This window comes from Actinoallomurus liliacearum (assembly GCF_039542035.1).
Classification (GTDB): Bacteria; Actinomycetota; Actinomycetes; order Streptosporangiales; family Streptosporangiaceae; genus Actinoallomurus; species Actinoallomurus liliacearum.
This window is the reverse complement of record NZ_BAABHJ010000023.1, coordinates 53,594-111,264: the sequence shown is the minus strand read 5'-3', so window position 1 is coordinate 111,264 and position 57,671 is coordinate 53,594. Positions and strand designations below refer to the sequence as shown.

The following is a 57,671-nucleotide window of genomic DNA, read 5'->3' as shown; positions in this document are numbered from 1 at the left end:
GTGGCGCACGGGGTGCGCCGCCAGGCGTTCGCGTCGATGAGCGCGGTGGTCGCCGACCGGTACGACGTGCTGGTCGACGCCGAGTTCGCCGCCGAGGCCAGACGGCTGCTGGCCGCCATGCCCGTCACCGAGCAACCGCACTGACGCCGATGCGATGCCCGACGTGACGCGGCCCGGGAGGCGCGGTCGGCGGTTACTCGACGGTCTTGGCCGCGAGTTGCCCGCAGGCGCCGTCGATCTCCTGGCCGCGCGTGTCGCGGACCGTGACGGGGACTCCGTGCGCCTCCAGGCGGCGGACGAACTCGGTCTGGTCCGACGGCCGGGACGCGGTCCACTTCGACCCCGGCGTGGGGTTGAGCGGGATCAGGTTGACGTGCACCGGGTGGGTCTTGATGAGCCGGCCGAGCAGGTCGGCCCGCCACGCCTGGTCGTTGATGTCCCGGATGAGGGCGTACTCGATCGAGATCCGCCGCCGGGTCCGGTCGGCGTACTCCCACGCGGCGTCCAGGACCTCGGCGACCTTCCAGCGCGTGTTGATCGGCACGAGCTCGTCGCGCAACTCGTCGTCCGGCGCGTGCAGGGACACAGCGAGACGCACCTTGAGGTCCAGGTCGGCGAGCTGGTGGATCTTCGGGACCAGCCCGACCGTGGAGACGGTGATGTTCCGCTGGGAGATGCCCAGCCCGCGCGGGCTCGGGTCGCTGAACCGGTGGATCGCCCGCACGATCGTGGCGAAGTTGGCGAGCGGCTCGCCCATGCCCATGAAGACGATGTTGCTGACCCGGCCCTTGCCACCGGCGATCTCACCGCGGTCCAGCGCCCGTGCGCCCGCGACGACCTGCTCGACGATCTCGGCGGTCGACAGGTTCCGGGTGAGACCGGCCTGGCCGGTGGCGCAGAACGGGCAGTTCATCCCGCAGCCGGCCTGTGAGGAGACGCACATGGTCACCCGGTCCGGGTAGCGCATGAGCACCGACTCGACGAACGTGCCGTCGAACGCCTTCCACAGTGTCTTGCGGGTCGCGCCGCCGTCACAGGTCAGATCGCGCACCGGCGTCAGCAGGTCCGGCATCAGCTCGGTGATGAGCCGGTCCCGGACGGCGGCCGGCAGGTCGGTCATGTCGGCCGGATCGTCGGCGAGCCTGCCGAAGTAGTGGCGCGACAGTTGGTCGGCGCGGAACGGCTTTTCGCCGAGCGCCCCGACGGCCTCCCGCCGCTCGTCCCAGGACAGGTCGGCGAGATGGCGCGGTGGCTTCGCCCGGCGGGGAGCGGCGAAGGTGAGCTGAGCGGGCATGTCCGTTCCAGTGTGGCAGACGCCGGGCAGAGCTTCGTACGCCGACACCGAAGCCTCACGCCGGACCGACCGCGAAGGTCAATGCGGCTGTCAATGCCGCTAGGAGGGCCGCACACTCACTACAGTCCCGTCTATGCCGGTATTGCGCAGAACGCCGCAGGAGACGCGTGTCCTGATCAGTGACACCAGTCCCTACGGAAGCCGTGTCCTCGAAGTGGAGTCCGATCACATCGCGACGGCGGCGTACCTCCGCCGCAGCGACGGGCATACCGTGGCCGCGGCCTGGATCGCCAACCATCAGGACGCTTCGCCCCACCCCGACCTCGCGCGGCTGAACGCGGGACTGGTGCCCGCCATGCCGACGGGTCACACCAAGCACCCGAAGGGGCGGCCGGCACCAGATCCGCGGTCGCTGAAGGTCGTCTGGTTCGAGGAGGGCGACGGTGCCGCGGTGCTGGAGGACGGACAGCCGATCTGCGTGATCCCCGGCTGGTCGGACATGGACCGCGGGCTGCCGGGGTACAGCCGTGAGGCGCTCGGCCAGAGCCCGTTCGCGTTCGCGCTGGACGATGAGATCGAGGACTTGGGCCCGCGCATCCTGCAGGCGCAGGCGTTCTGGGACTGGCGGAGTGGAGCGGGCGCCTGGGAGGGGTTCCAGCAGTCGGTCCTGGGGCACCTGCTCGCCCGGCTCGGCCCTGGTGGGTACTACTGGCACGACGTCGGCCGGCAGTGGCGGTCCCGGGCCGGTGGTGAGTCGGGCGCCGGAGGCGAGCAGCCCGTCGTCGGCGTGTCCGAGCGACCGGCGTTGGACGACCGGTCCTACCGGGTGCTCAGCACCGTGGGCATGAGCTGCCAGCGGATGCCCACCGTCGAGCTGTACGAGGACAACGTCGCCGAGCACGCCCGCATCGAGCTCGCCGTGGCCACGACCCTGCCCAGTCAGCGGGCGGGCAGCATCTTCCCCTGGCTGGCCCAGTATCCGTGGCGGGCGATCACGTCGTTCGCCCCGGGCGACAACGTGAAGTGGTACCACGAGGCGAAGACCTTCCCGCTCGGCTCGGGCTGGGAGGGCGTGCTGCTGCTCGACGATCCGGGCCGCCTGCAGGGGCCGGCGGCCCCGGACATGAGCGGCTTCTCGTTCGGCGGCGACCCGGTGCAGTGGCTCTGGCTGGTGCCGATCACGGAGGCGGAGCGGCAGTTCGGCAAGGACGAGGGCCCGGACGCGTTGATCGAACGGCTGGCCAGGAAGGGCCGTAGCTGGATCGTCGGCGAGAGCTGACCGCCGCGAAACGCGCCGTCGGCGGCCGGGACGGGCGGCACCCGTCCCGGCCGCCGACCGCGGCTGCGCGCTAGGACTCCGCGCGAGGACGCCCGGGACGGCTAAGGCCGTAGGGCGACTCAGGCCGGAACGAACGCCTGGAAGAGCAGCCAGACGACGGGCACGGTCGCGAGCAGGGAGTCGAGGCGGTCCATGACGCCGCCGTGCTCGGGCAGCAGGGTTCCCATGTCCTTGATGCCGAGATCCCGCTTGATCATCGACTCGATGAGGTCGCCGAGCGTGGCGGAGCAGACGGCGGCGGCACCGACGAGGATCCCCTGCCACCAGGCGCCGTCCAGCAGCCAGGGCAGCAGCAGGGCGCCGACCACCATGCACGTCAGCGACGAGCCGGCGAACCCCTCCCAGGTCTTCTTCGGGCTGATCGCCGGGGCCATCTTGTGCGCGCCCAGGAACGAGCCCGCGAAGAAGCCGCCGATGTCGCTGGCGATCGTCACCGCGATGAAGACGATGATGCGGTCGGGGCCGTCGTCCGCGGCGAGCATGAGGACCACGAACCCGGCGAGGAACGGGACGTACGCGGCGGCGAACACGCTCGCCGTCGCGTCCCGGACGTACCCCTCCTGGCCTCCCGGCAGCCGCCACAGCAGGATCGCCAGCACCGTCAGGGCGAACGTCGCCACCAGGGCGGTCGTCCCCCAGAAGTAGGTGCAGACCAGCATCGCCAGGCCGCCCGCCATGAGCGGGACCTGCGCGATCCGGATGTCCCGCGTCGCGAACGCCCGGATGAGCTCCCACACGGCGACGCCGAGGAAGACCACGACGACGCCGAGGAAGATCTCCTTGACGGTGTAGAGGGACACCAGCACCACGGCGCCCAGCGCCAGGCCGACCCCGACCGCGATGGGGAGGTTCCGGCCTGGTCTACGCTTCTTGCCCGTTTCCGCCTGTACCTCCGGGATCTCCGGTGCGGGCGGGTGGGCCTGCTCGAGTCCCACTAGACCTCGAGCAGCTCGGCTTTCTTGTGCTCGAGCAGCTCGTCGATCTTGGCGACGTGCCTGTGCGTGAAGTCGTCCAGCTCCTTCTCCGCCCGGCGCACGTCGTCCTCGCCCGCGTCGCCACCCTTGGCGAGCTTGTCGAGGGCGTCCTTGGCGTGGCGGCGGATGTTACGGATCGAGACCCGCGCGTCCTCCGCCTTGTGCCCGGCCACCTTGATGAACTCCTTGCGGCGCTCCTCGGACAGCTCCGGGAACACCACCCGGATGATCTTCCCGTCGTTGCCCGGGTTGACACCGAGGTCGCTCTCGCGGATGGCCTTCTCGATCGCGGCCAGCGACGACGCGTCGTACGGCTGGACGATCACCATGCGCGCCTCGGGCAGCGTGAACGACGCCAGCTGGTTGATCGGCGTCGGCGTCCCGTAGTAGTCCGCCGTGATCTTGTTGAACATCGCAGGCGTCACGCGGCCGGTACGGATGCCGTTGAAGTCATCCTTGGCGACCGTGACGGCCTTCTCCATCTTGTCCTCGGCCTCGAGGAGGATCTCGTCGATCACCTTCGGCTCCTGTTTCAGCTCTCCGCCGGACTTACCAATGTGCCGATCTTCTCACCGCGGACGGCCCGCACGATATTGCCCTGACCCATCAGGTCGAAGACCACGATGGGCAGGCCATTGTCCATGCAGAGACTGATCGCGGTGGCGTCCATGACCTTCAGACCACGCTTCAGAACCTCGCCGTACTCGAGCCGGTCGAACCGGAAGGCGTCCGGGTTCTTCTTCGGGTCGGCGTCGTACACGCCGTCGACCTGGGTGCCCTTCAGCACGGCGTCAGCGTTGATCTCGAGCGCCCGCTGCGCCGCCGCCGTGTCGGTGGAGAAGAACGGCTGGCCGAGGCCGGCGCCGAAGATCACCACACGGCCCTTCTCGAGGTGGCGGATGGCCCGGCGCGGGATGTACGGCTCCGCGACCTGCCCCATCGTGATCGCCGTCTGCACCCGCGTGTCCAGGCCGAGCTTGTTCTCGAGGAAGTCCTGGAGCGCGAGACAGTTGATCACGGTGCCGAGCATGCCCATGTAGTCGCTGCGGGCGCGGTCCATGCCCTGCGCCGACATCTGCGCGCCGCGGAACATGTTGCCGCCGCCGCAGACCACCGCGACCTGCACGCCCTCCCGTACGACCTCGGCGATCGCCTCGGCGATGTACCGTACGACCGCCGGATCGATGCCGAGCGCCTCGCCACCGGCGAACGCCTCGCCGGAGAGCTTCAGCAGCACCCGCTTCCAGCCATGATGAGACGACGGAGCCGCCGTCGTGTCGGTCGTCTTACTGTCCTGCACGGCGGCGGCTCCTTCGTTGTCTCTCAGCGGCTGGGCGTCCTCGGGGCGGATCTTAGAGCTGACCGACCCGGAACCGGGCGAAGCGCTGAACGTTCACCCCGGCGTCCTGCAGGACCTTACCGACCGACTTCTTCGGGTCCTTCACGAACGGCTGCTCGACCAGGACGAAGTCCTTGAAGTAGGCCTTCACCCGGCCCTCGACGATCTTCGGGATCGCCTGCTCGGGCTTGCCCTCGTCGCGGGTGATCTGCTCGGCGAGCGCCCGCTCCTTGGCCACGACGTCGGCCGGGACGTCGTCGTTGGTGAGGTACTTCGGGGACATCGCCGCGATCTGCTGCGCGATCTCCTTGGCCACCTCGGGGGCCTCGGTGTCGAGCTCGACCAGCACGCCGGTCGCCGGCGGCAGCGACGGGTCGGACTTGTGCAGGTAGCTGGCGACGTACGCGCCCTTGAAGTGGGCGAAACGGCCCAGCTCGAGCTTCTCACCGATCTTGGCGCTGTTCTCGTCGATCAGCTGCTGAACGGTCTTGCCCGGCTCGATCTCGGCGGCCAGCAGGGCGTCGCGGTCGGCCACGTCGCTGTTCGTGGCGAACTCGACGATCTTGTCGGCCAGGGCGATGAACCCCTCGTTCTTGGCGACGAAGTCGGTCTCGCAGTTAAGCTCGAGGATCGCGCCGTCACCGGAACCGTTGAAGTGCTCGGCGACCAGGCCGTTCGCGGCGGTGCGCTCGGCGCGCTTGCCGACGTCCTTGGCGCCCTTGAGACGCAGCAGCTCGACCGCCTTGTCGAAGTCGCCCTCGGCCTCTTCGAGCGCCTTCTTACAGGCCATCATCCCGGAACCGGTCGTGTCCCGGAGCTTCTTGACGTCGGCGGCGGTGAAGTTCGCCATTGTGGTCTTGTCTCTCTCGTCGTCAGTCGTGGGCCGTCAGGAGTCCGAGCCGGCCTGCGGCTGCTCGGCCGGCGCGGCCTCCGGAGCCTCGGCCGGCGCGGCCTCCGCAGCCTCGGCCTGCGGAGCCTCGGCCTGCGGAGCCTCGGCCTGCGCCTGCGGAGCGGCCTCGGCCGCCTCGCCGGACTCGCCCTTGCTCTCCAGCAGCTCGCGCTCCCACTCGGGCAGCGGCTCCTCCGCGCCCACGGCGGCGGGCTTCTCGTCGCCCGACGGCGCGGCACCGGCGCGGGCCATCAGGCCGTCGGCGACGGCGTCCGCGACCACGCGGGTCAGCAGGCTGACGCTGCGGATGGCGTCGTCGTTGCCCGGGATCGGGTAGTCGACCTCGTCCGGGTCGCAGTTGGTGTCGAGGATCGCCACCACCGGGATGCCCAGCTTGCGGGCCTCGTTGACGGCGATGTGCTCCTTCTTGGTGTCGCAGACCCACACCGCGCTCGGCACCCGGGCCATGTCGCGGATACCACCGAGGGTGCGCTCGAGCTTGTCCTTCTCACGCTTGCGCATGAGAAGCTCCTTCTTCGTCATGCCCGAGCCGGCGACGTCGTCGTAGTCGAGCTCCTCGAGCTCCTTCAGACGCGTCAGGCGCTTGTGCACGGTGGAGAAGTTGGTGAGCATGCCGCCCAGCCAGCGCTGGTTGACGAACGGCATGCCGACGCGCTGCGCCTGCTCCGCGATCGACTCCTGCGCCTGCTTCTTCGTGCCGACGAACAGGATCGTGCCGCCGTGGGCGACCGTCTCCTTGATGAAGTCGAAGGCGCGGTCGATGTAGGACAGCGACTGCTGCAGGTCGATGATGTAGATGCCGTTGCGCTCGGTGAAGATGAAACGCTTCATCTTCGGGTTCCACCGGCGGGTCTGGTGCCCGAAGTGGACGCCGCTCTCGAGCAGCTGCTTCATGGTGACGACGGGTGTCATGCCCGTGGTCCTCCTGTCCGGCCCAGTCGTTCTCTGGGCCACGTTCCGGTTGTTCTGCGTCCGTGCGCACCCCTGCCATGACGCCTGTCATGGACCGTGAGGGCCGCCCCACCAAATGATCGGTGGCCGGCGGACGCGTGGATTCGGTCATGCGACCGTTGAGGCAAGTGTACCGGCGGCTCACCCCGCCGTGGACTCCGCGCCTCCAACCCGAGGTTTTCCACAGCTTGCGTCCGGGCCCTGCCCTGGGCGGGATGGAGGCGAGCATGCTGTGCCCCATGGTCTTGCCCGCAACGCTCCTGGTCATCGCGGTGTCTCCCGCCCGGATCACCGCGCCCGGCGCCGGACCGCCGGGGTGGCAGTGGCCGTTACGCCCGCCCCCGCGGGTGGTGCGCGGCTTCGATCCGCCCGCTCATCCCTGGGAGTCCGGGCACCGGGGAGTCGACCTCGCCACGCCTCCGGGCCGGCCCGTCTTCGCCGCCGGCCCGGGCCGGGTCGCCTTCGCCCGCGACCTGGCGGGCCGCGGCGTGATCACCATCGTCCACGGCGCCCTTCGCACCACCTATCTCCCCGTACGCCCGACCGTCCGCGCGGGGCAGCTCGTGCCGGCGGGCGCCCGGATCGGCGTGGTCGAGGCGATCCTCGGACACTGCGGACAGGACGGCTGCCTGCACTGGGGTCTCCTGCGCGGCGACTCCTATCTCGACCCGCTGTCCGTCCTCGGCCTGGGCCCCGTACGCCTTCTCCCGTGGTGGCGCTCTGGGGCGAGTGCCACGATGACCGGCGACGGAGGTCGAGGACCGTACTCGCCGACCGTCCGCGCCCAGCCGACCGAAGATTCTCCGGCTCGCCGACGGGCCGGTCGCCCGCCCGCCGCACGGCCGGACGCCCCGCCCCCGGCGACGGCTCCGGGCGACCCATTCATGGGGGCGGCTCCGGACGACCCCTTGACGGGGACGGCACTGGACCACCCCTTGGCGGGGGCGGCTCCGGACGGCACGGCACCGGCGACGCGACCGGTCGGCGCGACGACCGGCATCGGTGCGGCCGTCGACCCCGTCGTCATCACCGCGGCCGCGGGTCTCGCCCTCTTCGGCCTCCGCGCCCGCCGTCGGAGGAATCGGATCCCCACTCGCGCTCGCCGCCACGACCGTCGGGTCCCCACCCACATCACAGCTCGCTCAAGGGGCTCGACGTGACGCGAACGGAGGGATCACAGCACGGCCGCACCGCGACGTCCCGCCGCACCACCTGACCACCGGGCCGACCCGGGTCTGAACGCGATCGTGAGCGTCTCATCGCCGCGGACCTGCGGAACGCCGACCTGCGCATGGCCGACCTCATCGGCGCCGACCTGCGCGACGCGTACGTCCAAGCCGCCGTCGGCCTCGATCGTCTTGGCCGCCGCGGCGACAGACGCGTCGTACCCGACCAGGCGACGCGGTTCGAGCTCCCCGGACCGCCCGCTGCCCGCTGCCGGGCTCAGGTGTCCTCGGGTGGCTCCGACACTCCTCGGGGGCCTCCGAGACCGCGCCGCCGGCTCCGGCGCGCGCCGAAGGCTCGGTGATCACGGCCACGAATCGGTCGAAGAGTCACAGGTCGCCGCCTGATCGAGACGTTCACCGAGCGATCCGTATGGCCACCGCTCGCGGGAGGGCGGTGCCGATCACGTGCGCCTGCTCACCGACACAGTCGCGTCACGCTCGCGGCAAGACGGTGTCGACCACTCCCGACCACTCACCGGCACAGCCGCGTCACGCTCGTGGGGTAGGCCGTGGCGCGATGACGTGCGGCTGCTCGCCGGCGGGAGGCGCGCGTCACGCTCTCGGATGGGCCTGCCGGTAGGCGGCCCTCAGCCGCTCCGCCGAGACGTGGGTGTACACCTGCGTGGTCGCCAAGGAGGAGTGTCCGAGGATCTCCTGGACGCTGCGCAGATCCGCGCCGCCTTCCAGGAGATGGGTGGCCGCGCTGTGTCGAAGGCCGTGCGGGCCCATGTCCGGCAGGCCCAGTTCCGCGAGCCGGTCATGCAGGGCACGACGGACGACGGTGGGGTGCACCCGGCCCCCGCGGGTACCGAGGAACAGCGCCGGGCCGCTGTTTCCGCGTACGAGGCCGGGACGGCCCTGCGCCAACCATGCCTCCACCGCTCGGGCGGCGGGCGCGCTCATCGGCACCGTCCGCTCCTTGTCGCCTTTACCGATCACCCGGATCGTACGGCGGGCGCTGTCGACGTCATCGACGTCCAGGCCGCACAACTCCCCGATCCGGATGCCCGAGCCGTACAGCAGTTCGAACACGGCCTGATCGCGGAGGACGAGGGCGTCTGCGGGACCGTCCGCGCCCGCTCCAGGAGCGTCATCGATGGCACCGTCCCGGTCCGCTCCGGGATCGTTCCCCTCGTCATCGCCCGTTCTGCGGGCCGGTCTCCGGTCGAGCAGGGCGGTGGCCTCATCCTGGCGCAGCACTCGTGGCAGGCTCCTCCCCTGCTTCGGCGTGCCGAGCAACGGGCCGGGATCGGTCGGCAGCAGGCCCCGGCGGTGGGCGTAGGCCGTGAACACCCGTGCCGAGGCCGTCCGGCGGGCGAGCGTCGCCCGTGACCTGCCGAGCGCATGCTGCGCGGCCAGCCAGGCCCGCAACATCCGGACGTCGAGGCCGGCCAGGTCCCCGAGCCCCATCCGCCGGGCGTGCGCGAGAAGATCGGCGATGTCGCCCAGGTAGGCGCGCACGGTGTGGCCGGACAGACCGCGTTCCGCCCGCAGGTGCCGCTCGAACTCGGCGAGCAATGCGCCGAACGCTTCGCCGCCCTCCGTATCGAGCGTCTGCCGGTCCTCCACGCCGATCTCTTCAGCGACCTCCACAGCCGCTTCCCCGGCCGGCTCCACGGCGGTCTGTTGAGCGACCTCCACAGCGGCGTCGCCGGCAGGGCCCGCGCCGATGTCTTCAGTGACCTCCGCGGTGGCATCCCCGGCAGGATCCGCGCCGCTCCGCTCACCGGACGTCCTGGCGCGCTTCGCTCCGGCCTCATCGCCGCGCGTCGTAGGGATCTTCGCGGCGGACCTCTCGCTCGCCCCCGTTCCGGGCCCCTCGGGTGCGTGCTCGCCGTCGAGCCGCACGCTGGTCTCCCGGTCCGTTTCCATGGCGCTCCCTCGGCGACTCGTCGCTGCCGGAACCGCGATCCCGCCGGGCGCGGACGCCGGCGGCACGGCCCACCGTACGGAGGACACCCTGCGCGACTCGGAACGGTGAGGCAAGCGCCCGCACCGCGCGGCGACTTATCCACAGAACGGAGTTCGGTCGACACGGACGGTGGGCGTTCCGGCACCGTCGACTCCGGAGGTGAGCACATGCTCGCGAAGGACACGCTCGGGCGGCAGGGTGAGCAGGCCGCAGCCGATCACCTGACCCGGCTCGGCTGGCAGATCCTCGATCGCAACTGGCGTTGCGGCGAAGGCGAGTTGGACATCGTGGCCCGCGACGGCACCGAGTTGGTGGTGTGCGAGGTCAAAACCCGCTCCAGCGCCGCGTTCGGCACGCCTGCCGAGGCGGTGACTCCGGCCAAGGCCGCGCGATTACGGCGCCTCGCGGGCCGCTGGCTGGCCGCGCACGGCGTCGGCCACGCCACCGCCCGCATCGACGTCATCGGCCTGCTCGCCGACGGGCCCGGCCGCTTCACCGTCGACCATCTGAAGGGAGTGTGCTGACGATGGCACTGGCCCGAACTCGCGCAGTCGCGCTGCTGGGCGTCGACGGGGCACTCGTCGACGTCGAGGCGGCCATCACCAGCGGCGTTCCGGGCCTGCACCTCGTGGGCCTGCCCGACGCCGCGCTGAACGAGGCGCGCAGCCGCGCCCGGGCGGCGATCCTCAACAGCGGTGAGCAGTGGCCCAACCGGCACGTCACGGTCAGCCTGTTCCCCGCGAGCATGCCGAAGCGGGGCAGCGGTTTCGACGTCGCCATCGCCGTGGCGCTGCTGGGCGCGGAGGACGCGTTCCCCACCAGGGCGTGCGCGGACATGGTGATGATCGGCGAGCTGGGGCTCGACGGCCGGGTCCGTCCCGTGGCGGGGGTGCTGCCCGCCGTCCTCGCCGCCGCGGAGGCGGGCGCCGACACGGTCGTGGTGCCGAGGGCGAACCTCGCCGAGGCCTCACTCGTTCCGGGCGTCCGGGTCATCGGGGTGCATTCGCTCCGGGCGCTGGTGTGCCGCCTCCGTGACCAGCCGCCGCCGGAGGAGGAGGCCGACGATCCGGCCGAGGAGGAGGCGGCGCCGTCGCGGCTGAACGGCCTGGCGGCGCGTTCGCGGGCGCGGCGCGGTGATCTGGACCTGGCGGACGTGCGCGGCCAGGCCGACGCGCGCAAGGTGCTGGAGGTCAGCGCCGCCGGTGGCCATCATCTCCTGCTCACCGGTCCGCCGGGATGCGGGAAGACCATGCTGGCCGAGCGTCTGCCCACCCTGCTGCCGGAGCTCGACCACGACGCCGCCCTGGAGGTAACCGCCATCCACTCGGTCGCGGGCGGTCTCCCGGCCGGGCAGCCGCTGATCACCCATCCGCCCTTCTGCGCTCCGCACCACACCGCGTCCCGGGCCGCCCTGGTCGGCGGAGGCAGTAACCGGCTGATCCAGCCGGGGGCGGTGTCGTTGGCGCACCGAGGCGTTCTCTTCCTCGATGAGAGCCCCGAATTCGCCGGTGGGGTGCTGGACGCCTTACGCCAGCCGCTGGAGGAGGGAGAGGTGGTCATCGCCCGGTCCGGGGCGACGGCCCGATTTCCGGCGCGGTTCACGCTGTTGCTGGCGGCGAATCGCTGCCCGTGCGCGGCGGCCAAGTCTCGCGACTGCAAGTGCCCGCCGACGATACGGGAGCGGTATCTCGCCCGCCTATCGGGGCCGTTGCTCGACCGGATCGATCTCAAGGCCGATTTGAAAGAGGTGAGCCGTGCGGAGCTGCGATACGACCTGCAGCTGGCCGAGTCCAGCGCGACGGTCGCCGAGCGGGTCCTGGTCGCTCGCGATCGGGCCCGCCGGCGGCTGGCCGACCTCCCCTGGCGCACCAACGCCGACGTTCCCGGCCGGGAGCTTCGGCGCCGGTTCGCGCCACCGGATCGGGTGCTCGCGGCACTCGACGGGCCGTTGGCCGACGGGCGGCTCAGCGCACGCGGCCTCGACCGCGTCGTGCGTGTCGCGTGGACCCTCGCCGACCTGGCCGGAAAGGACGCTCCGACCGCGAGCCAGGTCGACGAGGCGTTCGGGCTCTGGCAAGGGCGCTCCTGACAGCGCCGCACTCACATCGGTCCCCGAGGAGGCACGATGATCGCAGCGGAGGAACGGCTCGCCCGCGCCCTCCTGACCCGCATCGCGGAGCCCGGCGACGAGCTGTTAGGGCGTCTCATCGCAAAGGAGGGTGCGATCGGCGCGCTGGACGTCATCCGCTCGGATTCACTGCCGGCCACTGATCCCAGCGATCCCGGCGATCCGACGGGTCCGGCTAGTCCGGCTAGTCCGGCCGGTCCGGCTAGTCCGGCCGGTCCGGCTAGTCCGGCCGGTCCGGCTAGTCCGGCCGGTCTGTCCGGTCCGGCCGGTCTCGGTAAGGACGGTGTGGCCCGGCGGTTCGCCGCCTGGCGTGCCCGGTTGCCCGATGCCGAGCCGCAGCGTCTCCTGGCCGCGTGCGACGCGCTGCAGGGTCGGCTGGTGTGCCCGGGAGACGCGGAGTGGCCGACCCAGCTCGACGATCTCGGTGACCGCCGGCCGTACGCACTGTGGGTGCGCGGCGATCAGGATCTCCGGTTCGGCTGTCTGCGCTCCGTGGCGATCGTGGGCGCCCGCGCCGCCACCTCCTACGGGATCAACGTCGCCGCCGAGATGGCCGCCGAGCTGGCCGATCGGGGATGGACGGTGGTGAGCGGAGGCGCGTACGGCATCGACGCGGCGGCGCATCGCGGGGTGCTCGCGGCGGACGGCCTGACCGTGGCCGTGTTCGCCTGCGGGTTCGACGTGACGTATCCGAGTTCCCACGCCGGGCTGTTCACGGAGATCGCCCGCCATGGCCTGCTGGTCAGCGAGCTGCCGCCCGGTGCGCCACCGACCCGCGGCCGCTTCCTGGTGCGCAACCGGACGATCGCAGCGCTGACCCGCGGCACGGTGGTCGTCGAGGCGGCGCGCCGGAGCGGAGCGATCAGCACGGCACGACACGCCCGCGACCTCCGCCGCGCCGTCATGGTCGTGCCCGGACCGGTGACGTCGGCGGCGTCCGCCGGCTGTCATGTCCTGCTGCGGGAGTGGGGCGAGGCCGTCTGCGTCACCGACACGGCGGAGGTTCTGGACCTGGTCGGTCTCATCGGCGACGACCTCGCGCCCGAGCGACGAGGCCCCGTCCTCGACCGCGACCGGCTCGACCCGGTGACCAGAGACGTCCTGGAGGCGATTCCCGCGCGCGGCGGAGCGGGTACGGCGCGGATCGCGGTGTCCGCGGGCGTCGATCTCGACACCGCGCTCGCCGGCCTGGGCGCCCTGTCGGCCGCCGGGTTCGTCGAGCGATGCGCGAAGGGATGGAAACTACGCCGCCGTCCCCCAGACCGCTGAACCCCCGCGCCCCGTCACGAAAGGCCAGTGGTGCCCCGATCCGAAAGACCGATGCCCGGCCCGAAAGACCCGCGCCCGGTCCCGAGGCGGGTGCCCCATCCCGAAGGTCTATACCTGTTCCCGGAGGTCGACGCGCTGTTCCCAAGGCGGGCACCCCGCCCCGAAGGTCGACGCCTGTTCCGGAAGGCCCGAAGGCCGACGCCTGTTCCCGAGGGCCGACGCGCCGCTCCGGAACGTCGACGCGCCGTTCCCGGAGGTCGACGCGCCGTTCGCGGAGGCCGTTCGCGGCGGCTCGAGATGGGTGATCACACGTGGGCGGGCGGACCCTCGGGTGCCGCCCGCCCACGGAGCCGCGTCAGCTGTTGGGCAGCTCCAGATCGCTCTTGGCCAGTTCCTCGATGTTCACGTCTTTGAAGGTCACAACCCGAACATTCTTCACGAAGCGCGCCGGGCGGTACATGTCCCAAACCCACGCGTCCTGCATCGTCACTTCGAAGAAGGTCTCGCCGTTGTCGGTGCTGCGCACCTGCAGATCGACGGTGTTGGTGAGATAGAACCGCCGCTCGGTCTCGACGACATACGTGAAGAGGCCGACCACATCGCGGTATTCGCGGTAGAGCTGGAGCTCCATCTCGGTCTCGTACTTCTCGAGGTCTTCTGCGCTCATACTCGCGTTCCCTCCCCGAACCGCGGCTCAGGCGACGTCCGCCTGGTCGGCGGTGTCCTCATAGTGTGACGCCTCCCAATCGATCTCCCCAGCGTCTGAGGCATCGATTTCCGGTCCCGCCTCCGCCGCGACCGCCCGGGCCACATTGACGAAGGAGAGCCGATGTTCAGGACAAGGTCCATGCTCCTCCAACGCAGCGGCGTGCGCACGAGTGACGTACCCCTTGTGAACGCCGAAACCGTACATCGGATAACGCTCGTGCAACTCCATCATGATCCGGTCTCGGGTCACCTTCGCCACGATCGACGCCGCGGCGACGCAGGCCGCCACTCGATCGCCCTTCGGCACCGGAAGCCCGGGGGCGCAGATGCCCGGCACCCGGAATCCGTCCGTCAGGACGTAACCGGGCTCCACGCTCAGCGCCGCGAGCGCCCGCCGCATTCCCGCGATGTTGCAGCGGTGCACACCCACCCGGTCGATCTCCTCGCGCGGCACGATGAGGGCGTGCCACGCCATGGCCGTGGTCGTGATCTCCTCGTACAGGCGCTCCCGGCGCGCGGCGGTGAGCAGTTTCGAATCCGCGAGCCCCTCGATGCGGCGGCGGCGCTCCGGCGCGAGGATCACGGCCGCGACGACCAGCGGCCCGGCGCACGCGCCGCGACCGGCCTCGTCGACGCCGGCCACCGGCCCGAGGCCGCAGCGTTCCACCACTCGCTCGTAGGCGTACAGGCCGACATCCCGTCGGGGGGTGAGACCACGAGGACGGTGGGCTCGGACATCGATGTACACATCAGGCAGGGTACGTCGCACGGGGGCCCGGCCGAAGCGGAACACCGCGCGCTGCGGGAGCATCAGCGTGGCCGGTCACTCCGTGGCGCGCCGGAGGCGTCGGCGACCGAGGAACGAACCGGCACGGCGGCGACGCCTGCGCAGCAGCGTCACCGGCAGCGCGCCGGCGAACCCCATCGCCAGCGGGATCGCCGGCAGTGCGCCGTTGGCGAGCGCGAGGCCCGGCTGGCCGAACGTCTTCGGGATCGACAGGAGCTTGACGCGGGTGACGGGCCAGACGACGACGAACGCTCGGCCGACGACACGGTTCTCGGGGATCGTGCCGCCGCCGGGGTCACCCAGGTGCCCGCGGGAGTCGTAGGACACCTCGCGGTGGTCGCCCATCACCCAGAGCCGGCCCGCAGGGACGGTGATCTTGAACTTGCTGTCGGACGGCTTGTTCTGCTCGTGGGTCACCGGGTCGGTGTAGAGATAGCCCGTTTCTTCGAGCGGATGGCCGTTGACGGTCACGCGTCCCTGAGCGTCGCAGCAGGCCACGTGGTCGCCGGGAACGCCGATGACCCGCTTGATGTAGTCCTTCTCGCCGGGGACGACGCCGAAGGCGCTGCCGACCGCGTGCAGGACCTTCGACACCGGGTTGCTCGGCTTCGAATACTGGACCTCCGGGTCCCAGGAGTCCAGGCCGTTGAAGACGACCACGTCCCCGCGCTTGATGTCGCGCGTGTGGTAGACGATCTTGTTGACCAGGACCCGGTCGCCGACCTTGAGGGTGTTCTCCATCGACTGCGACGGGATGTAGAACGCCTGGACCGCGAAGGCCTTGATGACCATGGCGAGCGCGAGGGCGACGCCGATCAGGATCGGCAGTTCCTTCCAGAAGGAGCCCTGCTTCTTCTTCCGCGAGCCCTTGCCGGCGTCGGCGCCGTCCGCATCATCCGGTCCGGCCGGCGCGGATTCCTCCGGCTCGTCGGCCTTCTCGTCCGCCGATCGCGGGTCTCCCGACTCCCGATCGGCGGAGTGCGCGCCCTCCCGGCCGTTCTGTGATGCGTCGTGGCGCGTGTCACCGGCGGTGGCCGCGGGCTCGCGCAGGCCCTGCTCGTCGTCAGTCATCAGGGGAAGCCTAATGCCCGCGAGGCCTGACGGAGGCCAACGTCAGCGTGTCGTCTGCCGTGTACGCCGAAATCCTCGGTCGCCGCAATGACAGGCCCCGGCGCGTCGGTCGACGGGCCGGGGCCGAAGGCGGGGATGGAGCCCGCTCAGTTGTCGCGCTTCTCCTTGATGCGGGCGGCCTTGCCGCGCAGCTCGCGGAGGTAGTAGAGCTTGGCACGCCGGACGTCACCGCGGGTGACGACCTCGATCTTGTCGATGGACGGGCTGTTGAGCGGGAAGGTCCGCTCGACGCCGACGCCGTAGCTCACCTTACGAACGGTGAACGTCTCACGAGCGCCGCCGCCCTGACGCCGGATCACCACGCCCTGGAAGACCTGGATGCGGCTCCGGTTGCCCTCGGTCACGCGCACGTGAACCTTGAGCGTGTCACCCGGGCGGAAGTCCGGTACGTCAGACCGCATCGCGGCCTTCTCGATCTCCTGGATCAGGGTGTGCATGACTGCGGTTCCTCGTGGTGAAACGCGCGCGGCCAGGGGCCGCCGACGCGCGATGGGATCTTCTGGAAGTCTGAACACGCCCAGCGTCGAACACTGGGGTGACGTCTCAGTGTGCCATACGTTCGGCGTCAACCGGAAAACCGGCCTCCGCGAGTGCCCGGCGGTCGGCCTCGTCGAGCGGGTTCCGGCCGATCAGTTCGGGTCGTCTCGCGGCGGTGCGCCGCAGCGCCTGATCACGTCGCCAGCGGGCGATCGCGCCGTGGTTTCCGGACATGAGCACGTCGGGGACGTCGCGCCCGCGCCAGGTCGCCGGCTTGGTGTAGACGGGCCCTTCGAGCAGGGCCTCCATCCGGCCCGGCGCGAAGGAGTCGTCGGTCACCGAGTCGGCGTTCCCGAGTACGCCGGGCAGCAGCCGGGAGACGGCCTCGACGATCACGAGGACCGCCACCTCGCCGCCGGCCAGGACGTAGTCGCCGATGCTGACCTCGTCGACCGGCATCCGCTCCCGGGCGTCCTCGATGACCCTGGCGTCGATGCCCTCGTATCGCCCGCACGCGAAGACGAGCCAGGGCTCGGCGGCGTACTCGACGGCGAGTTCCTGGGTGAAGGGGCGACCGCTCGGCGTCGGGACGACGAGACGCGCGCTCGATGGCGGCGGCACCACGGCGTCCAGCGCCTCGCCCCACGGCTCCGGCTTCATCACCATGCCGGGACCGCCGCCGTACGGCGTGTCGTCGACGGTGCGGTGCCGGTCGTGCGCCCAGCCTCGAAGATCGTGCACGTGGACGTCGACGTCGCCGCGCCGCCGCGCCTTGCCCAGGAGGGAGACGTCGAGCGGCGCGAAGTACTCGGGAAAGATGGTGACGATGTCGAGTCTCATGGGCGCTCCATGGGTCCTGTGTCTCAAGTCTGCGCGCCACGGCGGCCGTCGGACGCCGCCGGGCGGCGGGCGTCCGCGGCGGGTGTCATTCGAACAGGCCGGGCGGGGGGTCGATGACGATCCGTCCGCCGGGCACGTCGACCTCGGGGACGAGGGCGCGTACGAACGGCACGAGCGCGTCGCCACCGGGACGCCGGACGACCAGGAGGTCCTGGCCGAGGTGCTCGACGTCCACGACCTCGCCCACCTCGGTGCCGTCGAGGGTCACCGCGACGAGACCGATGAGCTCCTGGTCGTGGAACTCGTCCGGGTCCGCGCTGGGCGAGATGTCGGAGGAGTCGACCAGCAGGAGGGTGCCGCGCAGCGTCTCGGCGGCCGTGCGGTCGTCCACTCCGGCGAACCGCACGAGGAGGCGGCCGGCGTGCGGCCGTACGGACTCGATGGTCAACGGGCCCAGGCGCGCCGGGTCGGTGACGAGTGACGACCCCGGCGCGAACCGCGCGCCGGGGTCATCGGTGCTCGTCTCGACGCTCACCTCGCCGCGGACCCCATGGGCCCGGCCGACACGGCCGACGGCGAGCAGCATCAAGCCGCTCCGCGGGCGGTCCGACCGCTCCGGCGGAGAATGCCGACCGCGAGCACTATCGGGCCTCGTTGAGGTCGAGAAGGTCGACGCGGATGTACCGACCGCCCGCGAGGGCGCCGATCACCGTACGCAAAGCCTTGGCCGTACGGCCGTTGCGGCCGATGACCTTGCCGAGGTCGTCGGGGTGCACGCGCACCTCGAGAACCCGGCCGTTGCGAAGCCGGCGGGCGCGCACCCGGACGTCGTCCGGGTGCTCCACGATTCCGCGGACCAGGTGCTCGAGCGCCTCCTCGAGCACCTTAGGCCTCGCTCTTGGCTTCGGAGGTCTCCTCGGCCGACGCCGACTCCTCCACCTCGCTCTTGGCCTTCTTCGGCTCGGTCTTCTTCTTGGACTTGGGCGTGGTCGCCTTGCCCTCGGCGTCGTCCAGGGTCTCCTTGACGGCGGCCTGGAAGGCCTCCTGCTTGTCGGGCCTGGGCTCGGCGACCTTCAGCGTGCCCTCCGCGCCCGGCTCGCCCTTGAACTTCTGCCAGTCGCCGGTGATCTTCAGGATCGACAGGACCGGCTCGGTCGGCTGGGCGCCAACGCCCAGCCAGTACTGCACCCGCTCGGAGTCGACCTCGATGAGCGAGGGCTCCTCCTTCGGGTGGTACTTGCCGATCTCCTCGATCGCGCGCCCGTCACGCTTGGTGCGGGAGTCGGCGACGACGATCCGGTAGTACGGAGCCCGGATCTTCCCCAGACGCTTGAGCTTGATCTTGACTGCCACGGGTGTGGTGTTCTCCAGATTCGAAATGGACGAGCGGATCAGTCCCAGGTGGGGACCGGAACCGCCGCTCGGAAGGACACCGTCGCGCACAGGTGAGAGAGGGCCCTGTCCGGTTCGGTTTTCCAGCCTGCCATTCTGCCAGACGATGGCGGCGAAGTGGCAATCGATCAGCGCGCCGCGCGTCACGACCGGCGATCGACCGGTGACGGGCGTGCGATCCGCCCGTGGAAGCCCGCGAGGTGAGGGTAGGCGACGATGGAATCGCTGACCGTTGTGCGAAGAAAGTGGGCTGAGCCGATGACCGTACATGACACGACGTCCACTCTGACCGGAGATCAGCTGATCGGCGCGCAGGACGTGCCCGGCACCGGAGAGGAGTTCCACGCCGTCGATCCGCGGACCGGCGAGCGCCTCGAGCCGGCGTACCGTTTCGGCGGAGCGGCCGACGTCGCCCGCGCCGCCGCCCTGGCCTGGGACGCGTTCGGCACGTACCGGAACACCGATCAGGAGACCCGGGCCGCGTTCCTGGAGGGGGTCGCCGACCGGATCGACGCGCTCGGCGCGGAGCTGATCGACCGGGTCACCGCCGAGACCGGCATCCCGGAGGCCCGTGTCACGGGCGAGCTGGCGCGGACCACCAACCAGTTGCGGCTGTTCGCGCGGGTCGTCCGGGACGGTGGCTGGCTCGGCGCCCGTGTCGACCCGGCCATTCCCGACCGTACCCCGCTGCCCCGGCCGGACCTGCGGCAACGGCGGATCCCGCTGGGCCCCGTGGCGGTGTTCGCGGCGAGCAACTTCCCGCTGGCCTTCTCCGTCGCCGGTGGCGACACGGCGTCGGCGCTGGCCGCGGGCGCCCCGGTGGTGGTCAAGGCGCACCCGGCGCATCCGGGCACCTCCGAGCTGGTCGGCCGGGCGATCCGGGCCGCGGTGGCCGAGCACGGCCTGCCGGAGGGCACATTCTCGCTGCTACAGGGCGGCCGTGAGCTCGGCGTGGCGCTGGTCACCGATCCGCGGATCCGGGCCGTCGGCTTCACCGGTTCCCGGCAGGGCGGCCTGGCGCTGGTCGCGGCCGCCGCGGCGCGTCCCGTGCCGATCCCGGTGTACGCCGAGATGTCCAGCGTGAACCCGGTGTTCCTGCTGCCCGGCGCGCTCCAGGAGAAGGCCAAGGACCTCGGCCCGGCGTACGTCGCCTCCCTGACCACCGGGGCCGGCCAGCTGTGCACGAGCCCCGGCTTGGTCTTCGCCGTCGAGGGCGACGGGCTGGACTCGTTCGTCGAGTCGGCGTCGGCGGCGCTCGCTGAGACGGCGGCGGCCCCGATGCTGAACGCGGGCATCCGGCAGGCGTACGACGACGGGATCCGGCGGCTGGCGGGCACGGACGCGGTGACCGAGGTGGCGCGCGGCGGCGACGACCCGGCGATCGCCTGCGGCGGGCGCGCCGCGCTGTTCGTCACCGACGGGGACGCCTTCCTGGCCGACCGGTCGCTCCAGGACGAGGTCTTCGGCGCCGCGTCGATCGTCGTACGGGTGCGCGACCACGCCCAGCTCCTGCGGATCGCCGAGGCTCTCGAGGGCCAGCTCACCGCGACCGTGCACGCGACGCCGGAGGATCACGGGCAGGCCGCCGAACTGCTGCCGCTGCTGGAGCTGATCGCCGGGCGGGTGGTGTTCAACGGCTGGCCGACGGGCGTCGAGGTCGGGCACGCGGTCGTGCACGGCGGGCCGTTCCCCGCCACCTCGGCACCGGCCACCACGTCGGTCGGGACCCGGGCGATCGAACGCTTCCTGCGTCCGGTCGGCTACCAGGACGCGCCTGCGGCGCTGCTGCCCGCCGAGCTTCGCGACGGGAACCCGCTGGGCATCTGGCGCCGCGTCGACGGCGAACTCGGCCGCGACTGATCATCCGTCCGCGCGGGGCGTGCGGTCCGTCCGGTGGTCCGGATGAGACGTACGTCCCGCGGCGGCCGGCCCGCCGCGCACCTGCGGCCCGGCCGACCCCCGGAAGACGGCGGTACGGGGCGGGCTCCCGTCCAGGCCCACATCGCCGACACCGCCCGAGGGCGACGGCCCGCCGCCGCCCTCCGACCGGGCGACACGCCCGGCGTCGCCCGAGGCCGCGCACCCGAATACGGCCGCGTGCCCGGCTTCGCGTGCCGTACGCCCAGCGCGGCGTGCCGTACGCCCGGCGCGGCGTGCCGTACGCCCGGCGCGGCGTGCCGTACGCCCGGCGCGGCGTGCCGTACGCCCGGCGCGGCGTGCCGTACGCCCGGCGCGGCGTGCCGTACGCCCGGCGCGGCGTGTTACTTCTTCTTTCCCTGGAGCTTGGACAGGTCGGGCATCTGGAACCCGGGCGGCAACTGACCCGGCACCCCTCCCCCAAGGCCGGGCGGGAGGCCCTGGGGCGCGCCGTCGGCATGCTGCGTCTTCTTGCCCGCCGCCTCCTGGGCGCGCTTGCGCGGGTCGCCGCTGCGCTGCTTGCCCTTGCCCTTGTTCTTCTTGGCGGCCGCCTTGACCTGCTTGCGCCGGGTGCCCGGCATGCCGGGGATGCCCATGCCGCCGGCCACCTGACGCATCATCTTCTGCGCGTCGAAGAACCGGGTGACGAGGTTGTTGACCTCGGTGACGCTCACGCCGGAGCCGCGCGCGATGCGGGCCCGCCGCGAGCCATTGATGATCTTGGGGTTCTGCCGCTCCTCGGGCGTCATCGAGTTGATGATGCCGCCGATCCGGTCGAGGTCACGGTCGTCGATCTGGTCGATCTGCTGCCGCATCTGCCCCATGCCCGGCATCATGCCCAGGAGGTTCTTGATCGGGCCGAGCTTGCGGATCATCTGCATCTGCTCGAGGAAGTCCTCGAGGCTGAAGTCCTCCCCCGAAGCGAACTTCGAGGTCATCTTCTCGGCCTGCTCGGCGTCGAACGCCTTCTCGGCCTGCTCGATGAGGGTGAGGATGTCACCCATGTCGAGGATCCGGCCCGCCATGCGGTCCGGGTGGAAGACGTCGAAGTCCTCGAGCTTCTCGCCGGTGGACGCGAACATGATCGGCCGGCCGGTGATGTGCCGGACCGACAGCGCCGCGCCGCCACGGGCGTCACCGTCGAGTTTGGTCAGCACGACGCCGTCGAAGCCGACGCCGTCGAGGAACGCCTGCGCGGTGACGACGGCGTCCTGGCCGATCATCGCGTCGACGACGAACAGGATCTCGTCGGGGCGGACCGCGTCGCGGATGTCGGCCGCCTGGCGCATCATGTCCTCGTCGATGCCGAGGCGGCCCGCGGTGTCGATGACGACCACGTCGTGCTGGGCGTGCCGGGCGTGCTCGATCGACCGGCGGGCGACCTCGATCGGGTCGCCGACGCCGTTGCCGGGCTCCGGTGCGTACACCGCGGTGCCCGCCCGCTCGCCGAGCACCTGCAGCTGCTGGACCGCGTTGGGCCGCTGGAGGTCGGCGGCGACGAGCAGCGGCGCGTGCCCCTCGCTCTTCAGCCAGCGGGCGAGCTTGCCGGCGAGGGTGGTCTTACCGGCGCCCTGCAGACCCGCCAGCATGATCACGGTCGGCGGGGTCTTGGCGAACCGCACGCGGCGCGTCTCGCCACCGAGGACGTTGACGAGCTCCTCGTTGACGATCTTGACGACCTGCTGGGCCGGATTCAGCGCCTGCGAGACCTCCGAGCCGCGGGCCCGCTCTTTGATCTGCGCGATGAAGTCCTTGACGACGGGCAGCGCGACGTCGGCCTCGAGCAGGGCGATGCGGATCTCGCGCGCGGTCGCGTTGATGTCGGCCTCGGACAGCTTGCCCTTGCTGCGCAGCGAGGAGAAGACCGTAGTCAGCCGGTCGGAAAGCGTCTCGAACACGTGTCTGGACCAGTCCTAGGGTGCTTCGGGGATCGACCCTCAACACTATCCGCTCGGCGGCCCCCGGATGGCCGACCGCCACCGATCACTCTCGCACGGCGTGCGCGGTCTCACCAGAGGCCGCCGGCGGCCCGGCGAGCCCCTCGTCATCGTTCCGAGCGTGGGATCGGCCACATCGCGGAATGCGAACCCGATCAGCGCGCTTGCCCCAGATAGGTGAACATGCCGGTGAAAAGGGGAGGAATTCCGCATGGACCCGCAGGTGGAGGCCGCTCGACTCCTGGTCCGCTGCCTGGAGGCGGAAGGCGTCGAGTACGTCTTCGGCATCCCGGGTGAGGAGAACATCCACTTCGTCGACGCTCTGAACGAATCCTCGATCCGATACATCCTCGTACGCCACGAGCAGGGCGCCGCGTTCATGGCGGAGATGTACGGGCGGCTGACCGGCCGTCCGGGCGTCGCCTCCGCGACGCTGGGACCGGGCGCGATCAACCTGCAGCTCGGCGTCGCCGACGCGACCACCAACAGCACCCCCGTCGTCGCGATCTCCGCGCAGGTCGGCCTGGACCGCATCTACAAGGAGTCGCACCAGATCATCGACCTGGTCTCGCTGTTCCGGCCGATCACCAAGTGGTCCGACATGGCGCCGAGGCCGGAGGCCCTGCCGGAGATGGTGCGCAAGGCGTTCAAGGTGGCGCAGACCGAACGGCCCGGCGCGGTCTACCTGGCCATCCCCGAGGACGTCGAGTCGGCCAAGGTCGACCCGTCTCTCAAGCCACTGCCGATCAACATCGTGCGCCCGGAGGAGCCCTCCGCGTCGCAGGTCGCCCGCGCCGCCGACGTCATCGCGCTCTCCCGGCAGCCGATCATCCTGGCGGGGCACGGCGCGACCCGCAACCGCGCGAGCCACGAGCTGATCCGCATGTCCGAACGCCTCGGGATCCCGGTGGCGACGACGTTCAACGGCAAGGGCGTCTTCCCCGACGATCACGACCACGCGCTGGGCGCGGTCGGCTTCATGCGCCACGACTACGTGAACTTCGGCTTCGACGAGGCCGACGTGCTGATCTGCGTCGGGTACGAGCTCCAGGAGTTCGATCCCGTCAAGATCAACCCGCACGCCGACAAGAAGATCATCCACATTCACCGGTTCCCGGCCGAGGTCGACGACCACTACCCCGTCGCGGTCGGCATCCAGGGCGACATTCGCAACTCGCTGCGGGCGCTCACCGACGCCGTACGCCGCCGCTTCGACTCCCGGGGCACCGGCGAGAAGATCCGGCGGATGATCGACGAGGAACTCGAGCGCGGCCGCCACGAGGACCGGTTCCCGATGTCGCCGCGCCGGATCGTCACCGACATCCGCGAGGCCATGGGCCGCAAGGACATCGTCCTGGCCGACACCGGCGCCGTGAAGATGTGGATGGCGCGGATGTACCCCACGTACGAGCCCAACACACTGCTCGTGTCCAACGGCCTGTCCTCGATGGGCTTCGCGGTGCCGGGCGCGCTCGCGGCCAAGCTCGCCTTCCCCAACCGGCACATACTTGCCGCGACCGGCGACGGCGCGTTCCTGATGAACTCCCAAGAGCTGGAGACGGCCGTCCGCGAGAAGCTCCCGATCACCGTGCTGATCTGGGAGGACAAGGCGTACGGGCTGATCGAGTGGAAGATGGACCTGGAGATGGGCCACGACTCCAACGTGGAGTTCGGCAACCCGGACTTCGTCAAGTACGCCGAGAGCTTCGGCGCCCGGGGCTACCGGGTCGAGTCGGCGGACGCTCTCCTGCCGACCCTCCGGCAGGCCCTGGAGGAGGACACCGTCTCGGTGATCACAGTTCCGGTCGACTACTCGGAGAACCTCCGGCTCACCTCCAAGCTCGGCGAACTCACCGATCCTTTCTGAACCAGGCCCAGAGGACCTCCGCCGCCGGTTCTGCACCAGATCCGCAGAAGAGCGAATGCCGCCGGCGCCGCCCGACTTGCACCGGTTCGCCGCTTCGGACGGCCGGAGCGCATGGCGTTCACCGAGACCTTCGCGTCCCGGCACGGCACCCGTCCCAGCGCCGCTCGGCCGGCTGCACCCGGCTGAGTGGCGGCTGGCGGGCGCGCGGTCGAGGGCGTTCGCCCGGCCGCATCTGGCCGGCAGTGGCCGGATGCGGTGCCGGCCGGGCGGGGTGAGGCCGTGCGACGCCGCCCGCGTCGGAGGCGAGAGCGTGTCAGCGGGCGGAGATGGCGGCGGTGTACAGGACGGCGGTCGGGTCCTGCTGGGTCAGTGTCGCGGGCGTGGGGCCGGAGACGAATGACGCGCCGGGTTGGTCGTCCTGACCGAGGAAGAACGCCCGGTTGATCGCCTGCACCTTGATCGTCGCTCCGGTGTCCGTGCTCGTGGCGGGCACCCTGATGCCGATGATCTCGGCGACGTCGGACGGCTTCGTTCCGGGCGGGAGCTGGACCGTCGTCGCCGCGGGCAGGTCCCGGTTGATGGACCGGTCGGGGAACAGGTGGTCCGAGCGGTACAGCGTCGGGTCGCCCTTGAGCCGTACGCCGATGGACAGCCCGACCCAGTCGGTGCCGTTCGGCGGGTCGATGGTCTGCTTGCGGACGACGAGGTAGAGGTAGTCGCGAGGGTCGGCGATCAGGGTCTGGGAGGTCGTCGGCGGGTCCGCCGCGACCCGGCCCTCCCGGTGCGCCTCCGCCGCCGCCACCCAGTACGTCCACGGGTTTCGGTCCATGATCTGCTCGCGGGCCTCCGTGGTCGCGTCGAGCGTCTGCGCGGTGGACAGCGAGAACCGCATCGGGTCGTCGACCTTGTCGCAGATGTTGTTGTTCAGCGTGCAGGTCTGCAGCAGCGGGTGATCGCCCTCGTACGTGCCCGCGAACGGCTGCGTGACGTGGTTCGGCGCCTGAAAGACGGCGGTTCCGGGCACCCGCCTGCCGTGCGCGTCCACCTCCACCTGGTAGATCCACTCGATGTCCGTCGTACGGCCCCAGCGCGCCATGAGCTGCGGGGTGGACGTGCCGCCGTCCTCGTTGCTCCAGATGTAGGAGTACGTCAGCAGGCGGTGCCCCGGCGTCGCGGCGGGGACGTCCTCGTGCCAGGCGACCAGCGGAGTGTCGGTGGCGGCGTTCTGGAACGGCCCGGTCGAGGTGCTGCCCGTGCCGTTGCGGCCGTACAGCACGGGCGCGTGAGCGAGGTCGGTGTACGCCGGCGACCCGGCCGCGACGGTGCGGAACGCCACGCCGCTCACCCGGACGGTCCGCCCGAATGAGCGGTCGGCGGCCAGGCGGAGCCGCAGCGTGTGGCGGCCGGCCCGCAGGCGGCCGAGGGCGAACTCCCGCTTGATCGGGAACGCGGCGGGGACCACGTCGTCGGTGGCGTACCTGCCGTCGACGAACAGCGACAGGACCGCCGACTCACGGCCCTGGACGGCCCAGGACACGCCCGGGGCCGCCGCGGTGACGGCGGCGAGCACCTCGCCGTCGTGTCCGGTCCGGAACGTGATCGTACGGTCGTGACCTCGGTCGACGGCGCGGGCGCCGACCGCGTCGGCGGGCGTCGCGGCGGTTCCCGCGAGGGCGAGGGTGAGGACCGGCACGGCCGCGCGGGTGAGCAGAACGTTGGGCACGCAGACCTCCTGAGGATCTTCGATCTCCAGGAGCCTCACCCGGACCGCGAGCACCGTCAATGGGCCGCACGGCCAGTTCCGGTGATCTTCATCCGGCGGTCAACGGTTCAGCGGACGACCTCGAGGACGGCCTCGCGGATCGTCTCCCGCAGGTCGCGGTCGGCGAGCGGGCGCCCCTCGTCGTCCACCACGTAGAAGACGTCGACGGCCTCGGCGCCGAGCGTCTCCACCCGGGCCGCGCGGACCTGCACGCCGCAGGAACCGAGGGCGTGCCCGATGCGCCACAGCAGGCCGGGCCGGTCGTGGGCGCGCACCTCCATGACGGTCGCGGTGTTCGAGGCGTCGTCGAGGAGGATGACGCGCGGCGGGGGCACCGGCACGCCCTTACGGGGCCGGTACGACCGGGCGCGGCGCTCCAGCCGCGCCGCGACGTCGAGCCGTCCGGCGAGGACCCGGCGAAGGTCGGCCTCGAGCGCGGCCGGATCGGGGCCGGAGCCGTACTCCGGGACGGCGATGAACTCGAGCACGGCCGTGTCGGCCTGGGTCGTACGGCCGCCCGGTCCGTCGCCCACCGCACGACCGCCAGGTCCGTCGCCCACCGTACGGCCGCCAGGTCCATCGCTCTCCGGACGGCCGCCGGGTTCGTCGGCTTCCGTGCGGCCGCCGGGTCTGTCGGCTTCCGTGCGGCCGCTCGGCCGGTCGGGCTCCGGACCGGGGGCCGGCGCCCAGGACATCGCGCGGGCGCCGCGGACGGCGAGGCGGTGCAGGGCGAGGACGCCGGCCGCCTGCCAGAGCAGGCCGGAGCGGTCGGGGGCGGCGATCGTGATCCGGGAGCCGGCGACGCGCACGGCGCCGCCGCCGTGGCGGGCGAGGGCGAGCTGTTCCGGGGTCGGGCCGGGCGCGACGGGCGGCGGCGCTCCGGCGAGCACGGCGGCGACGCGGCGGGCGAGCTCCGCGACCAGGCGGGCCTTCCACCCGCCCCACGCCGCCGGTCCGGTGGCCTGCCCGTCCGCGATGGCGAGGGCGGCGAGGGTCTCGAGCACGACCGGGTCGCCGACGGTCCTGGCCACCGTCTCGATGGTGACCGGATCGTCGAGGTCGCGGCGGGTCGCGGTCTCCGGCAGCAGGAGGTGGTGCCGGACGATCGACTCCAGCGCCCGTACGTCGGCGGCGTCGAAGCCGAGACGCCGGCCGAGGTCGCGGGCCATGACCGCGCCGGTACGGGAGTGGTCCCCGGGCCAGCCCTTGCCGATGTCGTGCAGCAGGGCCCCGACCAGGAGGAGGTCGGGCCGGGCCACGTCACGGGTGTGCGCGGCGGCGCGGGCGGCCGTCTCCACGAGGTGCCGGTCCACGGTGTACGTGTGCACGGGGTTGCGCTGTGGCCGGTTCCGGACGCGCTCCCAGTCGGGCAGGAGCCGGACGATCAGGCCCGCCTGGTCGAGCGCCTCCCACACCCCGACCGCGGGCGGGCCGGCGCCGAGGAGGGTGACCAGCGCGTCGCGGGCGGCGGGAGGCCAGGGGTCGGGGAGCGGCGCCGTCTCCGCCGCCAGTCGCTCGACGGTGGCCGTGGCGAGCGGCAGGCCCGCCTGCGCGGCCGCGGCGGCGGCCCGGAGCACGAGCACGGGGTCCCTGCGCGCGTCGGCGCCCAGCGCGAGAACGACCTCCCCGTCCTGCTCGACGACGCCGTCGGCGAGCGGTCTACGGACGGGGCGGCCCGGCGGGGAGCAGAAGCGCGCCACCGTCCGCCACATCTGGTCGGCGGCGTAAGTGATCGTGCGGGCGGCCTCGGCGACCGCGCGCAGCAGGGCGTGCGCGTCCAGCAGCCCGAGGGCGCCCGCGACGGCGTCCTGCTCCTGCAGGACGAGACGGTCGCCGCCGCGACCGGTCTGCTCGTGCAGCACGTGGCGGACGTCGAGCAGCAGGTCGTACGCCGCCCGGACCGCGTCCGTGGGGCCGGGCGCCACCCACGCCGCCGCGACCGCCTGGATCGCGTGGACGTCGCGCAGCCCGCCGTGGGACTCCTTCAGGTCGGGTTCCAGGAGGAAGGCCAGCTCCCCGTATCGGCTCCAGCGCGAGCGTGACATCTCCCGCAGCTCCGGGAGCCGCCGCCGGGCGTCCGCCCGCCAGTCCGCGAGCACCGCCTCGCGCAGCTCGCGGGTCAGGGCAGGGTCGCCGGCGAGGTGCCGGGCGGAGATCAGGCCCAGCGCGGCCTTCATGTCCTCGCGGGCGACGGCGCGCGCCTCCTCTGGGGTGCGTACCGAGTGGTCGAGGCGCCGGCCGGAGTCCCAGATCGGGTACCAGAGGCGGTCGGCGAGGGCGGAGACGTCCGGCCGGTCCCGGTGCAGGAGGACCAGGTCCAGGTCGCCGCCGGGGGTGAGCTCCTCCCGCCCGTGGCTGCCGACGGCGACGAGTGCGACGTCGGCCTCGGCGCCGAGCAGGCGGGCGAGCTCGCGGTCCAGGTCACGGGCGCGGTCGGCCCGTGCCGCCCCGAGCGCGGCACGGGCCTCGGCCGTCGCCGACGTCCGGGAGAGGGCACGGCCCGGCGGGACGACCCCGCCCGCCGGGCCGTGCGTCTCCCCGATCACGTCCGCCACGCTTACAGCGCCTCCGGCCCGGTCTCCCCGGTACGGACGCGGACGACGGTGTCGACCGGGACCGACCAGACCTTGCCGTCACCGATCTTGCCGGTCTGGGCGGCCTTGACGATCACGTCGACGATGTCGTCGGCGTCCTCGTCGTCGACGAGGACCTCCACGCGGAGCTTGGGCACGAGGTCGACCTTGTACTCCGCGCCACGGTAGACCTCGGTGTGCCCGCGCTGGCGGCCGTACCCGCTGGCCTCACTGACCGTGAGGCCGTGCACCCCGAAGGTCTCCAGCGCCGCCTTGACGTCGTCCAGCTTGAACGGCTTGATCACCGCGGTGACGAGCTTCATGCGTCCGCCTCCACCTTCTTCTCACCCGGGCCCACGGACTTCTTGCCGCCGTTGGATCCCGCCTCATCGCCGCCGGCCGCCCTCGCGCGGTCGACGGTGAGCGAGGCCAGGATGCCCGATCCGCCGCCGGACCCGCCGTGGACGGTGCCGATCTCGTACGCGCTCTCAGCGTGCTCGGCGAGGTCGATGCCGGACACCTCGTCCTCCTCGCTGACCCGCAGGCCCATCACCTTGTCGAGGACCTTGCCGATGATCCAGGTGAGGACGAAGGAGTACACGCCGACCAGCGCCACGCCGATCGCCTGCTTGCCGAGCTGGGAGAGGCCTCCGCCGTAGAACAGGCCGGCCGGGCCGTCGCCCTTGGCGGGGGTGAGGATGCCGGTGACCGTCGGGGTGGCGAGGAAGCCGATGAGCAGCGCGCCCACCGCGCCGCCGACGGCGTGCACGCCGACGACGTCGAGCGAGTCGTCGAAGCCGAACTTGTGCTTGATGCCCACGGCGACCGAGCAGAGGGCGCCCGCGATGACGCCGAGGATGATGGCGCCCACCGGGTTGACCGAGGCACAGGCCGGAGTGATCGCGACGAGGCCGGCGACCGCGCCGGAGGCCATGCCGAGCGCGGTGCACTTGCCGTACCGGATCCGCTCGGTGATGATCCAGCCGAGGGCTGCGGCGGCCGTCGCGACCTGGGTGTTGACGAACGCCACGGACGCCTGGGCGTTGGCCGCCAGCGCGGACCCGGCGTTGAACCCGAACCAGCCGAACCACAGCAGGCCGGCGCCCAGCAGCACGAACGGGACGTTGTGCGGCCGCATCGGCTCCTTCGGCCAGCCGACACGCTTGCCGACGACCAGGGCCAGGGCGAGGCCGGCCATGCCGGCGTTGATGTGGACCGCGGTGCCGCCGGCGAAGTCGAGGGTGCCGATGTGGTCGGCGAGGAAACCGCCGTCCTTGGTCGTCGTCGTGTCGCCGAAGAAGAACACCCAGTGGGCGACCGGGAAGTAGACGACCGTCGCCCAGATGGCCACGAACACGCACCAGCCGCCGAACTTGACGCGGTCGGCGACGGCGCCGCTGATGAGAGCCGGCGTGATGATCGCGAACATCAGCTGGAAGGCCACGAACGCCAGCTCGGGTGAGGTGCCGGAGGCGGAGATCAGGGTGTCCTTGAGGCCCACCTTGCCCAGGCCGCCGATGAACCCGTGGTTCCCCACGTCCTTGGCGAACGCCAGAGAGTAGCCGTAGAAGACCCACAGAACGCTGACGATGCCGATCGTGGCGAAATTCATCATCAGCATGTTCAGGACGCTCTTCGAGCGGACCATGCCACCGTAGAAGAACGCGAGGCCGGGAGTCATGAGAAGGACGAGAGCGGAACTCGCGAGCAGCCAGGCGGTGTCGCCCGAATTCATCAATTTCAGAACGTCCGGCGGCATGCGGTCGTCCCTTCGGTGAGGTGGTCGATACTGCTCTGGAGCTTCGAGCAGCGCGGTTTCACCGACGGGGCATGAGTGTTTCGCCGGTGTGAAACCCTGCGAGCCGGTGTTTCAGGTGTGTTTCGGTTTCCTCACTGCATATGGCCAAAAATTCACATGAGGCCGTCCATCTCGTCGCACCGGTCCCACTAGCCTCTGCGGCACCGTGCCGCCGGACGCCGGAGCCCGCCCGGATGTCACTTCCCGGTAATGCGCGCATACGCTGTGACCTGGACCGCGATGCCGGAGCGGCGGAGCGTCGCGCCGGATCGGTCCCGAGGCGACACTATGGCGGGGGCATCCGACACGACACGGCCCGGACAGATCCACGGAGTCCCGGCCGAGGTGACGAGTTTCGTGGGACGTCGGCACGAGGTGGCCGAGGTCAAACGACTCCTGTCGGTCTCCCGGCTCGTCACGCTGACCGGGGTCGGCGGGGTCGGCAAGACCCGGCTGGCCGTCCGGGTGGGCACGCTGGTCCACCGGGCCTTCCCCGACGGCGTGTGGCTGATCGAACTGGCCGCCCTGAACAGCCCCGACCTGCTCGTCCCGGCGGTGTGCGAGGCTCTGCGGATCTGTGACCGTTCGGTCCGTCCGCCGCTGCAGGTGCTGATCGACCACCTCGAGGACGCCCAGGCACTGCTCATCCTGGACAACTGCGAACACCTGGTCGGCGAGTGCGCGGTGCTGGCCGAGGCGCTGCTGCGCGCCTGCCCCCGCCTGCGGATCCTGGCCACCAGCCGCCAGGCCCTCGGCATCGTCAGCGAGCAGACCCTGTCGGTGCCCAGCCTGCCGGTGACGGGCCACGCCGTCGCCGGCTCCCACTCCGGTGTCGCGGCCGGCGACGCGGTCCGGCTGTTCGCCGAACGCGCCGAGGCGGTCGTGCCCGGGTTCGCCTTGACGGAGGACAACCGGGAGACCGTCGTACGGATCTGCCGCCGGCTGGACGGCCTGCCGCTGGGCATCGAGTTGGCGGCGGTACGGCTGCGGGTGCTCTCGGTGCAGCAGTTGCTGGCCCGCCTGGACGACCGGTTCCGGCTGCTCACCTCCGGGTCACGCGCCGTCCTGCCCCGCCACCAGACCCTGCGCGCGCTGATCGACTGGAGCTACGGCCTGTGCACCGAGCCCGAACGCCTCCTGTGGGAACGCGTCTCGGTCTTCTCCGGCGGCCTGGACCTCGAAGCCGCCGAATCCGTCTGCGCCGGCGACGGCATCGCCCGCGAAGACGTCCTCGACCTCGTCATCGGACTCGTCGACAAATCAGTACTGGTCCGTGAGGAACACGCCGAGACCGTTCGCTACCGCCTCCTGGAGACCATCCGCCAGTACGGCCGCGAGCGCCTCATCGCCTCCGACGGCGAGGCCCGCGTCCAGCGGCGCCACCGCGACTACTACCGCGACCTGGTGGCCCGGGCGGACCGCGAGTGGTTCGGCCCCGACCAGGTGTCGTGGTTCCACCGGCTGCGGCTGGAGCACGGCAACATCCGTGCCGCCCTCGACTACTGCCTCTCGACGCCCGAGGAGATCGACACCGGCCTCGACACCGCGTCGGGCCTGCTGTTCTACTGGATCGCGGCCGATCTCCTCCATGAGGGCCGGCGCTGGTTCGAGAAGCTGCTCGTCGCGGACTCCGGCTCGCCGGCCGCCCGCGCCGCCGCCCTGTGCGTGCACGCCCGGCTGGCCGTCCTCCAGAGCGACTTCGCGGCCGCCGAGCCGATCCTCGAGGAGGCCCGGACGCTGGGCCGTGACGAGCCGCTGGTCCTCGCGCAGTGCCAGTACGTCGCGGGTCTCGCCGCGCTGATCAGGCGCGACCTGACACGAGCCGGGGCGCTCCTGGAGGACGCGCTGGCGCGCCACCGCGGGCTGGGCCACGACAGGGGCGTCGCCAACACGCTGATGTACGTCGCCACGGCGTACTCCCTGCTCGGCCGTTCCGATGAGGCCGTCGCGCTGTTCGACGAGTGCCTGCGGCTCTGCGAGCCCAGGCAGGACCGCTGGTTCCGCTCCTACACGCTGTCCGTCCTCGGCATCGAGGTCTGGCGGGAGGGCGATCTGAAGCGCGCGACGGAGCTGGAACAGCAGGCCATCCGGCTGAAGCAGCCCTTCGACGACCGCATCGGCATGGCGTTGTGCGTGGAGGTGCTGGCCTGGATCGCCGCCGACGAGGGCGATCCCGAGCGTGCGGCCCGCCTGGTCGGGGCGCTTCGGGAGATCTGGCGCGAGGTGGGCGGCCCCCCGTACGTGTACCTCACGAGGTATCGCGAGCAGTGCGAGAGGGCGATCCGGGACCGCCTCGGCGGCCCTCGATTCGACGCGCTCTTCGAGGAGGGGTGCGGATTCTCTTCCGCCGAGACGACGGCGTACGCCCTCCGGGAGGGCGAGGTCCAGGTCACACCGGTGACGCCGGACCAGCGGAGCCTGTCACCGCTGACCCACCGGGAGACGGAGGTCGCCCGGCTCATCGCCAAGGGGATGAGCAACAAGGAGATCGCCGCCGCGCTCGTGGTCGCTCAGCGGACCGCGGAAGGGCATGTGGAGCGTATCCTGCGAAAACTCGGCTTCAGCTCGCGCGCGCAGATCGCCGCGTGGGTCGCGGAGCTCAGCGAGGAAGCCTCTGATCCCGATCCCGGAGGCCGCTCGGGCCATCGATGATCGGGCTCGGGCCCGCGCCGGGCGATCGGCCCGCCCGCGTTCACGGCCGGTCGGAGCCGACGATCTGCAGTGCGGCGTCGCCGTCCCGGAGCAGGGCGACGGCGCGCGGGAAGTCCTTGAGCTGTTCGGCCAGCAGGTCCAGGGCCAGGGCGACCGAGTAGGCCGGGACGCCGCGTGCGGTGAGGATGTCGCCGGCCCAGATGACGAAGCGGGTGAACAGCGGGGAGTCGTCCAGGTAGAGCGCGGCGCCGAGGAACTCGGTGCTGTATGCGACGCCCTCGGCGATGTACTGGCGCTGCCGTTCGCTGTAGGTCGCCATGGCCGGGAAGCGTTCCTCCAGCGCGGCCAGGACCGCCGCGACGAGGCGGGGCGCGCTGCGGGTGACCAGGGTGTACTCCTGGTCGGCCAGGTGCGGCAGGTCGTCCACCGGCTCGTGCACCGGCGGCGGGACGTACGGCCGGGCGAGGATCTCCTCGAGACGGCCGGCCGCGGTGCGGGCGTCGGGCGCCCAGGCATCGGCGCCCAGCCGGTCGGCGTAGCCACCGTCGGGGCCGAAGGCCGCGCCGCCGGCCATGACCGGGACACCGGCGGCCTGGCAGGCGGTGATCGTGGCGTGCGCGGCGGGCAGGCGGGCGGAAATGGACGCAGACAGGGCCAGATCATCGGATCCCGTACGGTGCAGGTGTTCGATCAGATGCGTGACCGGTACGTGCGCGCCGAGGAAGTCGACGTGCCAGCCCCGCAGTCGCAGGGTCTCGGCCAGCAGGCGGGCGGGCAGCGCGTGCCACTCGCCGTCGACGCACGCCACCGCGACCCTTCCCTCCCCCCGCCGCGGCCGCGGCACGGACGCGTCGTGGGCCAGAGCGGCGACGACACGGTCGTTGATGGCCGTCGCGGTGTGCTCCTCGGCCACGCTGATCCGGTTCGCGGCCCACTCCGCGCCGACCCTCGCCTGCACGGGCGCGATCACGTCGAGCAGCGCCGACTCCGCGTCCAGCCCGGCGTCCACCGCCGACAGCACCACGTCGGTCGCCGCGTACTCGTCTCCTTCGTGCACGGCGTCCCACAGCCGGGCGGAAAGGAACTCGGTGTCCGAACGGCCGGGAATTGCGGTTGTCATCGTCGGATCTCCTCACTGGATGGGCGGCGCTCCGCCGCTTCGGGGGATCCTGTCTGTGGGGGCGGTGATCGCCACGACGGCCATGTCGTCGTGGCCGCGGCTCCCGGCCCACTGCGCCGCGAGCATCAGCACGCGTTCGACGACGGCTTCGGCGGGCATCCCCGCGCAGCCGGACAGCGCGTCCTTCAACCGCTCATCACCGAACATGGCGTCACCGAGCGGCCCGCCACGGGCCTCGGTGATGCCGTCGGTATAGAGCACACACGTCTCGCCCGGCGCCAACTCGACCCGGGCGGTGGACGCGTGGATGTCGGGGACGGCCCCGATCAGGCAGCCCCGGGTGGCGGCCTCCTCGACCGCACCACCAGAACGGACGATCAACGGCGGCGGATGCCCGGCCGCGGTCAGCCGCAGCCGCACCCGATCCCCGGCCCGCACCGCCGACGCGAGCGCCAAGGTGACGAACCGATCCGATCGCATGCTCAGCAGTCCCCCGTTGAGCAGGGACAGCATCCGCAGGTGATCGTCGGCCATGGGCAGCAGGGCCCGCAGCGTGGCGCGGATCTGGCCGGTGGCGACCGCCGCCTCCAAACCCTTGCCGCACACGTCGCCCAGCACGACGAGGGACTCCTCGCCCTCATCCTCCCCGGGATGGACGTCGTAGAAGTCACCGCCGACCAGTTCACCGCGCACCGACGCGCGGTACCCGCCGGCGAAGTCCACACCGTGCACGCGATGCAACTGCGGCGGCCGCGACTCGCGCATGAGGATCTGGGTGATCCCCGCCTGCGCGGCGAACGCGCGGGCCGCCGACAGCGCCGCGCCGGCCCGCGCCGCGAACAGCCGGGCGAAGATCTCCTCGTTCCGGCTGAATCCGGACCGGTCGCGACGGCGCAGCAGGATGAGCGCGCCCTCCGGGATGCCGTGTCCGGGCAGGGAGGTGACCACGACCGCGCCGACCGGCTCGCCAAAGCCCTCCGGAACGGCCCACGGCGGCAACTGGCCGGGGGCGAGCCAGCAGGACGGGATCGGTGGGAAGCCCTGCAGCGCCTCGTTCAATCCGGGCACCTCGGCGGGGTCGGCCTGCACGGTGCCGCGGTAGACCGCGCCGCCGCGGACGGCGAAGGCCGCCGGCAGCCGTTGTCCCACAGCGGGCCGCATGAGCACGGCGGCGTCGGCCAACTGCTCGGCCGCCAGCCGTACCGCGACCTCCATGCACCGGTCGACGTTCAGCGTCGACAGCAGGGCGTTCGACTCATCCGCCAGGAGCGCCGTGCGCCCTCGCTCCGCGCACAGTGTGACCTCGGCCTGCCGCCGGTCGGTGTCCTCGACCAGCCACCAGACCACGTTCCCGTCCGGCGAGCGGGTCGGGTACGCCTCGAAGCTGCGCTCCCCCACTCGGCCCCACACCGGTTCGCCCTCGATGCCGGACCCGCTCGCGATGCGGTGCGCCTCCGCCAGCCATCCGGGCATCGTCGCGGCGAAGCCGGCCCCGGGCATCGCTCGCGGGAACAGCCGGACGGCGGCCTCGTTGAGCTCGACCACCCGGCCATCGGCATCGGCCATCACCACGGGATAAGGAGCCGCGCTCCACAGTGCGCTGGTAACCCGCCCGGGGCCAGGCCGGTCCGTCGAAGGAGCGCTGGAGACGTCCACGTGTCGGACCCGCGAGCTCGGAGCCCCACCACCCTCTGTCCGGTCGGAACGGTGCGATGAGACGACCGTCCCTCATTCGGTATCGGAAACAGCTTCCATTACACGCTCCCCGCCACACTGGTCGCAAGGCGCCCCCTGGGTGCGGCTCCGTCCAGCTGCCGATGGGGTCGCTCGGCGGTGCGGAGCACGTCCTGCGTAAACTCGGCTTCGACGTCCACGCACCGTCCGCAGCGCGGGGCGCGGAACTCCACGAGAAGCCCCTGATCCCGATTCCGGGGCCGCCCAGGCCACCGATGATCCGGCCCAGGGCCCGCACCGAGCGATCAACGAGCCCGCAGCGCCGGCCATCGATGATCCTTTTGATCACCGATCTCCATACCGCGAGAAGACATGCCTGCTCAGGACATACTCGCCGAAGATCGCCGGTATCCCGACGGTTCGAGCTTCGTCGGCCGCAGACGCGAGATGTCCGAGGTGAGACGGCTCCTGCGACGGACGCGCCTGCTCACGCTCACCGGCGCCGGCGGCGTCGGCAAGACACGGCTCGCGTTCCATGCCGCCAGGGTGCTGCGGGGCTGGTTCCCCGACGGAGTGCTGATCGTGGAACTCGCTTCGCTCGAGGAGGGCAGGCTGCTCGTTCCCACCGTGGCCGCCGCCGCGGGGATCCGGGAGACGGACCGGGAGGCGATGCCACTCCTCCTCGCCGGCCTCGCCGACAAGCGGATGCTGCTCTTGCTGGACGGCTGCGAGCACCTCCTCGAATCCTGCGCGGCCCTCGTGGACCGGCTGCTGCGGACCACCCCCCGCCTACGGATCATGGCTACCAGCCGTCACCGGCTCGGCGTGCTCGGCGAACAGGTACTGCCGATCTCCTCCCTGCCGGTCGCCGACCAGCACGCGCCGACCCGCGAGATCGCCCGGTGCGAGGCGGTACGGCTCTTCACCGACCGGGCCACCGCCGTACGCCCCGGCTTCGGCGTCACCGCCGCCAACGCCGCCACCGTCGCCCGCATCTCCCAGCGCCTCGACGGGATCCCGCTGGCGATCGAGCTCGCCGCCGCGCGCCTGAGGAGTACCCCGCTCGACCGGCTCCTGAGCGACCTCGACGACCGCTTCACCGTTCTGACCGGCGGCGACAGGGCCGCTCCGCCGCGCCACCAGACACTTCGCGCCACGATGGACTGGAGCCGCAGTATGTGCTCCCCCGCCGAGGGCCATCTGTGGGCGCGCCTGGCGACCTTCCCCGGCGGAGTGGACCTCGACACCGCCGAAGAGGTCTGCGCCGGCGGGGAGATCGACCGCGAGGAGATCTTCGACCTGATCGCCGGGCTGGTGGACAAGTCGGTCCTGACCGTCGAGCGTCTCCCGACCGACCTGCGGTACCGCATGCTGGACAGCATCCGCGCGTACGGCCGCGAGAGTCTGGCCCCTGCCGAGGAGGAGCGGTTGCGCAGGCGCTATTGCGCCCACTACAGGTCGCTGGTCGGACGGTTGCGGATCGACCGGATGACCTCCGACCAGCTCGACTCATTCCAGACGCTGCAGGTCGAGCTGCCGAACATCCGTGCCGCGATGGACGCGTGTTACGCCCGGCCGGCCTCGGCACCGGCCGGGTTGGAGGTCGCCTCGACGCTGTGGGGGTTCTGGCTGCTCGCCGGGGCCCTCACCGAGGGGCGGCACTGGCTGGAGCGAGGACTGCGGCTCGTCTCCACCCCCGGCCGCGCCCGGCTCACCGCCCTGTGGGCCGATTCCCTGCTCGCGCTGCACCAGCGTGATCCGTCCACGGCGGTCACCCGGATCGAGGAATGCCAGGCGCTCGCCGAGGAGACGGGGGACGCCACGGCCGCGGCCTTCGCCACCATGGTCTCCGGTGTCGCCGCGCTGTCGGCCGGGGACGACCGGCGCGGGCTCGCGCTGATGGAACAGGCCCGGAACCGCCACTGGGACGCCGGAGACCTCAACGCCGTCGGCATCAATCTCTACCTCGCGTCGATGTTCTGCGTCGTCAAGGACCCGGATCTCGGCGCGGCGCTCGGCGAGGAGCTCATGGCCCTGTGCGACGCCCGGGACGCGCCGCTGTTCCGCGCGTACGCGTTGTTCGCCATCGGGATCGCGGCGTGGAAGCAGGGCGACTGGCGGCGGGCGGAGACGATGATGCTGCAGGTGGCCGAGCCCTGGTCCGTCATCGAGGATCGTTGGGGGCTCGCCCAGCTCCTGGAGGTGCTGGCGTGGACCGCGGGCGCCGGTGGCACCCAGGAGCGCGCGGCCCGCCTGCTCGGCGCGGCGGACCGGGTCTGGCACGAGCTCGGGTTCTCGCCGACGCAGCTGCCGTACCACGTCCGCTCGCACCAGCAGTGCGAGACGCGCGCCAGGGAGGCGCTGGGGTCGCGGACCTTCACGAGAGAGTTCCGCGGCGGTGCCCAGTTGGACCTGGCCACCGCCGTCGCGGACGCCCTCCACGAAGGCTGACCGGTCAGTCGCCCAGGATGGCGTCGACGAAGCCTTCGGGATCGAACGGCGCGAGGTCGTCGGGGCCCTCGCCGAGGCCGACGAGCTTGACCGGAACGCCCAGCTCACGCTGGACCGCGATGACGATGCCGCCCTTGGCGGTGCCGTCGAGCTTGGTCAGCGCGATGCCGGTGACGTTGACGACCTCGGCGAAGACCCGTGCCTGGCGCAGGCCGTTCTGCCCGGTCGTCGCGTCCAGAACGAGGATCACCTCGTCCACCTGGGCCTGCTTCTCGACGACGCGCTTGACCTTGCCGAGTTCGTCCATCAGCCCGGTCTTGGTGTGCAGGCGGCCCGCGGTGTCGACGATGACGGTGTCGACGGTGTCCTCAATGCCCTTCTTGACGGCTTCGAACGCGACGCTCGCCGGATCCGTGCCCTCCTCGCGGCGTACGACCTCGGCGCCGACCCGCGACCCCCAGGTCTCCAGCTGATCGGCGGCGGCGGCGCGGAACGTGTCGGCCGCACCGAGCAGGACGGTCCGTCCGTCTCCGATCAGGACTCGGGCGAGCTTGCCGCAGGTGGTGGTCTTGCCGGTGCCGTTGACGCCGACGACCAGGATGATCGCGGGCTGGGCGCCGTGCGGCTCGGTGCGCAGGGAGCGGTCCCAGTCCTTGCCGATCTGGGCGAGGAGCTCGTCCTTCAGCAGCCCCCGCACCTCGCCGGGGCTGCGGGTGCCGTAGACCTTCACCTTGGTGCGCAGGTCGTCGACGATCTGCCTGGAGGGCGCGACGCCGACGTCGGCCTGCACGAGGGTGTCCTCGATCTCGTCCCACGCGTCGTCGTCGAGCGTGTCGCGGGAGAGCAGGGTGAGAAGGGTCTTGCCCAGGGCGTTCTGGGAACGGGAGAGCCGTGCCCGCAGGCGGATGAGGCGGCCGGCGGACGGTGGCGGGATCTCGAGCGCGGGGGGCGCGGGCGGCGCCTCGGGGGTCGGCGCCCGCGTGGGCGGCGCGACGACCTCTTCTTCCTCGATGACGGCCGTGCCGCCACGCGGTGCCTCCGGTGCCTTGGGCGCTTCCGGTGCCCGCGGCGGCGGCACGGCACGGCGCGCACCCCGGACCAGGAAGAACACACCCGTCGCGACGGCGAGCACGACGATGGCGATGGCGAGAATGACGTATTCCATAGCGTGTCCCAGTCTCGCAGAAGGTGCGGGCTGCCCTTCGCGTTCCTACGGTCATCGTCCGTCCGGTCGCGTCGTCCTCCCGTGCGACCGAGCGGAAGGCTCGGAGAACCTCTCCGAGCGGCCCTGGCGAACCGGGGCATCCGCCGACGTTCCCATCAGCGGCGGAAACATTCTCCGAGCCTTCGGTACGGCGTGGCGGGAGGCTCCGCCGTCAGGGCATCCGGGGAGGCACCCCGGGGGTACCGGATACGGAGGCGCGTTCGGACTTCTCCCACTCCTCGACGTTGCGCAGCAGCGACTCCAGGTAGGTGCGCAGGTGCGTGCGGTAGACGTCGCTGAAGGTCCGGAGGTAGGCGATCTCGCGTTCGAGGTCGCGGCGCTCGTCACCGGACATCGGCTCGGTCGACGGGGCGACCTGCTCGGCGGCGTGCGACGCCTGCCGGTGCGCCTCCTCCAGGACGAGGGTGGCACGGGACTGCGCGTCGGCGAGGATCTCGTCGCGGCCACGCCGTGCCTCCTCGGCGACCTCTCGGCTGTAGCGCTGCGCGTCCGCGACGTACTGGTCCGCGGTCTGCTGCGCGTTCGACAGGATCCGCACGGCCTGGAGATGAGCGTCCTCCGGCTGCACCGCGGCGGCCTCGGGCCCGCCGCCGGCGATGCGGTCACGCAGGCGGGTGACCTCGTTCTCCAGGGCTGCCTTCTCGTTGAGGACATGGACGAGCTCCTGCTCGACCTGGCCCAGGAACGCTCTCACCTGGTCTTCGTCGAACCCGCGGCGGCCGAGCGGAGCGCGCTGGAAGTTGACCGCCTGCAGCTCAGCCGGGGTGAGGCGCTGGGCGGCATGGGTATCGGGGGAGGTCATTGGTCTCCTCTTAAGCGTCCGCGTATTTGTCGATTCGGATACGGTCCTGGCTCAACCCGAACTGCAGGAGCCGACCGACTGTCGCGTCGGTCATTCCTGGCGAGCCGCAGACGTAGGCGTCGTGGTTCTGCCATTGTCCGAACCGTCCGATGACATCGGCGAGCGTGCCGTGCTCGGCCGCCGGGCCGGGATCGTGGTCGGAGACCACCGGGATCACGGTGAGCCACGGTGCCCCGGCCGACCGCTTCTGCAGATCCTCCAGGTCGTACAGCCCGTCGATGTACCGCGCGCCGAAGAAGAGGTGGACGCGCGGCGGGTTGGGCCGCGCGGCGATCTGCTCGAGGATCGCCTTCAGCGGTGCCAGGCCCGTGCTGCCACCGATGAGCAGCACGTCGCGCCCCGGCCGCTCGTCGAGGGTCATCGTGCCGACCGGGGGGCCGAGCTTGATCCAGTCGCCCACGTTGAGCGACCGGACGAGGACCGGACTGACCGGACCGCCGTCGATCAACTGCACGTGCAAGTCCAGCGTGTTGTCGGGCCGGGGCGCGTTGGCCGGCGAGTAGTAGCGCCACATCCGCAACCGCGCCGGGACCTCGAGGGAGACCGCCTGCCCGGGCTGGTACGCGAACGGCCGGTCGGGAAGGACCCGCATCACCGCCAGGTCGAAGCGCCGGCGTTCGTGCGCGACGACCTGGGCGTTCCACCAGGACGGGTGCGTTGCGGCGTCCTCCTGGGCCGCGTCGAGCATGACCTTCGCGACCAGGTTGTAGGCGTCCGTCCAGTCCCGTGCGAGTTCCTCCGTCCACGCGCGTCCGGAGAAGTAGCGAAGGGTGGTCACGAGGCTCGCCCCGACCTCGGGGTAGTGCAGCGCCTCCACTCCGAACTTGCGGTGATCCCGGCCGAGCTGCTGCACGAACGGAACCAGGTCGTGCAGATTGTCGACCTGGGAGACGATGCGTCCCAGGGCGGCCAGCAGCCGATCGCGCTGGTGGCTCATGCCGACCGGGAACATGTTCCGCAGTTGCGGGTTCCGCAGGAAGAGGTCGGAATAGAAGAAGAGCGCCACGGCGTCACCGTGCTGCGCCACCTGGGCGAAGTTTTCCTTCAGTCGTTGAGCATCCACACATTCTCCTGAGGCCGGGGCGGGTCTACCGCCGCCGCGGCGTTCTGCTTACTTCTGGCCGGCGGCCTTGATCATCACGTCGGAGACCACGCCGTACGCCTCGGCCCAGTCCTTCTCCAGCTCGGCGGTCCAGTCGTCGCCGGTGAAGTACTTCAACGTCGCGACGAGGCTGGTGCCGACCTCGGGGTAGTGCTCGGGGTTGATGCCGAACCCGGCGTGCGCGCGGCCGAGGTCCTCCAGGTACGGGACGAGCCGCTCCGGGTCGTCGACCAACGACACGATCTGGGAGAGCGCGCCCAGCAGGACCTCCTGCTGACGCCGCATCGACGCCGGGAACAGGGACCGGTAGTGCGGGTTGCGCTCGAACAGGTCCGCGTAGAAGTACTCGGCCACGTCCATGCCGTGGCCGCCGACCTGGGCGAAGTTGTCTTTGAGACGCTGAGGGTCCACGTTGACTCTCCCTAGAGTTACTGATGCGCGGTGAGGGACCGCCGTGACTCTAGCGAAACCAAGCGCAACTTGGGACAAGATGGTACAAAACATACGCATTGATTGCCTTGCCCCCCTTGCGCCGAGAAAAGCGGAGGATGCCCTGGTCAGGGCGGTCAAGGCCGCTCGGGTCGCCGGTCAAGACCTCCGGCGACCCGGTCAAGGCCCCCCGAGCCGTCGGTGCAGGCCCTCCCCGAAGCCGTCGCTGGAGGCGTTCGGAGCCATCGGTGAAGGCACATCGGGCCGTCCGGTCAAGGCGCCCGGAGGCGTCGGTCAGGCGCTTCGGGCCACCGGTCAGGCCGTCAGGCCGGTTCCGGCTCCCGGAGGCGCTGGCTCACCACCTGGGTCACACCGTCGCCGCGCATGCTGACGCCGTACAGGGCGTCCGCTCCCTCCATCGTGCGCTTCTGGTGAGTGATCACGATCAGCTGAGACGACTCGCGCAGCTCCTCGAAGATGCCGAGCAGCCGCTGGGTGTTGGTGTCGTCCAGCGCGGCCTCGACCTCGTCGAGCACGTAGAACGGCGACGGCCGCGCCTTGAAGATCGAAGCGAGGAACGCGATCGCCACGAGCGAGCGCTCCCCGCCGGACAGCAGCGACAGGCGCTTGACCTTCTTGCCCGGCGGACGCGCCTCCACCTCGACCCCGGTGGTGAGCAGGTCCTCCGGGTCGGTCAGCGACAGCCGCCCCTCCCCGCCCGGGAACAGCCGGGAGAAGACGCCCTCGAACTCCCGCGCGACGTCCTCGTACGCCGACGCGAACACCTGCTGGACCCGGTCGTCGACCTCCTTGACGACGGTGAGCAGGTCCCGGCGGGTCTTCTTGAGGTCCTCCAGCTGTGAGGTCAGGAACGCGTGCCGCTCCTCCAGCGCCGCGAACTCCTCAAGGGCCAGCGGGTTGACCTTGCCGAGCTGGGTGAGCTGGCGCTCGGCCTGCTTCGCGCGCTTCTCCTGCTTGGCCCGGTCGTACGGCTCGGGCGCGGCGTCCTCCGGCGCGTCCGGGGCGGGGGGCACCGGCTGCTCGGGGCCGTACTCGGCGACGAGCACGTCCACCTCCAGCCCGTACTCCTCCATCGCCCGCTCCTCGAACTGCTGGAGTCGCAGCCGCTGCTCGGCCCGGGCGACCTCGCTGCCGTGCGCGACGTTGACGAGCTTCTCGTGCTCGCCGGTGAGCTCGCGCACGCGGGTCCGGACCGCCTTCAGCTCCTCCTCGCGGGCGGCGCGCGCCTGCTCGTGGGTCTCCCGCTCGGCCACGGCCGCGGCGATCGAGACCTCGATGCCGGCGAGCGCCCGCTGGACGCCGGCGCCGACGGCCTGCGCCACCCGGGCGTCACGGGCGAGACGGCGGCGGCGCTCGGCGGCGCGGGCGCGCTCCTGGCGCTCGCGGTCGGCGGCCCGCTCCAGCTCGTCGGCCCGGCCCGCGATGGCCGAGACGCGCTCCTCGGCGGTGCGGACGTTCAGCCGCGCCTCCATCTCGGCGGACCGCAGCTCCTGGCACCGGTCGTTCAGCTCGTCGCGGCGGGTGGTGTCCTCCTCGTCGTCGTCGAGCGGCTCCGCCTCGGCGACCTCCAGACGCTCCCGCAGCTCCGCCGCGGCCGCGAGGTCGCGGTCGCGCGCCTCCTCGGCCGTGGTCAGGGACCGGGCCAGGCGCTCGGCCTCCTGCCGGGCGGCCTGGGCGGCGGCCTGGAGCCGGGCCACGTGCTTGGCCTCCTGGGCGGCCTCGGCCGCCGCCTCCCGCATCCGGGCGCGCACCTTGTCCAGGCCGCCCTGCGCGCGGTTCACCCCGCTCTGCGCCTCGCCCACGGCCGCCTGGGCCGCCTCCAGCACGGACTGGGCCCGCTGCTCGGCCGCGACGGCCTCCTCGAGGGCGACCGCGGTGCCCTCGGCCCTGGCCTCCGCGGCGGCGAGCCGCTCGGCGGCCTCGTCGCGGGCGGAGCGCATCTGCAGCAGGCTCTGCCGCTTGCCGCCACCGCCGAGCGCCCAGTGCGCGCCGAGCAGGTCCCCGTCCCGGGTCACCGCGCGCAGCTCGGGCCTGGCCCGTACGAGCGCGGCCGCGGCGGGCAGGTCCTCGACGACCACGACGCCGGTCAGCAGGTGACGGATCGCCGCCCGCAACCGATCCGGGGCCGTCACGAGGTCGGCGGCGTGGCGGGCGCCGTCCGGAAGGGCGGGGTGCTCATGCTGCCCGTCGGGTCCGGCGCCGACCACGACCCCGGCCTGCCCGGCGTCCTCGGCGCGCAGCAGGGTCAGTGCCGCCTCGGCGGTGTCGAGCGAGGCGACGGCGACGGCCTCGGCGGCCGCGCCCAGCGCCGCCGCCACCGCGATCTCGGCGCCCGGCTCCACCGACAGCAGGGACGCCATCGTGCCGAGCACACCGTCGAGGTCCGCGGCCAGCAGGATCTCTCCGCCGTCCGCCGCGCTGCCCATCGTCTGGTCCAGGGCCTCCACGCGCGCCTGTAGCGCGGTGCCCTCCTTCTGCGCCGCCTGGTCGGCACCGCGCGCCGCGGCCACGCGGTCGCGCGCCTCCTTCACGAGCCGCCGAGGCTCCTCCACGGCCTCCCGGGCGTGCTCGACGGCCTCCTTCGCCTGCTCGAGGACCTCCTGGGCGCGCTCGTGCTCGGCGGCCAGCTCCGGGTCCTCGGCGGCCTCGGTGTCCTGCGACTCGTACTCGGCCTGGGCCACCGCCGCGCGCTCCCGCGCGTCGGTGAGGGCCTCGGCGAGCCGGCCGATCTCCGCCTCGGTGGCCTGGACCTTGCTGCCCAGCGCCTCGACCCGGCCACGCAGCCGGGCCAGTCCCTCGCGGCGGTCGGCGGCCGCGCGGGCGGCGTCCTGCAGGCGGTACTCCTCCTGCTTGAGCGCGGCCTCGGCGACGGCGCGCTGGTCGACGGCCTCGGCGAGGAGGTCCTGCGCCGCCTCGAGCCGGGCGCCGAGGATCTCCTCCTGCGCCCGGATCTCCGCCGCCTCGCGCTCCATGTCCTCCGGGTCGCGGCCCCGGCGTGCCTCCGCCTGAGCCTCCACGGCGTTGCGGTGGCGCTCGGCGGCGAGCTCGCCGACGCCGCGCAGGCGCTCGCGCAGCGACGACAGCTGGTACCAGGTGTCCTGGACGCGGGCGAGGATCGGCGCCTGCTCGGCGGCCTCGGCCTCCAGGGCTGCCTCCCGCTCCTGGGCCTGCGCCAGTGCCTGCTCGACGGCCGCGCGGCGCTCGCGGATCGTCGCCTCGTCGGCCGCCTCCTGCTCCAGTTTGGCCGAGAGGGTGACCAGGTCGTCGGCGAGGAGCCGCAGCCGCGCGTCGCGCAGCTCGGACTGGATGACCGCCGCCCGGCGGGCGATCTCGGCCTGCCGGCCCAGCGGCTTGAGCTGCCGGCGCAGCTCGGTCGTGAGGTCCTGCACGCGGGTCAGGTTGGCCTGCATCGCGTTGAGTTTGCGCAGGGCCTTCTCCTTGCGCTTGCGGTGCTTGAGGACGCCCGCGGCCTCCTCGATCACCGCCCGCCGCCCCTCGGGGCCGGAGTGCAGGACCCGGTCGAGCTGGCCCTGCCCGATGATGACGTGCATCTCGCGGCCGATACCGGAGTCGGACAGCAGCTCCTGGACGTCCAGCAGCCGGCAGGGATCGCCGTTGATGGAGTACTCGCTCTGCCCCGACCGGAACATCAGCCGGCTGATCGTGACCTCGGAGTAGTCGATGGGCAGCGCGCCGTCGGAGTTGTCGATCGTCAGGACGACCTCGGCGCGGCCGAGCGGCGGGCGCGAGGACGTGCCCGCGAAGATCACGTCCTCCATCTTCCCGCCGCGCAGCGACTTGGCGCCCTGCTCTCCCATCACCCAGGCGAGCGCGTCGACGACGTTCGACTTGCCGGAGCCGTTGGGCCCGACGACGCAGGTGATACCGGGTTCGAGGCGCAGCGTGGTCGAGGACGCGAAGGACTTGAAACCCCGCAACGTGAGGCTCTTCAAGTACAAGCGCCCACCGATCCTTTCTGCGACTGCGGACGGGTGGATCGTCCCGCGCCGCACGCCACCGACGCCCCGGCCATCTCAGCACGATACCGGCCGGACCCCTTCGAGATCGGGTATCCGACTTCCACCAATGTGCCATGGTCGGACGCCGTGCGTGCCGCCTCTCCCGGCGATTCCCGCTCCGGGCCCGGTACGGCTCGGACCAGAAGCGACCGCGACGGGAATTCTCAAACCTCGGAAACGCGCGCTTTGCGGCCAACAAAAAGGGACGTCGGATCGACGTCCCTTTTACGCGCCGGCGCTGACCTCAGGTCAGTGCCGGTTCGCGGTCCTTGGTAGCGAGCGCCATGACTTCGTTGTCAGCAACAGCGGCAAGCGCGTCGTTTTCGGACTGGAGCCGTACGAGCTCGGCCTCCAGGTCACGGACACGTTGCTGCAGGCGCCGCATCTCCGCAACCATGCGGGGGTCGGGACCGCCGACGTGGCCGAGTAGAGCCTTCGCCATGATTAAGGGTCCTCCACGCTGAGTGACCAGCAGGAATGGTCGCGCACGGAAAGCTTCCTGAGGTGCGCGTAACAACTAGGGTCGCACCGGCCGGAGAGCCGGTCAAGACAGATGTCACAGACCCGTAACAACCTGTCCGTACAAGTTTAGCAGACCTCTCAGACCGATCACCGTTCGACGAAGCCGTGAAGCCCGCCTCGCGGCTCCGTCCAACGCTCGGATACGCCGGTCACCCGTCCCGGCGTCGTGCCGCTTCGGAGGAGGTCCAGGAGTTCCTCGCACGCCTTCCGCGGCCCTTCGGCGATCACCTCGACGCGGCCGTCCACCAGGTTGCTCGCCGAACCGCTCAGCCCCAGCTCCAGAGCACGGGAACGCACCCACCACCGGAAGCCGACACCCTGCACCCGCCCGCGCGCCCAGGCCGTCAGCCGTACGTGCTCGTCCATCCCCCGATCGTAGGCCGCGCCGGGACCAGGGGTCAGTAGTGCGCCCTCCGGGGCCGGGGCTGGCAGGTGGGGCAGGTGAAGGAGGAGCGGTTCATGAAGGCGTCGCGCCGGATGGGGCTGCCGCACCTCGCGCACGGCTCGTCGCGCCGGCCGTAGACGTTGAGCGACCGCTCGAAGTAGCCGCTCTCGCCGTTCACGTTGACGTACAGGCTGTCGAAGGAGGTGCCGCCCGCCTTCAGCGCGGCGGCCATGACCTCGCGGACGCCCGTCACCAGGCTCGACACCTCGGTCCGCGTCAGCGTCTCGGTCGGCCGCGCCCAGTGCAGCCGCGCCCGCCACAGCGCCTCGTCGGCGTAGATGTTCCCGACGCCGCTGATCAGGGACTGGTCGAGCAGCGCCCGCTTGATGCCCGTACGCCGGCGCCGCAGCGCCCGGTAGAACGCGTCCTCGTCGAAGGCGTCCTCCAGCGGGTCCGGGGCGATGTGCGTGATCGGTTCGGGGACGCCGTCCTCGGTGCCGGTGAGCATCAGGTGGCCGAAGGTGCGCTGGTCGACGAACCGCAGGTCGGGTCCCCCGTCGGTGAAGGTGAACCGGGCGCGCAGGTGTTTCTCCGGCGGCCGGTCCGGATCATCGACGAGCAACTGCCCGCTCATGCCGAGATGGGCCAGCAGCGCCTCGTCGTCACCGACCGGCAGCCAGAGGTACTTCCCGCGTCGCCGCGCTCCGGCGACGGTCCGCCCGGTCATCCGAGCGGCCAGGTCCGCCGGGCCCTCGGTGTGGCGGCGCGCCGACCTGGGGTGCAGCACCTCGGCCGTCCGGACCGTACGGCCGACGACCCAGCGCTCGACGCCCCGCCGGACGACCTCGACCTCCGGTAGTTCGGGCACGGAAGACCTCCTCCATCAGCGTCAACGGGCCTGCGGCGCCGGCCCCGCCGACCGGATGTGCCGGCGGAGGCGCGGGTCACTGCTGCGGGTCTCCCCCGGAGCTCTCGCGGATCGCCCGCCACGCGGTCTCGGCCGCCTGCTGCTCGGCCTCCTTCTTGCTGCGCCCCTCGCCGCGGCCGTACTCCGTCCCGCCGACGATGACCACGGCGCGGAACGTCTTCTGATGGTCCGGGCCGCTCTCCTCCACGTGGTACTCGGGCACGCCGAGCTCCTCCGTGGCGGTCAGCTCCTGCAGGGACGTCTTCCAGTCCAGCCCCGCGCCCAGGCTTGCCGAGCGGGTGATGAGCGCGTCGAACAGCCGGTGGACCAGATCGTCCGCGGCCTTCAGGCCCAGGTCGAGGTAGACGGCTCCGATCAGCGCCTCGAGCGTGTCGGCCAGGATCGAGGACTTGTCGCGTCCCCCGGTGCCCTCCTCGCCGCGGCCGAGGCGGATGTAGGCGCCCAGGCCGAGCGAGCGCGCCACCCCGGCGAGCGCCCGCATGTTGACCACCGCGGCCCGCAGCTTGGCCAGCTGGCCCTCGGGCAGGTCGGGGTGGTTGCGGAACAGCGTGTCGGTGACGATCAAGCCGAGCACCGAGTCGCCCAGGAACTCCAGCCGCTCGTTGGTCGGCAGGCCGCCGTTCTCGTAGGCGTAGGAGCGGTGGGTGAGGGCGCGTTCGAGGAGGGCCGGGTCGGGGCTGACTCCGAGGGCCTCCTCGAGGGGACGCCGGTCGGCCGCCGAGTTGTCGGATCTCATGCGGCCCCCAGGGCCACGGCGGGCGGGTAACTCACGGTTCTTCCTCCGAGGAAGGTTCCGCGAGGGCGAGGCGCACGCCGGGTGTCTCCGGCGTCCGCCACGGCCTCGGGCGAGTCTTCATCGCGAGACGATCGGGGGCGGCGCAGGCCGCCCCCGGAGAACGTCGCTCAGGCCACGTCGACGACCTGTCGGCGGTTGTAGGTGCCGCAGGTCGGGCACGCGGTGTGCGGCAGCTTCTCGTCGCGGCACTGCGGGCAGCGCACGAGCGTCGGCGCCTGGGTCTTCCACTGCGAGCGACGGTGCCGCGTGTTGCTGCGCGACTTCTTACGCTTGGGAACGGCCACGTCAGCCCTCCTGGTCTTCTTGTCGTTGATCCAACATGCCCTGCAATGCCGCCCACCGGGGGTCGACGGCCTCATGGTGGTGGTCCGGCTCGGCGTCGGCCAGCCGCACCCCGCACTCCGAGCACAGGCCGGGACAGTCGTCCTGGCACAGCGGGGACAGCGGCAGTGCGAGCACCATCGCGTCCCGGACCACCGGCTCGAGATCGATGAGATCTCCCTCGAGACGGCGCTCGTCCTCCTCCGCGCTCTCGCCGGAGCGAGTGTCGGAGTAGACGTAGAGCTCCTGGAAGTCCACCTCGATCGACGAGGTGACCGGCTCCAGGCAGCGCGCGCACTCTCCCGTGAGAGGTGCCCGTGCCGTGCCCGAGATGAGCACGCCCTCCATCACCGCCTCGAGCCGGAAGTCCAGCTCGATGTCGGCGCCCTCGGGGACACCGACCATCTCGACGCCGAGATCCGCCGGAGCCGGCACGGTTTTGGAGTCCTCGCGCATCGATCCCGGTCTGCGGCCCAACGTGGTCGTGTCGATCACGAACGGGGCTCGGGGATCGATGCGGGTCAGGTGTTTCCTGCTTCCGTGAGGCATGGCGCATCACCGCCGTCGTACAAGGTCGATTGGCAAGGTTACCAACCTGCGGGCGTTCTCCCAACTCGGAGGCCCCTCAGAACCCGGCGGGCCGGGCGTTCCGGGAACACCCGAACCGCGCTCCGGCGTGGTCGGGGAGGCGCTCAGGACTGGGAGAACCGCCGGATGAGGCGTTGCTGGACCGGCTCGGGCACCAGCCCGGACACGTCCCCGCCGTACTGCGCGACCTCCTTGACCAGGCTGGAGGACAGGAAGGAGTACAGCGGGTTGGTGGCCATGAACATCGTCTCGACGCCCGCGAGCTGGTGGTTCATCTGAGCGATCTGCAACTCGTAGTCGAAGTCGCTGACCGCCCGCAGGCCGCGCACGATGACGGGGATGTCGCGCTCACGGCAGAAGTCGACGGTGAGCCCGTGGAACTTCTCGACGACCACGTTGCCGTACTGCTTCGTCACCTCGGCGATCATCTCGGCGCGTTCGTCGACGGTGAAGAGGCTTTTCTTGGAGATGTTGATCAGGACCGCGACGACGACCTCGTCATACAGCCGCGACGCCCGGCTGATGATGTCGAGGTGGCCGTTGGTGACGGGGTCGTACGAGCCCGGACAGACAACACGGCGCACGAGGTGAGCACCCTTCGCTGAGGAGCCGTCAGTGACCTGCGGCGTGACCGTACCAAAGGGTCCCTTCCCCGTATCGACGGGCCCTGCCCTCCTCGTACCCGGCCGGCCAGCGCACCGGCTCGTCGCGCGTCGCGCGTTCGACCGCGACCAGGGCGTCCGGGGCCAGCCAGCCGTTGTCGCGCAGATCCTCCAGCATCCGGGTGACGACCTCGCCGGTCACGGCGTACGGCGGGTCCGCGAAGACGAGGTCGTACGGCTCCTCGGGCGGGTTCCGGAGCACGCGCTCGACGCGGTCGGTCCTCAGTTCGGCGCCGGGCAGGCCGAGGGCGGCGATGTTCGCCTTGATCACTTTGGCCGCGCGCGGCGCCGACTCGACGAGCAGGACGTGGGCCGCGCCGCGCGACAGCGCCTCCAGCCCGACCGCCCCGGACCCGGCGAACAGGTCGGTCACCCGCAGCCCGGTGAGGTCGCCGAGCAGCGAGTGGACCGTGGCGAACAGCCCCTCTCGGGCCCGGTCGCTGGTCGGCCTGGTGTCGCGGCCGGAAGGGACGGAGATGCGCCGGCCGCCGGCCGCTCCTGCGATGAGTCGGGTCACTCCCCCAGTCTGCCGAAACCTCCGCCCGCTCCCGCGATGAGTACTGATCGTGACAAACTAGTCGCGGATCGTACGGCGGCGTCCGCGGCCTTTCGGGCGCACGCGATCGGGAGGAGACCACGAGGTGCCGTCGGCCTGCGAAGGCGTCAGCGGGTCACCTCGGGCCCGTGCGCCGCCCCGTCCCAGGTCTCGCCCCCCGCTCCCATCGACCTGGAGAGATCTCCCTATGCGAACTCGCACGAGGCTGGCGACGACGGCCGGCCTGACGATCCTGGGCGGCACCGCCCTCAGCGGCGTAGCCCAGGCCGACACCGGAGGCCTCGATCTCACCGGTGGCCTGACCGGTCCGGTTTCCCGAACCGTCGGCGGCGCCCTGACCAAGACGACGACACAGACATCCCGCACCGTGCGGAAGGCCACGGGTGTGGACCTGCGCGTACGGGTGCGCCTGCCGGGTACGCCCCGCGCGGGCACGAGACCCGGCAGGGCCGCGGTCAGAGCCGGTCTGGGGGCCTCCCTGGGCGGCGCTCACCTCAAGGCCTCGCTGGGGCTGTGCGCGGGGTGCCAGGCTCCCAACCCGGCGCCTCAGCCCCCGCCGACCACCCCTGCCCCGCCGAACCCGCCCACCTCGCCGAACCCACCCGGCTCGCCGCCGCCGGGCTCCACGCCCCCAGTGGCAAGGCCACCGGCGGTACCTCCCGCGTTGGGCCTGCCGAAAGGCAAGGGTGAGCTGATGACGATCCGATCCGCCCTTCCGCCCCTTCCGTACACGGGCGGCCCGATCGGGGCCATGGCGTTCCTCGGCGCGATCGCCGTGGTGACCGGGGCGGCGGCCGTCATCGGAGCCCGCCCGAAAGCCCGGCTGAGCGCCTGAGCGCGGTCATGAAGGCGTCTCCCAGTGGGGAGGCGCCTTCGCCGTCTCCCCATGTACCGGCGCGGCATCCCTGGTCCGGCGCCTCGCGGTCCGCCCGTGTCGTGGGCGCCGCCCGCGGCGGCTCCGTCAGTAGTCGAGGGCGACGGTTCCGTCGCTGAGGCGGTCGACGACCGCGCCCAGGTCCGGGGCGCGGATGAGGGCGCCGCGCAACCCGTACACGACCGCCGCGCCTTCGAAGCGTTCGGCGGTCCGGCGCAGCCGCTCGGCCCGGCCCGGGTCCCCGCGCGTCAGATCATCGGCGTCGGCGACGTCCACCAGGAGGTACGGCCGGGCGCCCTTCTCCGCGACCCGCAGCCGCGAGACCCGCTCCCAGGGGACGAACACGTCGTAACCGCGCCGCGCGAACACCCGCAGCCGGACGCCCTCGGTCGTGAAGACGGGCGGGGTGCGCAGCAGCCGGAACTCCGAGCGGGCGAGGAACGCCATTCCGACGGCGGAGGCCAGCAGGCCCAGTCCGAGGGCCGGGAAGATCACGAACACGGGTCCGGCCGCAGCCTGTTCCGACAGCCCTCGCATGGCGAGCAGCAGGTATCCCACGAGGGCGAGCACGAGAAGCGCGCCGACGCCCGAGACGGCGGCCAGGGTGGCGATCAGGTAGGCGGGTGCGGCGGCGACGGGGACCGGAAAGTCGCGCTTCTGCTCCACTGCGGGAGCGTAACCACAGACGGAGAATCGCGGCCACGACCTTCCCGGCGCGTCGGAAGACCGTGATCGACATCGAGGCGCGCGGGCCGGATGCGAGGCTCGGCGAACCGGCCCGCAGGGCGGCGCCGAGTCCGGTCCCTCCCGGTTCCGGGCGTGCTTCGCCGAGCCTTTCGCGGACCAGCGGACCGCCTCGTCAGGGACGGGAGGTCGGGGTGGCCAGGGCCCAGCGGGCCTCGGCACGGATGCCCGGGTCCGGGTCCGCCAGTGCGGCCGTCAGCGCCGACCGGGCGTAGTGCCGGTCGGACGCCCAGCGGGCCAGCGCCCGTACGGCCGCCAGGCGGACGGCGACGACCTCGTCGTCGAGCACGCTGGTCAGCGGGCCGATCGCGGCGCGCGGGCCCAGCGCCGCGAGGGCGGCCACCGCGCTCTCCCGGATGCGCCAGGACGGGTCGGTCAGGGCGATCTCGCCGAGGTCGGCGGCGGCCCTGAGCAGGGCCAGCCCGCGGATCGTCTCGGCGCGGCCGGGGTCGTAGCGGCGCAGGGCCAGGGCGTAGATGTCCCAGGCGGCGGCCCGCATGGCGCGCACCAGCTCCCCCGCCACCGCGCGTACGTAGGAGTCGGCGCCGGTGTCGGCGGCCTGGACGAGCGCGCGCACGCCCTCCTCGCCGACCAGCACCTCCCGCTCGTCGATGAGGGCGCCGGCCGCGGCTCGGCGGACGCGGGCGTCCCGGTCGCCGAGGGCACGGGCGAGCCTGTTGCCGGCCTGTTCCTCCGCCCATCGCGTCGGCGACGGCACGGGCAGGTCGATGACGGTCATGTGTTCCTCCGGAGAGTCGTCTGATGGGCGCGGGGACGTGTCAGAGGACACGGCCTCTCCACGCTTGGCGCGGCCGCGACGGGCGCGGCCCCGGGGACGAGGACTCAGCCCCGGCGACACAGGGCGCTGGCCTGTCGGCGCAGGTCGACGTGGAGCCGCACGATCAGCGGAGCTCTCCGGTGCACGTATCCAGCCTGAACCCGCTTCCCTATTTTGTCAATCGAGATGGTATGGAAATCAGGTCCGGAGGATCTTCGCGATCCTCGCCACGCGAGCGGGCGGTGTGCGGGCCGCCCGCCGGTGGCGACCTGCGGCTCAGGTCTTCTCGAGGTACTCGGCGCGTTCCTCGTCGATCAGGGCCGCCAGCTCCGCGGCGAGCGCCGGATGCTCCGTCAGCTCCGGATCCTGCTCGACGAGCGCCCCGGCCTCCGCGCGCGCCGCCTTGATGATCTCCTCGTCCCGCAGCAGGGTCAGCAGCCGGAGGCTGGACCGCCGGCCGGACTGCGTCTCGCCCAGGACGTCGCCCTCGCGACGCTGCTCGAGGTCGAGGCGGGACAGCTCGAACCCGTCGAGGGTGGAGGCGACCGCGTCGAGACGCTCCCGGGCCTTGGAATCCTCGTCGGCGTCCGTGACGAGCAGGCACAGCCCGGCGTACCGGCCCCGGCCGACCCGGCCGCGCAACTGGTGCAGCTGGGAGACCCCGAACCGGTCGGCGTCGAGGATCACCATGACGGTGGCGTTGGGCACGTCCACGCCGACCTCGATGACCGTCGTGGCGACGAGGACGTCGACCTCCCCGGCGGCGAACCGCCGCATGACGGCGTCCTTGTCGTCCGGGTGCAGGCGGCCGTGCAGCACCCCGATCCGCAGGTCGTGCAGCGGGCCCTCGGAGAGCTTCGGGGCGACGTCGAGCACGGCGAGGGGCGGCCGGCGTCCCTCCGTCTCCGGGTCCCCGGCGGTCAGGTCGCTCTCCTCGCCCTCCGCCTCGCCGATGCGGGGACAGACGACGTACGCCTGCCGGCCCTGGGCGACCTCCTCCCGGATGCGCTCCCAGGCGCGGTTCCAGTACGCCCGGTTGGCCGAGGGGACGACGTGGGTCGCGATCGGGGACCGGCCGGCGGGCAGCTGGGTGAGCGACGAGGTGTCCAGATCGCCGTACACGGTCATGGCGACGGTGCGCGGGATCGGGGTGGCGGTCATGACGAGGACGTGCGGGCGGCCGCCGGTCGCCTTCTCCCGCAGCGCGTCGCGCTGCTCGACGCCGAACCGGTGCTGCTCGTCGATCACGACGAGGCCCAGGTCGGCGAACTGGACGTGCTCCTGCAGCAGCGCGTGGGTGCCGACGACGATGCCGGCCGTGCCCGAGGCGGCGTCGAGCAGGCCCGCGCGCCGCGCCTTGGCGCCCTGCGAGCCGGTCAGCAGGGCGACCCGGGTGCCGTGCTCGGCGCCGCCGAGCCGGCCCGCCTCGGCGAGCGGTCCGAGCATGGTCACGATCGACCGGTGGTGCTGCTGCGCCAGGACCTCGGTCGGCGCGAGCAGCGCGGCCTGCCCGCCCGCGTCGACGACCTGCAGCATCGCGCGCAGGCCGACGATCGTCTTGCCGGCGCCGACGTCGCCCTGCAGCAGGCGGTGCATGGGATGCTCGCGCGCAAGGTCCGCGGCGATCTCCTCGCCCACGTCCCGCTGGCCCGCCGTCAGCTCGAACGGCAGCCGCCCGTCGAACTCGGCGAGCAGCCCGTCCTTCGACGGCGGCCGCGGTGTCGCCCGCAGCGCGGCGGCGTCCCGCCGGCGCCGGGCGAGGGCGGTCTGCAGGACGAACGCCTCGTCCCACTTCAGCCGCTTGCGCGCCCGGCCGGCCTCGGCCATGTCCGCGGGCCGGTGGATGCCCTGGTACGCCTCGGCGAGCCCGAGGAGCCGGTGCCGCTGGCGTACGGTCTCCGGCAGGGAGTCGGGGCCCACGTCGACGGTGTCGAGGGCCATCCGGACGCAGTCGCCGATCTGCCACGACGTCAGGCCCTTGGTGGCTGGGTAGACGGGGATCAGCTCCTCGGCGAACTCCCGCGCCGCGTCCGCGCCCTCCCGCGAGTCGACCGCCTTGTACTCCGGATGGACCAACTGCCGTTTGATCCCGTTGCCGGACCGGTAGAAGGACACCTTCCCGGCGAACAGGCCGCGCGTGCCGGGCGGCAGCTCCCGCTCGGGGACGCGCGCGCCGGTGCCGAAGAAGGTGAGCGTCAGGCGCCCCCGGCCGTCCGTCACGACCACCTCGAGGAGGTAGCCCGGCCGTCTGGTGATCTTCCGGCCCTGGACCTTCTCGACCTCCGCCATGACCGTGACGTATTCGCCCTCGGCCAGGCCGACCAGGTCCGTGAGCTCGCCTCGCTGGGCGTAGCGGCGCGGATAGTGGCGGAGCAGGTCGCCGGCGGTGTGCAGGTCGAGCGCGGCCAGCTTCTTGGCCGCCTTCGGGCCCACCACCTTCATCAGCGGCGCGTCGAGAGTCGTCACGGCACCTTCCTCTTAGCAGCCTCGCTTCCTCTGTTCTACCGGCTCGGCCGGACAGGAGACGGCGGACCCGTCCCTGCGGCGCCCCGAACCCGCCTATTCGACCCCGATGAGGAGCAGATGGCGGTCCTGACCGCCGTGGTAGACGGCGACCTCCACGTCGGGCCGGACGGCGTACAGGCGCTCGCAGACCCGGTCGGCGAGACCGTCCGGAGCGCCGTCACCGACGATCAGCGTGACCAGTTCACTGCCCGGGGACAGCATGCGGTCGAGAACGCCCGCCGCCAGGACGGAGGCGTCCGCGCCGATGGCCGCGACGTCGCCGTCGACGAGGCCGAGGACGTCTCCGGGCCGGCACATCCCGGCGCTCGTCACCGCCTCGCTCCCGGCGGTCTCGAGCCGGCCGGACCGCGTCGCGCCCGCCGCGCGGGTCATGGCGATCACGTCGTCCTCGAACCGTCGCAGCGGGTCGTGGACCGCGAGCGCCGCCAGGCTCTGCACCGACGCCCTCGCCGGGACGACCGCCGCGTGCACGCCGTCCTCCCTCGCCTGCCGGGCGGCGGACTCGGCGACGGCCAGCACCGTCCCGTCGTCCGGCAGCACGACGACCTCGTTCCCCGCCTCGGTGATCGCCTCGGTCAGCTCGGCCAGGCCGGGAACGTGCCCGGAGACGCGGCGCACGACCCGGGCGCCGTGCTCCTCCAACAGCGCGGCGAGGCCGTCGCCGGCGGCCACCGCGACGACGCCCCGGCCGGTGCGCCGGGCGGGCCGGTCCTGCGCGGCGTCCAGGTAGGTCACCCGGACGCGGTACGGGCGGCCGGCGCGCAGCCCGGCCTCGATGGCCGCGCCGGCGTCGTCGGTGTGCACGTGGACGTTCCACAGTCCCTCGCCGCCGACCACGACGAGGGAGTCGCCGAGGGCGTCCAGTTCCGCGCGCAGCTCCGTCACCGGGCCGTCGTCGGCGTCGAGGAGGTACATCACCTCGTACGCTCCGCCGCCTCCGGGCCGCGGCGCGTCCTCCGGCAGGTGCTCCTGGCTGCGGCGCGGCACGTCGTACGTCTCGGGGTACTCCCCGCTCACCACGGCGGCGAGCGTCTCCAGGACGACGCACAGCCCGGCCGCGCCCGCGTCGACCACGCCGTTGCGGGCGAGCACGTCGAGGTGGTCGGGCGTCCGCCGCAGCGCGGCGCGTGCCCGCTCCGCCGCCGTCCACGCGGTGACGCCGGGATCGGCGGCGAGGAGGGTCGCTCCCGCGGCCTCGCGCAGCACGCTGAGCATCGTTCCCTCGACCGGATGGGCGACGGCCCGGTACGCGAGGTCGGCGGCGTTCCCCAGTGCGGCGTCCAGGCCGCCGCCCGCGCCCAGCACGTCGGCCATGCCGCGCAGCATCTGGCTGAGGATCACTCCGGAATTGCCGCGGGCGCCCAGGAGCGCGCCCTCGGCGAGGGTCCGCCAGGCGGCCGCGGCGTCCGCGTCGCCGGGCAGCCCGTCGAGGCGCTCCGCCGCCGCGAGCAGGGTGAGGTGGAGGTTGGTCCCGGTGTCGCCGTCGGGTACGGGGAAGACGTTCAGCGCGTCGATCCCCGCACGCGTGCGGCCCAGCGCGTCCGCCGCCAACCGGCACCAGCGTCGTACCGCCGCGGCGTCGAGAACCTCGCCCACGCCACCTCCCAGGGGAATAACTTTAGACTTACCGCACGTGAGGGCTGCTCGATTCGCGTCTCTGGGCGGGTGTCGGCTAGTCTTGACCTCTGGGTCCCGTCGGGGACTCTTTTGACGAGCGCCCGAATTCCGGGCTTCCACCCTTCCAAACACTTTGGAGCGCATCCCATGGCTTCCGTCTGCGAGATCTGCGGCAAGGGGCCGGGGTTCGGCATGCGCGTCTCTCACTCGCACCGCCGCACCCCTCGCCGCTGGAACCCGAACATCCAGCGGGTGCGAGCGGTCGTCGGCCGCACCACCAAGCGGATC

General features: G+C 72.0%; 53 protein-coding genes (2 of these 53 running past the window's edge). 14 read left to right on the top strand and 39 right to left on the bottom strand.

Annotated features, from left to right (window positions below; translation table 11 throughout):
* A protein-coding gene (locus tag ABD978_RS28620; RefSeq protein WP_345361306.1) for a YflT domain-containing protein crosses the window boundary here: on the top strand, positions 1-144 show its end. The gene continues 324 nt to the left of window position 1, outside the view; only the last 144 of its 468 coding nucleotides appear in the window; the start codon falls outside the window, past its left edge; its stop codon occupies positions 142-144.
* A 49-nt stretch (positions 145-193) separates the two neighbouring features.
* Here the strand turns inward: ABD978_RS28620 and rlmN are convergent, their stop codons facing one another.
* A complete protein-coding gene (gene rlmN / locus ABD978_RS28615; protein WP_345361303.1) occupies positions 194-1,294 on the bottom strand; it encodes a dual-specificity RNA methyltransferase RlmN in 1,101 nt (366 codons plus the stop codon).
* A 133-nt stretch (positions 1,295-1,427) separates the two neighbouring features.
* On the opposite strand from rlmN, the gene ABD978_RS28610 reads away from it, so the two are divergent.
* Positions 1,428-2,573, top strand: coding sequence for a suppressor of fused domain protein (locus ABD978_RS28610; protein ID WP_345361300.1), 1,146 nt, complete (start codon positions 1,428-1,430; stop codon positions 2,571-2,573).
* A 119-nt stretch (positions 2,574-2,692) separates the two neighbouring features.
* Here the strand turns inward: ABD978_RS28610 and ABD978_RS28605 are convergent, their stop codons facing one another.
* The 5 genes from ABD978_RS28605 to rpsB are packed head-to-tail and all read right to left on the bottom strand — an operon-like array spanning position 2,693 to position 6,768.
* Complete coding sequence (locus ABD978_RS28605) at positions 2,693-3,568, bottom strand: phosphatidate cytidylyltransferase (RefSeq protein ID WP_345361297.1); 876 nt, start codon at positions 3,566-3,568, stop codon at positions 2,693-2,695.
* Positions 3,568-4,125 carry a ribosome recycling factor gene (gene frr, locus ABD978_RS28600; protein ID WP_345361294.1) on the bottom strand — a complete coding sequence of 186 codons (558 nt, stop codon included), beginning with the start codon at positions 4,123-4,125 and terminating at the stop codon, positions 3,568-3,570. The genes ABD978_RS28605 and frr overlap by 1 nt, the downstream gene beginning before the upstream one ends.
* Positions 4,126-4,139: 14 nt before the next feature.
* The gene (gene pyrH / locus ABD978_RS28595) at positions 4,140-4,907 is read right to left on the bottom strand and encodes a UMP kinase (protein ID WP_345361291.1); all 768 of its coding nucleotides are present in this window, start codon (positions 4,905-4,907) and stop codon (positions 4,140-4,142) included.
* Between the two features lie 52 nt (positions 4,908-4,959).
* Entirely contained in the window at positions 4,960-5,796 is an 837-nt protein-coding gene (gene tsf, locus ABD978_RS28590) for a translation elongation factor Ts (RefSeq protein WP_345361288.1), read from the bottom strand.
* 36 nt (positions 5,797-5,832) lie between these two features.
* Entirely contained in the window at positions 5,833-6,768 is a 936-nt protein-coding gene (rpsB, locus tag ABD978_RS28585; protein WP_345361285.1) for a 30S ribosomal protein S2, read from the bottom strand.
* A 278-nt stretch (positions 6,769-7,046) separates the two neighbouring features.
* Between rpsB and ABD978_RS28580 the strand changes: the two genes are divergently transcribed.
* Complete coding sequence (locus ABD978_RS28580; protein ID WP_345361282.1) at positions 7,047-7,967, top strand: M23 family metallopeptidase; 921 nt, start codon at positions 7,047-7,049, stop codon at positions 7,965-7,967.
* A gap of 98 nt (positions 7,968-8,065) precedes the next feature.
* Entirely contained in the window at positions 8,066-8,335 is a 270-nt protein-coding gene (locus ABD978_RS44035; RefSeq protein WP_425550780.1) for a pentapeptide repeat-containing protein, read from the top strand.
* A gap of 250 nt (positions 8,336-8,585) precedes the next feature.
* Here ABD978_RS44035 and ABD978_RS28575 read toward each other — a convergent pair whose 3' ends face one another.
* Positions 8,586-9,626 (bottom strand): tyrosine recombinase XerC, encoded by a 1,041-nt coding sequence (locus ABD978_RS28575; RefSeq protein ID WP_345361279.1) that lies wholly within the window; start codon positions 9,624-9,626, stop codon positions 8,586-8,588.
* A gap of 486 nt (positions 9,627-10,112) precedes the next feature.
* On the opposite strand from ABD978_RS28575, the gene ABD978_RS28570 reads away from it, so the two are divergent.
* From ABD978_RS28570 to dprA, 3 genes are read left to right on the top strand one after another with little or no spacing between them, the layout of a single operon-like run.
* Entirely contained in the window at positions 10,113-10,469 is a 357-nt protein-coding gene (locus ABD978_RS28570; protein WP_345361276.1) for a YraN family protein, read from the top strand.
* A gap of 2 nt (positions 10,470-10,471) precedes the next feature.
* A complete protein-coding gene (locus tag ABD978_RS28565; RefSeq protein WP_345361273.1) occupies positions 10,472-12,034 on the top strand; it encodes a YifB family Mg chelatase-like AAA ATPase in 1,563 nt (520 codons plus the stop codon).
* 36 nt (positions 12,035-12,070) lie between these two features.
* Positions 12,071-13,342: a DNA-processing protein DprA gene (gene dprA, locus ABD978_RS28560; RefSeq protein WP_345361270.1), complete on the top strand. Its 1,272-nt coding sequence runs from the start codon at positions 12,071-12,073 to the stop codon at positions 13,340-13,342.
* A 355-nt stretch (positions 13,343-13,697) separates the two neighbouring features.
* On the opposite strand, the gene ABD978_RS28555 is transcribed toward dprA, so the two are convergent.
* The 8 genes from ABD978_RS28555 to rpsP all read right to left on the bottom strand — a co-directional run bounded on the left by ABD978_RS28555 (position 13,698) and on the right by rpsP (position 18,638).
* Complete coding sequence (locus ABD978_RS28555; protein ID WP_345361267.1) at positions 13,698-14,009, bottom strand: DUF2469 domain-containing protein; 312 nt, start codon at positions 14,007-14,009, stop codon at positions 13,698-13,700.
* 27 nt (positions 14,010-14,036) lie between these two features.
* Positions 14,037-14,798, bottom strand: coding sequence for a ribonuclease HII (locus ABD978_RS28550; protein ID WP_345362473.1), 762 nt, complete (start codon positions 14,796-14,798; stop codon positions 14,037-14,039).
* Between the two features lie 75 nt (positions 14,799-14,873).
* Entirely contained in the window at positions 14,874-15,908 is a 1,035-nt protein-coding gene (gene lepB / locus ABD978_RS28545; protein ID WP_345361264.1) for a signal peptidase I, read from the bottom strand.
* Between the two features lie 146 nt (positions 15,909-16,054).
* On the bottom strand, positions 16,055-16,405 hold the full coding sequence (gene rplS, locus ABD978_RS28540; RefSeq protein WP_252807910.1) for a 50S ribosomal protein L19: 351 nt from the start codon (positions 16,403-16,405) through the stop codon (positions 16,055-16,057).
* 106 nt (positions 16,406-16,511) lie between these two features.
* Entirely contained in the window at positions 16,512-17,285 is a 774-nt protein-coding gene (gene trmD / locus ABD978_RS28535) for a tRNA (guanosine(37)-N1)-methyltransferase TrmD (protein ID WP_345361260.1), read from the bottom strand.
* An 85-nt stretch (positions 17,286-17,370) separates the two neighbouring features.
* Complete coding sequence (gene rimM, locus ABD978_RS28530) at positions 17,371-17,871, bottom strand: ribosome maturation factor RimM (protein WP_345361257.1); 501 nt, start codon at positions 17,869-17,871, stop codon at positions 17,371-17,373.
* A 55-nt stretch (positions 17,872-17,926) separates the two neighbouring features.
* Positions 17,927-18,169, bottom strand: a complete 243-nt coding sequence (locus ABD978_RS28525) for an RNA-binding protein (protein ID WP_252776333.1) — start codon at positions 18,167-18,169, stop codon at positions 17,927-17,929.
* A gap of 1 nt (position 18,170) precedes the next feature.
* Entirely contained in the window at positions 18,171-18,638 is a 468-nt protein-coding gene (rpsP, locus tag ABD978_RS28520; RefSeq protein WP_345361253.1) for a 30S ribosomal protein S16, read from the bottom strand.
* Positions 18,639-18,935: 297 nt separating this feature from the next.
* Between rpsP and ABD978_RS28515 the strand changes: the two genes are divergently transcribed.
* On the top strand, positions 18,936-20,537 hold the full coding sequence (locus tag ABD978_RS28515; protein ID WP_345361250.1) for an aldehyde dehydrogenase (NADP(+)): 1,602 nt from the start codon (positions 18,936-18,938) through the stop codon (positions 20,535-20,537).
* 42 nt (positions 20,538-20,579) lie between these two features.
* Entirely contained in the window at positions 20,580-20,999 is a 420-nt protein-coding gene (locus tag ABD978_RS28510; RefSeq protein ID WP_345361247.1) for a hypothetical protein, read from the top strand.
* On the opposite strand, the gene ffh is transcribed toward ABD978_RS28510, so the two are convergent.
* The gene (ffh, locus tag ABD978_RS28505) at positions 20,939-22,492 is read right to left on the bottom strand and encodes a signal recognition particle protein (protein ID WP_345361244.1); all 1,554 of its coding nucleotides are present in this window, start codon (positions 22,490-22,492) and stop codon (positions 20,939-20,941) included. The genes ABD978_RS28510 and ffh overlap by 61 nt on opposite strands.
* A gap of 250 nt (positions 22,493-22,742) precedes the next feature.
* Here ffh and ABD978_RS28500 point away from each other — a divergent pair, with 250 nt between their 5' ends.
* A complete protein-coding gene (locus ABD978_RS28500; protein WP_345361241.1) occupies positions 22,743-24,398 on the top strand; it encodes an acetolactate synthase large subunit in 1,656 nt (551 codons plus the stop codon).
* Positions 24,399-24,711: 313 nt separating this feature from the next.
* On the opposite strand, the gene ABD978_RS28495 is transcribed toward ABD978_RS28500, so the two are convergent.
* From ABD978_RS28495 to ABD978_RS28480, 4 genes are all read right to left on the bottom strand, one after another.
* Positions 24,712-26,121, bottom strand: a complete 1,410-nt coding sequence (locus ABD978_RS28495; RefSeq protein WP_345361238.1) for a hypothetical protein — start codon at positions 26,119-26,121, stop codon at positions 24,712-24,714.
* 107 nt (positions 26,122-26,228) lie between these two features.
* Complete coding sequence (locus ABD978_RS28490; protein WP_345361235.1) at positions 26,229-28,715, bottom strand: [protein-PII] uridylyltransferase; 2,487 nt, start codon at positions 28,713-28,715, stop codon at positions 26,229-26,231.
* A 2-nt stretch (positions 28,716-28,717) separates the two neighbouring features.
* Entirely contained in the window at positions 28,718-29,056 is a 339-nt protein-coding gene (locus ABD978_RS28485; RefSeq protein WP_252776317.1) for a P-II family nitrogen regulator, read from the bottom strand.
* On the bottom strand, positions 29,053-30,471 hold the full coding sequence (locus ABD978_RS28480; RefSeq protein WP_425550779.1) for an ammonium transporter: 1,419 nt from the start codon (positions 30,469-30,471) through the stop codon (positions 29,053-29,055). Before ABD978_RS28480 ends, ABD978_RS28485 begins: the two co-directional genes overlap by 4 nt.
* A 417-nt stretch (positions 30,472-30,888) precedes the next feature.
* Between ABD978_RS28480 and ABD978_RS28475 the strand changes: the two genes are divergently transcribed.
* Positions 30,889-33,183 (top strand): ATP-binding protein, encoded by a 2,295-nt coding sequence (locus ABD978_RS28475; protein ID WP_345361229.1) that lies wholly within the window; start codon positions 30,889-30,891, stop codon positions 33,181-33,183.
* A gap of 40 nt (positions 33,184-33,223) precedes the next feature.
* On the opposite strand, the gene ABD978_RS28470 is transcribed toward ABD978_RS28475, so the two are convergent.
* Positions 33,224-34,303: a cobalamin B12-binding domain-containing protein gene (locus ABD978_RS28470; protein ID WP_345361226.1), complete on the bottom strand. Its 1,080-nt coding sequence runs from the start codon at positions 34,301-34,303 to the stop codon at positions 33,224-33,226.
* A 12-nt stretch (positions 34,304-34,315) separates the two neighbouring features.
* Positions 34,316-35,869 (bottom strand): SpoIIE family protein phosphatase, encoded by a 1,554-nt coding sequence (locus tag ABD978_RS28465; RefSeq protein ID WP_345361222.1) that lies wholly within the window; start codon positions 35,867-35,869, stop codon positions 34,316-34,318.
* A gap of 564 nt (positions 35,870-36,433) precedes the next feature.
* On the opposite strand from ABD978_RS28465, the gene ABD978_RS28460 reads away from it, so the two are divergent.
* On the top strand, positions 36,434-38,428 hold the full coding sequence (locus ABD978_RS28460; RefSeq protein ID WP_345361219.1) for an ATP-binding protein: 1,995 nt from the start codon (positions 36,434-36,436) through the stop codon (positions 38,426-38,428).
* 4 nt (positions 38,429-38,432) lie between these two features.
* Here ABD978_RS28460 and ftsY read toward each other — a convergent pair whose 3' ends face one another.
* The 13 genes from ftsY to rsmD all read right to left on the bottom strand — a co-directional run bounded on the left by ftsY (position 38,433) and on the right by rsmD (position 50,805).
* On the bottom strand, positions 38,433-39,593 hold the full coding sequence (gene ftsY, locus ABD978_RS28455; protein ID WP_345361216.1) for a signal recognition particle-docking protein FtsY: 1,161 nt from the start codon (positions 39,591-39,593) through the stop codon (positions 38,433-38,435).
* A 211-nt stretch (positions 39,594-39,804) separates the two neighbouring features.
* Positions 39,805-40,455, bottom strand: a complete 651-nt coding sequence (locus ABD978_RS28450; protein WP_345361213.1) for a DivIVA domain-containing protein — start codon at positions 40,453-40,455, stop codon at positions 39,805-39,807.
* A gap of 10 nt (positions 40,456-40,465) precedes the next feature.
* Positions 40,466-41,578, bottom strand: a complete 1,113-nt coding sequence (locus ABD978_RS28445; protein WP_345361210.1) for a globin domain-containing protein — start codon at positions 41,576-41,578, stop codon at positions 40,466-40,468.
* A gap of 48 nt (positions 41,579-41,626) precedes the next feature.
* On the bottom strand, positions 41,627-42,028 hold the full coding sequence (locus ABD978_RS28440; protein ID WP_345361208.1) for a globin domain-containing protein: 402 nt from the start codon (positions 42,026-42,028) through the stop codon (positions 41,627-41,629).
* Positions 42,029-42,369: 341 nt separating this feature from the next.
* Entirely contained in the window at positions 42,370-46,026 is a 3,657-nt protein-coding gene (gene smc / locus ABD978_RS28435) for a chromosome segregation protein SMC (RefSeq protein ID WP_345361205.1), read from the bottom strand.
* Between the two features lie 304 nt (positions 46,027-46,330).
* A complete protein-coding gene (locus tag ABD978_RS28430) occupies positions 46,331-46,528 on the bottom strand; it encodes a hypothetical protein (RefSeq protein ID WP_252776295.1) in 198 nt (65 codons plus the stop codon).
* A 167-nt stretch (positions 46,529-46,695) separates the two neighbouring features.
* Positions 46,696-46,974: an acylphosphatase gene (locus ABD978_RS28425; RefSeq protein ID WP_345361201.1), complete on the bottom strand. Its 279-nt coding sequence runs from the start codon at positions 46,972-46,974 to the stop codon at positions 46,696-46,698.
* Positions 46,975-47,006: 32 nt separating this feature from the next.
* On the bottom strand, positions 47,007-47,861 hold the full coding sequence (mutM, locus tag ABD978_RS28420; protein ID WP_345361199.1) for a bifunctional DNA-formamidopyrimidine glycosylase/DNA-(apurinic or apyrimidinic site) lyase: 855 nt from the start codon (positions 47,859-47,861) through the stop codon (positions 47,007-47,009).
* Between the two features lie 76 nt (positions 47,862-47,937).
* Positions 47,938-48,657 (bottom strand): ribonuclease III, encoded by a 720-nt coding sequence (rnc, locus tag ABD978_RS28415; protein WP_345361196.1) that lies wholly within the window; start codon positions 48,655-48,657, stop codon positions 47,938-47,940.
* A 167-nt stretch (positions 48,658-48,824) separates the two neighbouring features.
* Entirely contained in the window at positions 48,825-49,001 is a 177-nt protein-coding gene (gene rpmF / locus ABD978_RS28410) for a 50S ribosomal protein L32 (RefSeq protein WP_252776286.1), read from the bottom strand.
* A gap of 1 nt (position 49,002) precedes the next feature.
* Positions 49,003-49,587: a YceD family protein gene (locus tag ABD978_RS28405; protein ID WP_345361192.1), complete on the bottom strand. Its 585-nt coding sequence runs from the start codon at positions 49,585-49,587 to the stop codon at positions 49,003-49,005.
* A gap of 143 nt (positions 49,588-49,730) precedes the next feature.
* Complete coding sequence (gene coaD / locus ABD978_RS28400; protein ID WP_345361190.1) at positions 49,731-50,210, bottom strand: pantetheine-phosphate adenylyltransferase; 480 nt, start codon at positions 50,208-50,210, stop codon at positions 49,731-49,733.
* A 28-nt stretch (positions 50,211-50,238) separates the two neighbouring features.
* Positions 50,239-50,805 (bottom strand): 16S rRNA (guanine(966)-N(2))-methyltransferase RsmD, encoded by a 567-nt coding sequence (rsmD, locus tag ABD978_RS28395; RefSeq protein WP_345361187.1) that lies wholly within the window; start codon positions 50,803-50,805, stop codon positions 50,239-50,241.
* Between the two features lie 226 nt (positions 50,806-51,031).
* Between rsmD and ABD978_RS28390 the strand changes: the two genes are divergently transcribed.
* On the top strand, positions 51,032-51,679 hold the full coding sequence (locus ABD978_RS28390) for a hypothetical protein (RefSeq protein WP_345361184.1): 648 nt from the start codon (positions 51,032-51,034) through the stop codon (positions 51,677-51,679).
* Between the two features lie 126 nt (positions 51,680-51,805).
* On the opposite strand, the gene ABD978_RS28385 is transcribed toward ABD978_RS28390, so the two are convergent.
* The 4 genes from ABD978_RS28385 to ABD978_RS28370 all read right to left on the bottom strand — a co-directional run bounded on the left by ABD978_RS28385 (position 51,806) and on the right by ABD978_RS28370 (position 57,362).
* Positions 51,806-52,384 carry a hypothetical protein gene (locus ABD978_RS28385; protein WP_345361181.1) on the bottom strand — a complete coding sequence of 193 codons (579 nt, stop codon included), beginning with the start codon at positions 52,382-52,384 and terminating at the stop codon, positions 51,806-51,808.
* A 193-nt stretch (positions 52,385-52,577) separates the two neighbouring features.
* On the bottom strand, positions 52,578-53,201 hold the full coding sequence (locus ABD978_RS28380; protein WP_345361178.1) for a HEAT repeat domain-containing protein: 624 nt from the start codon (positions 53,199-53,201) through the stop codon (positions 52,578-52,580).
* Between the two features lie 315 nt (positions 53,202-53,516).
* Positions 53,517-55,706: an ATP-dependent DNA helicase RecG gene (recG, locus tag ABD978_RS28375; RefSeq protein ID WP_345361176.1), complete on the bottom strand. Its 2,190-nt coding sequence runs from the start codon at positions 55,704-55,706 to the stop codon at positions 53,517-53,519.
* 93 nt (positions 55,707-55,799) lie between these two features.
* The gene (locus ABD978_RS28370; RefSeq protein ID WP_345361174.1) at positions 55,800-57,362 is read right to left on the bottom strand and encodes a DAK2 domain-containing protein; all 1,563 of its coding nucleotides are present in this window, start codon (positions 57,360-57,362) and stop codon (positions 55,800-55,802) included.
* Positions 57,363-57,530: 168 nt separating this feature from the next.
* Between ABD978_RS28370 and rpmB the strand changes: the two genes are divergently transcribed.
* Positions 57,531-57,671: the 5' portion of a 50S ribosomal protein L28 gene (gene rpmB, locus ABD978_RS28365; protein WP_252847644.1), read on the top strand. It continues 57 nt past the right edge of the window; only the first 141 of its 198 coding nucleotides appear in the window; the start codon lies at positions 57,531-57,533; its stop codon lies off the right edge, out of view.

Excerpts from the sequence above, each read along its gene's own strand:
- rlmN (WP_345361303.1), bottom strand. The coding sequence starts at position 1,294 with ATGCCCGCTCAGCTCACCTTCGCCGCTCCCCGCCGGGCGAAGCCACCG.
- ABD978_RS28610 (WP_345361300.1), top strand. The coding sequence starts at position 1,428 with ATGCCGGTATTGCGCAGAACGCCGCAGGAGACGCGTGTCCTGATCAGT.
- tsf (WP_345361288.1), bottom strand. The coding sequence starts at position 5,796 with ATGGCGAACTTCACCGCCGCCGACGTCAAGAAGCTCCGGGACACGACC.
- rpsB (WP_345361285.1), bottom strand. The coding sequence starts at position 6,768 with ATGACACCCGTCGTCACCATGAAGCAGCTGCTCGAGAGCGGCGTCCAC.
- ABD978_RS28580 (WP_345361282.1), top strand. The coding sequence starts at position 7,047 with ATGGTCTTGCCCGCAACGCTCCTGGTCATCGCGGTGTCTCCCGCCCGG.
- ABD978_RS28570 (WP_345361276.1), top strand. The coding sequence starts at position 10,113 with ATGCTCGCGAAGGACACGCTCGGGCGGCAGGGTGAGCAGGCCGCAGCC.
- ABD978_RS28565 (WP_345361273.1), top strand. The coding sequence starts at position 10,472 with ATGGCACTGGCCCGAACTCGCGCAGTCGCGCTGCTGGGCGTCGACGGG.
- dprA (WP_345361270.1), top strand. The coding sequence starts at position 12,071 with ATGATCGCAGCGGAGGAACGGCTCGCCCGCGCCCTCCTGACCCGCATC.
- ABD978_RS28555 (WP_345361267.1), bottom strand. The coding sequence starts at position 14,009 with ATGAGCGCAGAAGACCTCGAGAAGTACGAGACCGAGATGGAGCTCCAG.
- lepB (WP_345361264.1), bottom strand. The coding sequence starts at position 15,908 with ATGACTGACGACGAGCAGGGCCTGCGCGAGCCCGCGGCCACCGCCGGT.
- rplS (WP_252807910.1), bottom strand. The coding sequence starts at position 16,405 with ATGCACACCCTGATCCAGGAGATCGAGAAGGCCGCGATGCGGTCTGAC.
- trmD (WP_345361260.1), bottom strand. The coding sequence starts at position 17,285 with ATGAGACTCGACATCGTCACCATCTTTCCCGAGTACTTCGCGCCGCTC.
- rimM (WP_345361257.1), bottom strand. The coding sequence starts at position 17,871 with ATGCTGCTCGCCGTCGGCCGTGTCGGCCGGGCCCATGGGGTCCGCGGC.
- ABD978_RS28515 (WP_345361250.1), top strand. The coding sequence starts at position 18,936 with ATGACCGTACATGACACGACGTCCACTCTGACCGGAGATCAGCTGATC.
- ABD978_RS28510 (WP_345361247.1), top strand. The coding sequence starts at position 20,580 with ATGAGACGTACGTCCCGCGGCGGCCGGCCCGCCGCGCACCTGCGGCCC.
- ABD978_RS28500 (WP_345361241.1), top strand. The coding sequence starts at position 22,743 with ATGGACCCGCAGGTGGAGGCCGCTCGACTCCTGGTCCGCTGCCTGGAG.
- ABD978_RS28485 (WP_252776317.1), bottom strand. The coding sequence starts at position 29,056 with ATGAAGCTCGTCACCGCGGTGATCAAGCCGTTCAAGCTGGACGACGTC.
- ABD978_RS28470 (WP_345361226.1), bottom strand. The coding sequence starts at position 34,303 with ATGACAACCGCAATTCCCGGCCGTTCGGACACCGAGTTCCTTTCCGCC.
- ABD978_RS28465 (WP_345361222.1), bottom strand. The coding sequence starts at position 35,869 with ATGGCCGATGCCGATGGCCGGGTGGTCGAGCTCAACGAGGCCGCCGTC.
- ftsY (WP_345361216.1), bottom strand. The coding sequence starts at position 39,593 with ATGGAATACGTCATTCTCGCCATCGCCATCGTCGTGCTCGCCGTCGCG.
- ABD978_RS28450 (WP_345361213.1), bottom strand. The coding sequence starts at position 40,455 with ATGACCTCCCCCGATACCCATGCCGCCCAGCGCCTCACCCCGGCTGAG.
- ABD978_RS28430 (WP_252776295.1), bottom strand. The coding sequence starts at position 46,528 with ATGGCGAAGGCTCTACTCGGCCACGTCGGCGGTCCCGACCCCCGCATG.
- ABD978_RS28425 (WP_345361201.1), bottom strand. The coding sequence starts at position 46,974 with ATGGACGAGCACGTACGGCTGACGGCCTGGGCGCGCGGGCGGGTGCAG.
- rnc (WP_345361196.1), bottom strand. The coding sequence starts at position 48,657 with ATGAGATCCGACAACTCGGCGGCCGACCGGCGTCCCCTCGAGGAGGCC.
- ABD978_RS28405 (WP_345361192.1), bottom strand. The coding sequence starts at position 49,587 with ATGCCTCACGGAAGCAGGAAACACCTGACCCGCATCGATCCCCGAGCC.
- ABD978_RS28390 (WP_345361184.1), top strand. The coding sequence starts at position 51,032 with ATGCGAACTCGCACGAGGCTGGCGACGACGGCCGGCCTGACGATCCTG.
- ABD978_RS28380 (WP_345361178.1), bottom strand. The coding sequence starts at position 53,201 with ATGACCGTCATCGACCTGCCCGTGCCGTCGCCGACGCGATGGGCGGAG.